Raw genomic sequence first — 57,671 nt, forward strand, 5'->3', positions numbered from 1 at the left:
CCCCTTATAAAGGGGAGGGAACCGGAAATATTATTTCCCCCCTTTATAAGGGGGGATTAAGGGGGGTAATACGACTTGTGTATACACCGTAGCTTCAAAAGGGGGGTTGGGGGGATCAAAAGCTTATGAGGCAACTCTAGAAGACTTGTGTGTACACCGTAGCCTTCATAAGGGGAGGGTTGGGAAGGGGTGATTCAAGGATTTTTGCAAAAGGTCTATTCTATTGAGCAAAGTTTCTTCAAAGGTGTAGCTGTCGCTTGTTTGACAGATAGTAAATTACTTCGATGCCTATAGCGACTCCTAGCATAAACACTAAAACCCAGACGGTTTGTGGATCTGTTTGCAAAGCAAACCAAATTAACATTCCTAGTGCTATTAAACATATTCCAGCACCTAAAAATGAAATCCACTGCTTGCTTTTTGTATAACGATACATCCGAGCATTAGCTAAATTAACCGCAGCAAATATCAATAGAAACCCGGCACTACCCATTGTAGAGATCCGATTTATATCAAAAAAATTGGCGATTATTAGAGTAATACTACTAGTAATAAATAAGCCAATTGAAGATTGATCTATGCCATTTATTTGGCTGCCAGAGTCAAATCCCCTAGATTTAGCAATAATAGAGCTAAAACGAGCTGAACCGTAGAGTGTTGCATTACTAGCCGAGATAGTTGAGAAAAGAGCAGCAATAGTAATCAAAACAGATCCAAATTGCCCCAGAATTGGCTTGGCAGCTTCAACTAAAGCATAGTCTTTTGCTGCCAAAATCTGTTCTATTGGTTTTGCTCCCAATGTAACCAGTGCTATTAAAACGTAAAGCACAATAACGAACCCAATTACAGAGTAATAAACTCGTGGCAAAGTGTATTTGGGATTGACAACATCCTCTGCTGTATTGGCGATTAGCTCAAAGCCTTCATAAGACAAGAAGATGACCATTGCTCCTGAGAAAATTGACTGTAGCGACGATACTGAGACTGGTTCTATACGGGAAATGTCGATATGACTGCTCCCCATAGTAATAAACAGAATTAAAATCCCCAGTTTGAAGCTAACAATCCAAATTTGAGATTTACCAACATGATTGGCAGTTAGTAGATTTAATCCAGTTGTCCCTAAAATTGCCAAGCTAATCAGTAAATGCTTCCAAATCGGTTGAGTAGATGTAAATAGGCTAACTCCATAACTACCAAAAGCATTCAAGTAAAAGGAAAGCATGACTACATAGCTAAACCATAGTAGAAGATTCAGTGTCCCACTAAACAGCCCTGAACCAAAAGCCTGGTTTAAGAAGGTTACTGTCCCGCCTCGACATGGATGAGCTACCGAAAGTTTTGCATAAGCATAAGTAGTTATCAAAGCTATTGTCCCGGCGATCGCAAATGCTAGTGGTGCGCCTGTATGAGCTATTTGAATTACAACTCCCAGCGCTGGGAAAAGTCCACCGACAATGCCTCCTACACCCAACGCCCACACAGACCAAAAACCGATTTTTTTGCTTGACACCTGTAACCTCTTTAGGAATAGATAGTCTTATAATCGTTGACCAGCACGTATATAATCAAGCTGAGATTAAGCGGTTGGGAATATAGCTGTTCTCGATCAAATAAGGCACATCCTCAAGGTTGAAAGGGTTTATATATAAAGTCTAGCTATACTTCACCAGCATAGGAAGGTCTATAGAAGCCTTGAATAAAGAATTTAGACTTCTGGTATGGCGCGATTTATACAGCGATTTGAGATTGGGAGTGAAGACTCTACACCAGACAGGATCAGATTTTGGAAAATCTCAGTATCTAATGAAATTTTTGCTCGAATTGAGGAGCGAAAAAATAGCAGCAGGGCGAAAAGTGGACATTTGCAGTATGATTCTGTTCGTCTTGTGGACCGGAGTCTCATCTGTTCCTTGAAGTTTTAGGGCTGGTAAGATATCTACGCCACAATAAAACATTTATATTCGCCCAAAATTGTTGAGACATTCTCCGAGAACACTTTGCGATTTGCCACCTAGCACACCAAAAATTAAAAAATAGTATTTATAGGAAAATATTATTTAATTTATTGTATGTTTATTGTGTTTAATAATTCACAGACAAAAAAATTATGGATTTAAAACAAATTAGTTTGGTTGCTAGTCAACTTCTAACTCTGTTTGGGCTGAAAATTTTAGGTGCGATCGCTCTGTGGCTGATTGCTCAACGCTTGATTGATTTTGCATTGAAGCTAGCGCGACGTGCTTTCCGAAGCCAACACGTTGATCCAACACTGATTAACTATCTTCTGAATATCATCGGTGTTACGTTAAGAATTGTTCTTGTTGTGGCAATTCTCGGCTTCTTTGGGGTTGAAACAACTTCCTTTGCTGCATTGCTAGCAGGAGCCGGCATTGCAATTGGTGCAGCCTGGGGGGGACTACTGGCCAACTTTGCAGCCGGAGCATTTTTAATCGTTTTTCGACCTTTCAAAGTTGGTGACTTTATTACGACAGCAGGTGTCACAGGCACTGTTACAGAACTTGGACTGTTCACAACTAGTATTAATACACCTGATAACGTATTGACGATTGTTGCCAATAATAAAATCTTTGCTGACAATATCCAGAATTATTCTGCCAATCCTTACCGTCGGGTTGATCTGGTCGCTCAACTTCATCATGAAGTGAAACATAACGAAGCGATCGCACTTTTAAAAGCGAAAATTAGCCAAATCCCTAATGTCCTCCAAAATCCAGCACCGGATGTAGAAATTCAGACTTTCAATTTTGCAGGGCCTGTACTAGCTGTACGTCCTTATTGCAATAACGATCATTACTGGCAAGTTTACTTCGACACTAATAAAGTTATTCGTGAAACCTTTAGCGAAGCTGGCTATCCAGTCCCCGAATACCGTTATGCAGTTAGCGGTTCATCTGGTAATGGAATTAATAATGTCATTCCACCACTATCAGAAATAACTTGATACTAAAGCAAAAAGTCAAGGTTTAATTTGCAAAGATTTCATCAATAGCAGAATAAGAATTAATAAGTAGTTAAGGTGTATGCCTTACCTACTTTTTTATGTAGCTAATTTCGTTAGATTCAGTTTCAATTTCTGAAACCAGCCTGACAAAAGCTATAGAAAGAGGTTACGTTAAGTGTTAATCACAAGCCGCACCCCAGCAGCGATGGTAAAAGAATTAGCAATTTGCACGCGTGGACTCACTAAGCAATTTGACCGACACGTTGCTGTCAATGATGTTGATTTAGAAATCCAGGCGGGGGAAGTATATGGACTGATTGGGCCGAATGGCGCGGGTAAAACAACTCTCATCCGAATGTTGGCAACTGCTGAGGAACCAACGACGGGTGAGATTTATATTAATGGCGATCGCCTACTCCGTGACAAGAGTAATCCCAAGCTTAAGGGTCGTCTAGGCTACTTACCCGATGACTACCCGTTATATGAGGATCTTACAGTCTGGGACTATCTAGATTATTTTGCGCGTCTCTATCGCTTGCGAGAACCACGCCGCACTCAACGGTTACATGAAGTTTTAGAACTAATCCAACTTGGTAATAAACGCCATAGTCAGATTTCTACTCTATCGCGGGGGATGAAACAGCGCTTAAGTTTAGCGCGAACTATTATCCACGAACCGATTTTATTACTACTAGATGAGCCTGTTTCTGGGCTTGACCCCATTGCCAGGATGCACTTCCGCGAAATCATTAAGGCTTTGCAAGAAGCTGGAATGACTGTAATTATTTCCTCCCATGTTCTCAGCGATTTAGCTGAACTGTGTACATCCGTGGGAATTATGGAACTTGGCTTCTTGGTAGAAAGTACCTCGTTACAACACCTTTATCAACGTCTTTCCCATCAGCAAATTGTCATATCAACTCTGGGGAACCTAGAGGTACTTTTAAGGGAACTGAAACATCATCATTTAGTAGAAGAGTGGGAGGTGATATCAGGAAAAAACAGCGTGCGGGTGAATTTTTCCGGTAAAGAAGAAGATAGTGCTGAGTTATTGCGATCGCTCATCAAAGTAGGGATTCCCCTGACTGATTTTCACTGCACTCAAGAAGACTTAGAAACTATTTTCTTAAAATTAGGTCACAAACAAGCATCTTAATTCGTCAATAAATATCACTCCCCATTTATGGAGATTGTTTTCCTATGATGCCCAATTTAATAGACAAAATCGGCGATTGGAATCCGCAACTATTGCGGGAACTCAAAGGACGGCTGAAATTTTTTAATATTGCGCTCGCAGTTACAGCATCCTTATTACTGCAACTGGTAGTTTTTTTATATCAGTTCCGCGAGTTTCCTGACGATAAATACTCGCTAACAAACACATACTGTCGTTTGAGTCAAGCATATCAACAACAAAACCAGGCTTTCCAGCAATCAAATCAATCTAGAATTGCTGAGTACAATAATTTAATCTTAAATAATATTTGTCCGCAAAACGAAATCGATTGGCAGTTGTGGTGGCGAGATCACTGGGAATATATATTCCTGGCGTTTAGTGTAATTTTTGTATTTACACTATTAGTTGCAGGAACTTATTTAATAATTAATGATTTAGCCAAAGAAGAAACTCGTGGTACGCTGAATTTTATCCGTCTCAGTCCCCAATCAGAAACAAATATATTGACTGGCAAATTGCTAGGAGTTCCGAGTTTAATTTATCTCGTAATCCTAGTTTCAGTTCCTTTACATTTATGGGCTGGTTATTCTGCCCAAATTGCTTTTACTTCCATTTTGAGTTACTACGCTATTCTTGCGGCAAGCTGTGTTTTCTTCTCCAGTGCTGCACTGCTTTTTGGTTTAGTTAGTAATAAGTTTAGCGGTTTTCAGCCTTGGATAGGTAGTGGTGCGGTGTTCGTTTTTTTAATCATACCAATCTTAATGGCACCGTCTTCTAGCTATAGTTCAAATAATTCAGTTACTTGGTTCACGGTGTTTAACCCTGTGGATACAACGAATTATCTCTTTCCTAACTTTTTTCATATAACTAATGGTTCTCCCCTGAAAAACTTGGAATTTTTCTATTTACCAATAGGGAGAAGTTTTGTTAGTCTTATTGGCTTCCATCTATTGAATTTTGGATTGTGTAGTTACGGGATTTTTCAAGCTCTTAAACGTTCCTTCCGTAATCCTCAAGCCTCAATGATCAACAAGGGACAAAGTTATTTATTTATAGCTTTTTCCCAGATGATGATGTGGGGATTTATGTTGCAACATTGGGAACAAATTAGCAATGTCGATGAACAAATTGAGCAAGGTTTAGCCTTGGTGGGAGTATACAATTTCATATCGCTTTTTAGTTTTATTGCGATTCTTTCCCCTCACCGTCAAGCCGTACAAGATTGGGCAAGATATAGACATCAGGAATTTTCTGGTCGCAAGAGTGTTTGGCAGGATCTAATTTTGGCTGAAAGAAGCCCAGCAATCGTGGCGATCGCGATTAATCTGGCAATTGTTAGTATCCCTTGGCTAGTCTGGATTTCACTCACATCTGTTTTTGATACAGTCCATAGTCACTGGGCGGGTGACAATTTTGACAAGTTTAAATTACTTTTAGCCCTGGCTTTATCTGTTAGCTTAATGTTGATTTATGCTACCATCGCCCAATTGATACTTTTGCTAAAAACTCCTAAACGTTCTTTCTGGGCAATTGGAACTTTAGGTACAGCGATGTTTCTACCATCGCTGATTCTAGGACTTCTCGGTATCTCCTCATCGGCATATCCTACTGTCTGGTTATTTTCAACTTTTCCGTGGGCAGCTATAGAATACGCTAGTGCAACAACAATTTTTATGGCATTTCTAGCTCAGTTGAGTGTTTTAGCGTTGTTGAATTTCAAGTTAACAAGGCAGGTAAAATTAGTAGGCGAATCTGCTACGAAAGCATTGTTAGCAGGACGCTAGGTAATAAATTATCCATTAGAACCCCGATTTCTTTGAGAAGTCGGGGTTCTTGTATTAAGGTTAAACTTTTAACTAGCATAAGGATAGCGACAATCTGACAATCATGCTAAATCCAACTCAAGACCTACGCCATACAGCCATCGAGTTTTTAGAACAAGGTTCCCCACAGCGTCTACAAATTCTTAAGCAACTGGGCATCGCTCGTTATGATTTTTTAACTAAAATCCGCCTAAATGAAGCAAATATAATCTGTATGATGCGGTTTTTTAAATATCCCAGTCAGCTAAAGTTTCCTAATCTAATAGGAGCAGATTTATCTGGTTTAATTTTAGATGGAGTCAACTTTATTCGAGGAAATTTATCAGGAGCAAATCTCCAAGGTAGTAGTTTAATTAATGCAGACCTATTATTCGCAAATTTGATGAAAGCTGATTTGAGAAATGCAGATTTACAAGGTGCAACTTTGAATGAAACTATTTGGTTGGAGACTTTAGTAGATAAGTGTCAGCTTGGCGTAGGTACTGGTTTAACTCAGCTACAACGTCAAGATTTACAACTGCGCGGAGCTAGATTTAATTCTTGAGAAGGCGATAATTAAAACACAAAAAATTATAAGATTATTGCATTAAGATTGAACTGGATAAGCTAATGAGTATTAAGTTGCCTCAAAAATTGATGTTGCTGGGTTCAGGAGAACTAGGTAAGGAATTTGCGATCGCGGCTCAACGTCTTGGTAATTATGTGATTGCCGTTGACCGCTACGCCAATGCTCCAGCGATGCAGGTTGCTGATGCCTATGAAGTTATTTCTATGCTCAGTGGTGATGATTTAGAAGCTGTAGTGACAAAACATCAGCCAAATATTATTATACCAGAAATTGAAGCAATCAGAACAGAAAAACTGATCGAATTTGAACAGCGAGGGATTACAGTTATACCAACTGCGGCTGCTACTAACTATACAATGAACCGCGACAGAATTAGAGAACTGGCACATCAACAATTGGGCATCAGAACGGCTACTTATGGTTATGCAACAACCCTAGAAGAATTGATTGTAGTTTCCGATAAAATTGGCTTTCCTAATGTTGTTAAACCTGTGATGTCATCCTCTGGGAAAGGTCAGTCTGTAGTCCAGGATAAGACGGAAGTTGAGAAGGCTTGGAATTATGCGATCGCTAATTCTAGAGGTGACAGTCAAAAGGCGATCGTAGAAGAATTTATTAACTTTGAAATTGAAATAACTTTATTGACAATTAAACAGTGGAATGCGCCGACAATTTTCTGTCCTCCTATTGGTCATCGCCAAGAAAGAGGAGATTATCAAGAATCGTGGCAACCCGCATTAATTTCTGAAGACAAGATATTAAAAGCTCAAGAAATAGCCATAAAAGTCACTGATGTTTTAGGAGGAGCCGGAATTTTTGGCGTTGAATTTTTCATTACTAAGGATGAAGTGATTTTTTCTGAACTTTCTCCCAGACCACACGATACGGGAATGGTGACATTAATCTCACAAAATCTCAATGAATTTGAACTACATCTAAGAGCAATTTTAGGCTTGCCAATTCCTCATATAGAACAGCTAGGAGCATCAGCTAGTGCGGTAATTTTAGCCTCAGAAGAATCTGATTCTATTACTTTTACAGGTGTAGCTGATGCTTTGTCAGAAAAAGATGTAGATATTAAATTATTTGGTAAACCTAATGCTCATCCATATCGGCGAATGGGAGTAGCTTTGGCTAAGGGTGATAATGTCCAAGAGGCTAGAGAAAAGGCTACTAAAGCAGCTAATAAAATCACAATTATCTAAATCATAGCCAGCTAGGAAAAATGGAATGATGCCTCCGGCACGCTAAAGGCGAACGCGGATAGGCAAACTTAGTCCGCCTCCGCGGACTAAGAAAAAATTGAAGTAAACCGACGGAGGTGGATAAAGGTTGGTGTAGACGCGGTTTTTAGCCGCCGGTGTAATGTTAAGTTGACTATAGGCGATCGCGTCTTCTATCTGGTAACACTATTAGGCGAATCAACCGCAGCAACAGGGTTCACTTGGTTCAGATAATTGTAAACAAGCTGGGAAACTTGACGGATAAAGTCTCTTCCCCTCGTGTCTTTATAAGGACGTGTGACGAAGATAGCCGCCAAGTAGCGCTTACCATTGGGCATAGTTACAAATCCCGCGTCGCCAATGAGAAAGCCGATATCTCCGGTTTTGTTGGCGATGACTGCACCTTTCCCCAAACCTGCGGGTAGCAGTGTGTGAATTGTGGTGTGACGCAGAATATCTAAAGCTTGCTCCCGACTCTGTGAAGAAACTAGCTTGTTATTCACAACCAAAGCTAGCACCCGCGCCATATCTTGAGAACTTGTGGTGTTGGTTCCTCTCAAGTCAGCTAAAAGATGCCGAATTACCGTATCTTTCAGTCCCCAGTTACGGAAGCGCTGATTTAGTTTCGCCGCTCCACCTAAGCGATCGATAATCATGTTGGTGGCGGTATTGTCACTGATGGTAATCATCTTAGTGATGGTTTCCAAAGCTGTATACTTCTTGCCAACTCGCTCATACTGCATAGTTCCAGAACCATTGGTTACTAAGTCACCCCGCATAGTCAGGTTTTCTTGAAGAGTGACTTTACCAGCATCTAAATCTTGGAAAAAAGCGATGAGAATTGGCAATTTAATCGTACTAGCTGCGGGGAAAACGCGATTGCCTCCAACATCCAGATAATCCCCAGTATCCAAATCCAGAAAAAACATTCCTGTTTTCAGGAAGTTGTAACGATTCATCAATGCTTTAATCTGTGGTTCCAGCGCTTTCATCGGTGAATGCATGGGAACCACGCCAGCAAACAGGGTGCTATTATCACTCACCGTTGGAGAAATACTCGGTTGAGTCGGTGTTATTTCTAAAATGTTTGGCTGGGTTGCAGTCAATTGTATAGGCTTGGGTAACTGCACAGACCAATGATTGAGGGATTCCTCTTGCAGTTTCACCTGTGCTAGATCGAAGGTGTAATTGGGTGCTAAGGTAACTACCATACGGGTAGTATCTGCGTTAAACTGCCTGATGCTAATGTCTTTAATTACTAACCCTACTCTTTGACTAGTCTGTGGATATCCTAGTTTAACTCCAGGTAAATCAATTACCAGACGGGTAGGATTGGTAAGTAATTGTACCTTGGGTTGAACATTCTCATCTGTGGTGAAATCCAGATGATTCCGATTGCTATCAAAATGCCAATTAGCGATCGCAGCAGCTTTGACGCTTGAGCCAAACAGGAACAAGCTGAAGAAGCTGGGTAAAAGCCAGCTAAGTTTTAAAATATTTTCTTTGTGTGTGAGGAGCATGAGTGAGCGTTGTGTGTGATGAAGATTCATGAACGAACAAAAGCCGTCCACCATTAAAGCACACATAGCAAAAACTTCGTAAATTATTGACTTATATGAAAAAACATCGGTTACAAGTGTTTAATTTAACTAGTACTCTCAATTATTGAGTATTAGTTGACACTGAGCATAGATAAGTATTTTTTCAGTAAACTCCAAGTAATTCGGTGAAAGGAGTGAATTTACACCCAGCTAGATTTTGAATTATTTCCATACTGGATTAGCCGAATGATGGTAAATAAAGTTTCATAGTATGTGGTAGAAATTGAGTACACCTATGAAAATTTACAATATTAATAAATAAAATTTATGGAAATTTTGTATACTAATCTGTAGCATCAGTTTTACTATTAGGCGACAGAATACACACTAAAATCCTAAATCTACAGCGATGCGGTGAGCGCAGGCAAACCCAGAAAAAGCCACTGCATTTAATCCCTGACCAGGAAAGGTACTATCCCCGACACAATAAAGTCCTGGGATGGTTGTGCGATTAAAAGGCATTTTCAGTAATCCCCACAATTTGCGCCGAGGAATTGGCCCATAAGTTCCATCCTGACGACCCAAAAAGCGGCGATGGGTGCGAGGTGTACCTACCTCCAGATAATCCAATCCTGCGTCTAAACCGGGAAAAATCTTCTCTAGGCGGTCAATAATTCGCCCAGCCGCCTCTTCTTTCTTCGCTTCGTATTCACTTGGAGAAAGTTGTTGCCAATCATCAATCCAGTGAGGTGTGAAGGCATGAATAATATGATATCCATCTGGTGCTAAATCTGGATCGAGCAATGTGGGAATGGAAACAAAAATTGTCCCTTCCACTGCTGTCATCTTTTCCCAATCTTCCAGCAAAATATGATGGCACTCTGTCCCCACAGGTAAAACTGACTCTTTTACCCCGATATGCAAACTCAAGAAGCTGGGAGATTTTTGATAATTTTGTTGCCAACATTTCTCATTAGGTGGCATGTCTTCTGCTGGTAGTAATTGCTCAAAGGTATCCCAGCGTGTGGCATTAGAAACTATGCGTTTACCCCGATATACTTTACCATTTGCCAGTTGCACACCTACCGCTTTTCCTTTTTCTGTGAGAATTTTCGTAACTCTCGCTTGGTACTGAATTTTACCCCCAGCTTTCTCTAGACCTTCCACCAGTTTTTGGGCAATTTGTCCCACCCCGCCTTTAGGATAGTTAACTCCGCCATAATGCCTGTCAGAAAAGACCATCCCAGCATTGAGCATTGGTGTCATGTCTGCTGGAACCACCGACCAGCAATAACATTCCATATCGATAAATTTCAATAATTGTGGGTCTTTAATGTAGCGTCTGGCAAAATCCCCAGCATTTTGGGGCAGATACTTAACTAAACCAAGACACGCCAAAGGATGCTGGAAAAATACCCGCAGTAAATACCGAGGTTCTTCCAACGACAGCAAATCCATGCTGTTAAGGCACTTGAATACTTTTTGGCATTCGTCATAAAAGCGACGAATTCCCTGTTCTTCATGGCGAAAATGAGCAATAAGATTTTGCAAAAAATTTTCATAAACCCGGTCAACCTTCAGGTCTAAGCCTTGGGGTAAATGATAGTGAATCTGTACCGGATCTGCGATCGCTTCTTGGCTGACATTCACGGCTGACAAAGCACGGGTGAGTAAGTTAGTAGTACCGTTTTGTCCCAGTCCAAAAATCATTGATGCGCCAACATCGAATCGATAGCCTTGGCGTTCAAAATAACCAGCGCTACCACCTGGAATCAAATAACGTTCTAGTACCAGCACTTTCGCTCCCTTCGCTGCTAACTGAGTCGCAGTTACCAACCCACCAATACCAGACCCAATTACGATCGCATCAATATCTTGCATTTTTGTCATTTGTCATTTGTCCTACCCTGCGGGAAGCCGCAGAAGCGTCTATATTATTTGTCCCTTGTCCTTTGCCTACAGTCAATCAATATTACCAATGACCAATGACTAATCAAAAAAAAAGAGGGACGAACCTGCTACTGCTGGCTAATCCCGTCTGCCGATCCTTAAAAGAGAGGAGAACACTGGATAATAATATAGCCTTGATTGAGAATAGATGTCAACTACTAATGAAAAATTTTATCAATAAAATTGAGAGGATTAATTTTAGCTGTCAGCCGGATGCAGGAAAGAGTATTATGGTGTTTCAGTTCTTGTACAATAAAGAGTCGCCTATTTCTGGCTATGACGCTACAATTGCGCGTTTATGTTCCACCCCATCCCCTGATCAAACACTGGCTGGCAGTCGCCCGTGATGCAGGCACACCTTCAGTTTTATTTCGCAGCGCTATGACTGAGTTGGGAAGATGGCTGACTTATGAAGCTGCGCGAGACTGGTTGCCAACCCAAGAAACAGCCGTGCAGACTCCTTTGGATACCTGTCCAGCGACGGTGATCGATCCGCAAATACCAGTAGCAGTAGTACCGATTCTGCGGGCTGGACTAGGATTACTTGAGGGAGCGCAGACTTTATTACCTTTGGCATCGATTTACCATCTTGGCTTGGTGCGAGATGAAGAAACACTGCAACCTCATTGTTATCTAAATAAGTTGCCAGAAAAATTTGACCCCCAAACACGAGTGCTGATTACCGATCCAATGTTGGCAACCGGAGGGTCAATTATGGCTACAATGGCAGAATTGATACAACGGGGTGTTGCTCCTTCCCTAACCCGGATTGTTTGTGTAGTGGCGGCTCCACCAGCTTTGCAAAAACTAAGTGAAGCTTATCCAGGTCTAATAATTTACACCGCTACTATTGACGAAAAACTTAACAATAAGGGGTATATTGTACCGGGATTAGGAGATGCAGGCGATCGCACATTTGGGACTTAAGCTAGTATGCAGCTAGGGCAGGAGACAATAGCATAAATACTGTAAAAGTTGCAAGGTTTGTTGAAGGCGGTAAAGATATGAGTCAGCGAGATGGTTTTGGCAGTGGTTTTTTAGCAGGGGCCTTTGTTGGTGGCGTATTTGGTGGTGTTATCGGGGCGCTGATTGCTTCTCGACGCGATCCGCAATTGCTACCAGAAGACGAAACAGAACTGACAGATAGCCAAGTCGAAGCGAAGAAAATAGCGGCAAAGCGCCGTCAGATGAAAGCCTCAGAAAGTGAGGCTGTTGGCATAGAAACGGCGCGGCGATCGCTAGAAGATAAAATTGCCCAGCTAAATGCCACAATTGATGATGTGCGGAAGCAACTGGGTAATGTGAATAGCGCTTCACCGCAAGCCAGCAATGACCGCTCCCTGACTAAAGACTCCTGATTCTTTGTTCAGGCGTGGTGAAAATGTCTGGTGTGGCAAGTGCCAAATCTGCAAACACTTTTGACCTTGGACTAAATTAAAATTAGTAAAGATAAGACCGCGTTTGACACTTAGTAGGAAACAAAGCCATCCATGAGTTTACTGATTACAACACTAGTTACCTTTGTCACCTTTTATAGCTATTTGCTAATTATCCGGGTTTTGTTGACCTGGTTCCCGCAAATTGACTGGTATAAACAGCCATTTGCCGCTTTAGGCCAGATAACCGACCCTTATCTGAATTTATTCCGCTCAATTATTCCCCCATTGGGCGGGATGGATTTTTCTCCGATTTTAGCTTTCTTAGCACTCAACTTAGCTGGCGACCTTCTCAGAACCGTAGCTCGTCTGCCATTTGCACAGGGATTTTGATTAGTAGCCAAATAAAAATTTTGTAGAGACGCGAATTGTGAAAGCGTCTCTACAATTTTTGATAACAACTCTGCGCTTACTCTTGGGTCAATTAATTGTGCCAAGCTTTGGAAAAATCTGGGTAATTCATATTCTCAGCACAATGCCAGATAATATTAAAGACAGCCTCATAGCGATATGAATTGTTATTGTATAACTGTTCACTCAGATAGTCTTTTAGAGTTATGACTACTTGTGATGAATGTTCGCTTTGAAGGATTTTAGTCAAACTATTAGCTATATCCAAGAGAGAGGATTCATAGGATAGTTGATGTGTGGGGCTAATACTGAATTCGTTTTTGTAGTCATCATATTCCTGAAAAATCTGAATGTCCTTAACAAGAAGAAAGACAGCTTGTTTTAGCTTTTCTTTAACTATTTTGTTGTCTAGATCAAGTTGTCCTAAATTTTGGACAGCATTTACTAGACTTTCAGATGCTTGCAAACGTATGAATCTATTTTGAGTACTTTCCCGTATTTGGAATAAAGTAGCGATCGCCTTTGAATTACCAGGATCAATTTTTACTAAAGCTTCGGCTGCATATAAAGCTTCCCATTCATCTTCAGAGGTTTGATGTTGAGTAGTTTCAAGTATCTGGAATAAGGTGGTAATAGCAATCGTATTTCCTCTAGCAATTCCAGTTTTATTTTCTGGATCGATTTTAAGTAAATAGGTTGCAACGCAATTTATAAGAGATGCACTTGCAGAAGTCTTGAGGATATAGGCTAAACTTTTGAGTACATCTGCATTACCAGGATCGATTTGTCACAAAGCTTGACTCGCATCAAAACAGATTCTATCACCCTGGTTTATCTCTAAGAATTTGACTAGGGCTGCGATCGCAGTTTGATTACCCGCAGCAATTTTTCCCAAAGTTTTGATCGCTTCGCAACAATTACCCTTATTCAGTGTCGTCTCCATAAGCTGAACTAAAACTGCAATCGCGGTTTGATTACCATAGGCAATTTCACCCAATACTGCGATTCCACACCAGGAAATATCCTGATCTGGAATCCTCTTAATGTCGTGGATGAAAGCAGCGATCGCAGTTTCATCACCAACTGGTATTTTCCAAAGATTTTGACTTGTCTGGCAGAATGTTTGTTTATTTTCAACAACTGGTGTTAGCAGTGTCAAAGCTGCGATCGCACTTTTGTTACCCGGATCGAATTCTCCTAACTTCTCGGCTGCAAGTCTAAAAACTGTGAGACTTTCAGTAGTATGAACCAAATGAACAAAAGCGGCGATAACCCGTTTTCTATCGGTTAATTCCAGCGTTTTTCTCGCTGCCTTCACCAATGGTTTTGGTAATATCTGCCAATCGCTTTTATCTTGCCGAAAGTAAGCATAACTCCATTTCAGCACTTGAGAAGCGATCGCATCACCCAAGCTACATTCTGGGAATTGAGATAAAGCCTCAGCTGCCAAAAAATAGGCGCGATACCGATAAAAATCACCGCAATTGTCATCAAAATCTATTAAAGCTTGGATAAAATCTTCTTTTTGCTGGTTATCTACATCTTTTCGGCTAAACCAGTGGAGAATCTCTGCTTTCCACTCCGGCTCAAAGATGCGATAAGTGGATTGATTTAAATTGCTGCGATCGTGGTTAAAGAAATACTGCCAATCATGCATTGCCTCCTACCCACTTCGAGATGTGGGACGAAAGGGACTTAAATGAATTTTGCTACATCAGTTTGCTTTTTGTCAAGTCTACACGCAATGAGTAGAGAGCATCTCAGTTTTGCAAATGTACCCTAAATCGACCCCCCAAAGCATCGGGGGGAAACAAGATATTTGCTCCCTCTCCTTACTAAGGAGAGGGTTGGGGTGAGGTTTAAAGAGCTTTCCACAAAAGTGAGATGCTCCCAATGAGTATCTATTTTTAATCAAGGCTATTCACACGGGAGAAAATCCTCTTATCTGGGAAACCTAATACATGTAAAGGGTACTAAAGTACCCACATCGTTTTTCCTCCTCGGTTAAAAGCCAGAGAGTTTATAGACTTGCATGAGGTTTTATGAAACAAATCAAAGATAAAATTACAAATAAATTAGAGCGACTATTAGAACAATGGTTAGTACCTCGTCTGGTACGGTGGGGAGAATACCTAGAAACCAAAATTAGGCGCTACAAACATCAAGAATTGAAGAGTCAATTAAAATTTTGTGGCTCAGGTCTACGATTTAAGCAAGATATTAAAATTGACCATCTGCAAAATGTATCTTTGGGAAATAAAGTCTACATTGGCCCGAATGTCTTATTAGATGGACGTGGCGGAATCACAATTGGCGACAACACTACACTTGGATTTAATGTTATTATCCTCTCTGCAAACCATGACTATCAAAGTAATAATTTGCCTTATGAGCATAATGTCTACATTCATAAACCTGTTGTCATCGGTCGTAATGTTTGGATTGGCGGAAATGTCCTAATTGTTCCGGGAGTTACCATTGGAGATGGTGCAATTGTGGCGGCTGGTACGGTTGTAACTGCTAATGTTGAATCTTTAGCAATTGTGGGAAATCAACCTATGAGAACAATTAAATACCGCGATAAAGAACATTATGAGCAACTCACTAATAAACAACAGATTCAACCTGAAATATCAGCTAATTTTTACACTGAATAGCAGTACAAAAACTCTACCGTGCAAGTAAGGCTACGGTGTACAGACAAAAAGTTTTACCCCACCCTAACCCTCCCCTTGTAAAGGGGAGGGAACTAGATTTTCCGGTTTCCCCCCTTTATAAGGGGGGATTAAGGAGGGTAATACGACTTGTGTATACACGGTAGCTGCAAGCGGTGAGGAGTTGAGTGTTTTATGAGCATAATTAGCCGAAGTTGATATTACACCAACACTGGTCTAGCACCCATAAATTGAGGCGTAGCAACCATCCGCATTCCGGCTGGTGCAGCTATTGTTAACCCCCGGCGCACAGGACGCACAGGACGCTTGTTCGCTAACGATACTTGAAATTCTGACAAAACAGTTGCCAAGACAATTTTCATTTCATACTGAGCAAATGCCATCCCAATACAGCGACGATTACCGCCACCAAAAGGTAAATATTCATAAGGTGAATATTGTCTTTCTAAAAAGCGTTCTGGTTTGAATTGCTTGGATTGTGGATAAACTTCTTCCCGATGATGCGCTAAATAAATACTGGGGACTATTGCCGTTCCCTCTCGTAGTTCGTAGCCCATAATTGTAATTGGGATTTTCACAACCCGCCAGAAAGCATTCATGGCAATTGGGTAAATTCGCAATGTTTCTTGGCAAACTGCTCTTAAATAGGGCAATTTAGCCACATTACTCAAATCGGGGTTAACTCCAAGGGTGTTGAGTTCTTCTAGCAACTTCTCACGCACCTCTGGTAAACGATCAATCCAGTAAAAAGCCCATGTTAATGCAGAAGCGGTAGTTTCATGTCCCGCAACTAGCAGTGTCATTAACTCGTCGTGTAATTCTTCATCTGACATCCCTTGACCATCGTCATAACGAGCCGCCATCATCAAACTTAAGATATCTTGCCGATTTTGTTCAGATTCAGCCCGACGTTCTCGAAGCAAAGCATAAATCAGTCGATCAATTTTTTGCCGTTGTTGCAAAATCCAACCCCAAGGACTCCACGCACCGAAGTCTTTTTGCATGAATCTGAAAAACAAGGTACTGGACATCATGGGCGAAGTCATGAAGTCTAGTAAGTCACTTAGCGATCGCCTCAGTTCTTCAAAGAGCTTTCCTTCTTCCATTCCAAATACAACCCGTAGAATAACACGCAAAGTAATTTCTTGCATCGACTCACGAATCTTGAAAGGCTTGTCAATTTGCCATTCACTACTCACCTGTCGGGTTATTTTACAGATATCCTCGCCGTAAGCCCGCATCCTTTCGCCATGAAAAGGAGGTGCTAATAGTTGCCGTTTTCGCTGATGGCGATCGCCATCCGCTAACATAAAAGAGCGATCGCCAAGCAAAAATCTTAGCCCTATATTTCCCCTTCCCACCTCAAAATGGCTGGAATCAGCAGTAAAAATCTGCTCAAGCGCTTGAGGTTGACTAAAATACACAACATGATTCTCGCTGCGGCTACTCCTAACTGTGAAAGTGTCACCATAGGTTTTGGTAAAATCATCCATATATTTCACTGGCTGACTAATAAATTTGACCATTCGCAACCAGCGCGGCATTTGAGGCCCATCAGGCAGATTGTAAGTTGCTGTCATAGGAGTTTGTAGATTTGATAGCTTCTGAATTTTATTGTTACGAGTTTTCATGTTACTTAGGGTTACATAAAGCGCTATATTCATCATTGGGGACTAGAAACTGGGGACTGGGGACTAGGGACTGGGAAGACAAGCTGGACAAAAAGGAGAATAATAACTCCTAACTCCTAACTCCTAACTCAGCACTCAGCACTCAGCACGGGCTAAACCCTAGCTATCCGCTAACAAAAGGCAGCATCGGAAGCAAGCAGTGCCAAAAATCATCGCTATTCTCAACGGTAAAGGGGGAGTCGGTAAAACGACTACCGCAGTCAATCTGGCTGCAAACTTTGCGAAGAAAAAAAAGGTGTTGCTAATTGATGCAGATATTCAAGGTTCTGCCAGTTGGTGGTTTGGGCGCAGTCAGCAAGGAATGGGATTTGATTTATCTCAAGAAACAGATCCTACACTTTTAGGTAATTTAGGAAAGATAACAGGTTACGATTTAGTAGTGGTGGATACGCCTCCCGCGCTGCGCTCTGAAGCATTAGTGGCGGTAGTTGCGATCGCAGATTATCTAGTTTTGCCTACACCCCCAGCCGCAATGGATTTAGCTATCCTCGTAGAAACAGTCAAAGAAGCCGTTATTCCCGTGGGAACCCCCCATCGGGTACTGCTGACAAAAGTCGATACGCGCAGTATTGGGGAAGCGCTAGAAGCAAAAAATACTCTCACTAGATTAGGTATTCCTGCTTGTAATACCTTTATCCGTGCCTATAAAGCTCATGAACGAGCAGCACTTGAGGGTGTAGCGATCGGTCAATGGCGAGGAAGTAATGCACGAGAGGCAGAGTTAGACTACCGCCGTGCAGCTGATGAATTACAGCGTGATTGGAGAAAATAATAATGGCTAGGAAACAAAGTCTCTCTGACTTACTACAAGAAGAGGCGCAAAAATTTACACCTCCAGAAGGTGAATCTGCGATCGAAGTTACAGCAGAATCAATTGCCGAAGAAGAAGCTTCATCTGATGAAGAATCCTCAACACAGATACCCGATCCAACTTCTACTAAGCGCACAAGTCCCACTAAAGCTGATTTAGAAGCAACTGTCAAAGAATTGACAATTAATCTCGAAAAAAGCCATAAAAAGGAAGCATCTCTGGGGCAAGAAATTGCTGATTTACAATCAAAATTATCTAAACAACAAACATTAGCCTCAGAACAAAAAATATTAGCACAACAGGCAGCAAAAGAACTTGACGAAACAAAAAAAACAGCGCTGCAACTAGCAGAAGCAAATTCCCAGCTTATAGAAGAAATTAATGCTTTAAAACAAACAGCAGAAGATAATTCTAAAAAACTTGTTGTCAAAGAAACTAGTGCTATCAAGCCAGTAAAAGAACATTACAATCCACTTAGCTACAAAAAATCACATCGTTCATCGGAAACATTAGCTCAAAATCAACCTCAAAATCAACCAAATGAGTATCCTGATAGTTCTAATGAGATGTGGTTACTTGACTAGAGTCAGTTAATCAGTCAGATAATCTATGGCACTACTTACTTGATTCAATCATCATTGCCGCAGTGCCATTTCTGACCTAAACGATCTTCATGTAAATTCCTTAACTATTTAGTCCATGTTCAATTCAAAAATGAACATACTCAGGTGTTATGTAGGAATCATATTTGATTTTTGAACAAAATTAGGTATTGTAGAGGAGCCAGTGCGTTGCGGTGAATCCAGCGCTGTAGGCGGGTTTACCAACCTAGGCGACTGGTTTTCCCGAAGGGATGTTTCCTCCGTTGTAGCAACTGACGTTGTGTTAGAACGAAGTTCGCAACGCACCACTATCAAGCGAATCGTTAGCGAGTCCGCGTTCGCGCAGCGTCTCGTAGAGAGCGTCTTGATTCTGACTTCTGAATTCTTCTTCAATTATGCCTAGTTACTGAACGTAATTCACCACAAAAGTTTAAAATATGTTGTGCAGTGATTTGTGGTTGTTCCAAGTGTGGGAGATGACCGCAATCTTGAATCCAGATGAGATTACTGTGGGGAATTGATCTGTTAAATTTTGTGGCATCCTCAGTACCCAAAATCTTATCGGAATCACCCCACAAAATTAGGGTTGGTTGTACAATCTGTGATAAAATATCCAATTTAAAAGCACTGTAACCACCACTTTTAGTAAAAGCGATCAAAGCTTGATTCCAACTGGGCATTTGTAGATGTAATGCAGCACAACATAGAGCATCGACAGAGGCAAGATTTTGATTTTTATATCCAATACGGGAAATGCGATCGCGCACCTTCAAACTACTCAAAAATTGAGTTGCTAAATAATCCAACGGTGGAAACATTACTTTACTTAACGGTGAGCCACCCGCCAACCCTGCACTGTCAATTAACACCAGTTTTTTTACTACCTCCGGGTAAGTCAGCGTAAAATCAATCGCTGTCGCGCCTCCCATTGAAGCACCTACCAAAATTACAGGTTGGTTAATCAGGCTTTTCCAGAAATAATAAAGATGGGTTTTTATGGCAGTTGGGCTATAAGCAATTCCTGAGAGTCTATCTGTAAACCCAAAACCCAATAAATCCATCGCCCAAGTTTCATTATCTCCAGAGAGTTGTGGCAAAAGCCTGCGAAACTCTAATACAGAACTGTCAAAGCCGTGAATTAATAAAATAGCAGTTCCACCACTACCTTGCTTGACATAAGTTGTGGTAACTGGTTGATTAATTAAAGGAGTAGCGATCGCAGCAGTTTGAATACTCTGAGCCAGTGCAATCGAGGTAGATTCTGTCAGTTGCCCAACTGTTTTAGGAAGAAAATTCGGAAACATAAATTTTAGTTTATCGTACTAGCTAGCTTCCACCCATCGCTAATTTTGTTAAGCAGCAAAATTATACAAATTAATTCGATTAAGTATTATTTGTAATACATAAAATATAGTCTATCGACTATCAAAACATTCTAACTCTCCACTCCTCAGTCCCCACTCCCCCAAAATTTCCGGCATCAAAGAAAGTTTTACAAAATGTTAAAATTGGGACTAAAGCCACGTACAATTAATATCGCCTATCCCTTAATCCAGGAGCTAATGCCATGCCAATGGCGGTTGGCGTAATTGAAACTTTAGGTTTTCCTAGTGTCTTAGCAGCAGCAGATGCAATGGTTAAAGCTGCCGCAGTTACAATTGTGTACTACGGTCAAGCTGAAAGCGCTCGTTTGTTGGTTGCTGTTCGGGGACACGTTGCTGAGGTAAAAAAAGCTGTTGAAGCTGGAATCGAAGCTGGAGAGGAAGTCAAGGTTGGTGCAGTAATCACCTACTACATCGTTCCCAATCCCCCGGAAAATGTGGAAACCATATTACCAATCCATTTCACTGAAGAATCAGAACCTTTCCGCATGTTCTAAGCAATTCTGCTATCAAAATCTGTAGCGAAGCTTCGTACAATTAACTTGTAGCCCCCGTCAGCGTTTATTCATACAGGAGATTAATAATGTCATTACAGGCAGTTGGAGCACTTGAAACGAAAGGTTTCCCTGCGGTGCTAGCAGCAGCAGATGCTATGGTAAAAGCTGGTCGAGTCACCCTCGTTGGATATATTAGAGTGGGTAGCGCCCGTTTTACAGTTAATATTCGTGGCGATGTTTCTGAGGTAAAAGCCGCTATGGCTGCTGGTATTGAAGCCGCAGAAAATGTATATGGCGGTACCCTCGAATCCTGGGTAATTATTGCTCGTCCCCATGAAAACGTCGAAGCTGTTCTGCCTATTGGTTACACAGAACAAGTCCAACAGTATCGAGAATCTCTAGAAAACCCCATTGTTAGATCGTCGAATAGTCGATAGATTCAAACCTCTGTGGGAAACTCAAAACAAAGAATCCCCACAAATAAATTTATTGAGAAGTCTCTTGTAAGGCTTCTGACCATTAAAGCTTTTGAAGGTTGCATTCTTTCTGTTTTTATATTTGCATAAGTTGAATTTTGAAACAGAGGGAAAGCAACAGTCAGAGTCAATAGTCAAAATCAATATTGACTGTTGACTATTCATTATTGGCAATGTCAGGGTTTGAATAATAATTTGCCAATGTTAGAAGTACAGTTGTAGGTGAAGCTAGTTTAGAGATTAAGGTTTTATTAACGACTTACCAAACATCTTTTTAAAGGCTAACTTGTGTATATACACTTAATAAAATCAAAGTAATAGTACGAAATTTAACTTAATACTATTTAACTAGAGTTTGATCCTCCCTCACCCTTCTTAAAAATGAGGGAATTAAACCGATTTGGAGAAAGGTTGGGGGGTCTTCTAAACCAAAATATCATTAATACCAACGCATATTGAGATTTAACTAAGTATTTTACTACGTAAGGGATTGTAGAGCGTTGAAACTTATACGGGTGAAATAACGTCTGATTATTGAGTTAAATTAGATTCGTTCCTCGACTCGGTTACAAAATTTCACATTTCCCCAACCCATCTGTATGCAAAACCTCATACTCAGCCCTCTAAGCAAATTTTTGTTCTCAGTTAAAAAACATAACTTTACAAAAAGTTAAAATTTACAAAATCGACCAAAATACTTGATATGTAAGGGATTGGGACATTTTGTAATTGAAAGCAAAATACTAATGCGAAAATTTCTGCATAATTTTGCTGAATTAAGACGAAATAAAAGTGGAATCACTGAGATATTTTCATGAGACTCATGAAATTAGGGACAACTGCCAGTTAAACAATTAGGTGGGACAAATGGGGGTTGTGATGCAAACTTCAAAATTGAGTTTCGAGGAGCGCAATCTCGCTATGGTAACGGATGTGGAAAAACTGGCTCTAGATTGGCGAAAGCGGTTGGCTGCGGAATGTCCAGAACAAAATGAAGCTGCTAGACAAAGTATTATTCTCTGGCTTTTGGGATCAGACTCAAAACGGTTTGACCTATTGAACCCTAAAGAACTTGATATCGCCAAACAAGCGATGGAATATCGCTGGAGGATTTTACGTCAACGCTATTTGGGGTTCGGGCGAGAACGTGCTTATCGCAACTTGATAACGCGACTGGGAAGTTTAGTGACATTACGGAATAAAATTCAGACTTGGGTTTCCCTCAGCCGCGATCGCCAGCGCAGTGTCATGGATGTATTGCAAGAAGTACTCCAAGAGTTACTGCAAACTGATGCCTACATGCAACAACAAATGGCTGATCTGAGCAAATATACAGCCGATAGACGATTGGGAGATGCTCTGCTATTTGCCAGCATAGAAGAATATTGTCTGCGGCCAGTACGCAATCAACCCCTATTAGCTTATCGGTTTGTAAATTACTTGCGTCGCACTCAGCGCGGTGGCTTAACCCAAGTGCCGGGCCGTGACTTGATTAGACTCGTCTCAGAAGAAGTCCTTACCGACGACAGTGACAATCGAGTTAACTTAGTCGATAGTCAGGCGATCGCAGAATATCAAGAAGCACAACACCTAGAGGAACAACAAGCGCTACGTCAGTCAGTGCAAAAAGAATTTGAAAATTATTTACAAGAAAATCTGGGTACAGACGCAGTGGAGTGGCTACGTCTGTATTTGCAAGGCAAATCCCAGGAAGATATTGCCCAAAAACTGAATAAGCAGACTAAAGAAGTCTACCGTCTGCGAGAAAAAATTAGTTACCACGCCGTGCGTGTTTTTGCTCTCAAAGGGAAACCAGAGCTAGTAGAAAGTTGGCTCTCAATTTCCTTGCAAGAACATAACTTGGGGTTAACACAAAACCAATGGCAGCAACTTGATGAAAAATTGACTCCTCTGGGGCGGCAGATCCTAGATTTGCAAAGAACAGGGAACTCAATAGAAACAATAGCCCAACAGTTTAAACTCAAAACTCATCAAGTTTTAGGCGAATGGACAAAAATTTATCTTGCTGCCCAAGCTTTAAGAACCCAGGAGTAGGCAATTCAAGTGGTGGGAGACAAGGTAAATAGGGAGTGGCTAGTGGAAGAGCAGGGGAAGCAAGGGAAGAAGAAGTATTAATTATTATGTCCAATCCCTAATCCCCAATCCTCAGTATTATCCCCATTCTATAATCTAAAATTCATCTTCTACTTACGTCTAATTAAGTATATATAATTGAAATTTTAACAATCCGACAAAGTATCTTTATTAACTACCTACTAAACTAGAGGCAAAATATAAATAAATACAACACAATCAAACCTATGTTGTTTTCAGAGGGCGAACTAAATAATACCGCAGCAAATGGACAGCAAATGCTAACTGTCGCTCAAACTAGTTGGGAAGAAGGGGAGGAACGCGATCGAATCTTCCAACTTATTGATAATCTTTTATCTTTTGAAGCTTGCCTTTACCACCAGATTTTGCCCTTTGGATTAGAAGATAAAAACCTCTTGCTAGGTATGGTTCATCCACAAGATAGCGAGGCATTAGATTATGCTGGTCGCATTTTGTCTTATATCAATTGCACAATGGTAATTGAAGCGATCGCAGCCGACGCACACCGCAGAATACTATCAGCCTACCTCAACCATAAGAATACATCCCAGCTAAATGCCCAACAAGTGTATCAGCCAACAGAGGACTCTTCCCAACAAAATAACGTAGCTAGCACTGCTGACAAACCTATTCCCTCCAAAAATACCGACTTAGAATCAAATCGGCAACCAACATTAATGGTGTTTGAGACACAAAAGCGCCAACATTCTGGGCAGCGTGTAGACTTGCCTCCTATCCCATTAGATCGAGCATCTCAAACTACGAGGAGTCTAGAGGGCAAGACATCCGTGGTAGCACCACCAAACAATTTACCGATTTTGCCTACACAATCTCCCGAATTACTTAGTCCGATTGAGTTGCTGTCAACACTACCACCCAAAAAATTACTAGAAGAATTACTAGGGCGAATTCTCAGTGGGGGAATTGGTCGGCTGTATTTAGAAAGACAAGCTTACGAAGGCAGGATACTGTGGAGTGATAATGGAATTTTGCAATCTGTTTTAGACAAACTGCCACTCTCTGTTTTCCAAGGAGTACTGAATGAATTAAAGCGGTTTGCTTCCCTACCTCTTACCACGGTTGCAGAGCCAAAACAGGTAGAGAAGGAATACGTATATCAAAAAAACCGTTTATTATTACGCTTGCGAATCATGCCAGGAATCTACGGTGAAGAGGCAACACTCCAAGTTCTGCGGGGAGCAGCACTAAAATTTTATCAACAACAACAATTGACGCGCCTGAGCCGCGATGCTTTAGGAATTTCTCAGCAGCTAAGTTTCAAGTTACATGAACTACAAGAACGGCTTTTACTGAATCCCAGCCTTGATTCTCAGCAATCAGAGGCTTTAATTGCCCTGACTCAATTAGTGAAAAATTTAGACCAACAGATCAAAATCTTGGTACTAGATAGCAATCCACCAACCAAAAGCAAATCATAAGTCTGTAAGTGAAACCTCTGATTTCGATCGCATACATAATTGTTATGTTGTAATAGAATTTTAGACCGATCAACCTTAGAGTTTAAGATCGAATAAATACATATTTTGCGATCCCGTTCTAAGTAAAATTACGGTTTAAATGAACTTATGATAGCGAAGTTAGTTTCACGCTCTTGAATCCATTTCTTGCAGATATTTCATGCTAACCGAGGTTTTTAGTGAACTTTTCCCCTTGATGAGTACAGCCAACCCACAAACCTTGGAATGGCTGCTCAACGTTGCAATTGAACATGAATACCCATCAGGGCGAGCCGTTGTGATGGAAGATGCCTGGGGTAATGCCGTTTATTTCGTGGTTTCTGGTTGGGTCAAAGTCCGGCGTACCGTCGGGGAAGATTCAGTAGCTCTGGCAATTTTTGGTCGTGGCGATTTTTTTGGAGAAATGGCAATTTTGGATGAATCTCCACGCTCAACCGATGTCATTGCTCTTTCACCCGTAAACTTGCTTAGTATTTCTAGAGAGCGTTTTATTCAAATATTATTCAAAGACCCGCAGCTACATCACCGGATGTTGCAACTAATGGTACGGCGATTGCGGCAAATTAACCAGCGTTTACAAATGCGGTCTTCACCACCAGCAGTCAAACTCGCCCATACCTTAGTGACTTTAGGTGAAAACTATGGTCAGGAATCAGACTTAGGAAGAGAAATTTTTAACATTCCCTTTAAAGATTTAGCAGAGGTGACAGAAATTGGCGTTGAAGAAACTACCAAAATCATGGAAAAGCTCTATGAAAAAGGGTGGATTAAGATTGATAGCGCCAAGAACATCAATTATCTTGTGAACTTCAAACAGTTGATGAACTTGGCGGGCAAAGTGTGATTGCTTTATTTATTTAGCGATACAAATAAATTTTTTGACTCTCTTAGTCTAATTACCCAATGTAAGTTTAAAATCTCACCAGGCAAGCATTTTAGACCTATCCAAATCCCAAGTTTATCATAGCTGGGTAGGCAAGCGGGGAGTTAACCTATCTGGAGGACAACGCCAAAGATTAGCGATCGCCAACGATCCTCGAATTCTCATTCTGGATGAAGCTACTTCTGCCTTAGATTCGGAGTCAGAAGCATTAGTTCAAGAAGCGATGAGCGAGTAATGGAAAACCGTACCGTGTTTATTATCGCCCATCGCTTGAGCAGTGTTTGTAGGGCTGACTGTATTCTTGTACTAGAACAGGAGAGTTGGTTGAAACTGCTACTCACACCTCCCTCTTGTCTCAGGAAGGACGCTATGCCCGTTTTTATGTTCAACAATTTTACTCTACAGATGAGCAAGGAAGCACGGTGTAGGTAGAGATGCGATTTTCGCGTCTCTACAGGAGGGGAAACCAGACATCAGAGCTGCGTCGGTAACAATTTTTGGTGCGTAGCCATAGCCCATCGTAGACATCGCAGACTGCTAAATATGGCTGAAATACTCAAATTGCCTGTAGTAATTATGTACAATGCATAAGTAGTATATTAGTTATGCAAAAGAAATAAAGTGTAATCTTTATTTGAGAGAAAGCGGATTTATCTGTGGAATCAAAACTTATAATACTGTCTTTTCTACGAGATGCTGCGCGATCGCACAGCATCTCGTAGCCTATTAACAATTACCTCAGCAAACAAGATGACTGAAGCAACAGCAACTCGTCCCAAAACCTACGTCGAGGTAACTGGGCCAACGATTCATTACCTGGTAGCAATGTCCCAACCAGAAACCCATCTGTTTGAAGTGACTTTACGCCTTGTCAATTACCTCTCGCCGATTCTCGATTTAAAATTGCCGGTATGGACACCCGGTTCCTATTTAGTTCGGGAATATGCCAAGAATTTACAGGATTTTGTGGCTTTTGCAGAGGATAAGCCTTTACCTTGGCAAAAAATCAGTAAAAATCACTGGCAGGTAGATAAAACGGGTGTTTCAGAATTAACTGTACGCTACCGTATTTTTGCTAATGAGCTATCAGTACGGACAAATCACTTGGATGCCACCCACGGTTATTTCAATGGGGCGGCACTATTTTTTAGAATACCAGGCTGCGATAAGCTACCCATTCGCGTTACCATCGTACCACCACACCCGCAATGGCAGGTAACTACTGCTCTACCTCACGTTGGTGAAGAAAAAAATACTTTCTTGGCTAGCGATTTTGATACTCTGGTGGATACTCCCTTTGAGATTGGTAGCCACCAATTGTATAAATTTGAAGTCTTGGGAAAACCCCATGAACTAGCAATTTGGGGGCAAGGTAATTACCAAGTTCAGCAATTGATTGCTGATATCCAAAAAATCATTCAGGTAGAAGCGCAGATGTTCGGCGGTTTGCCTTATGAACGATACGTGTTTCTGCTACATTTATTTAGCCAAGCTTTTGGCGGTTTGGAGCATAAAGACTCTTGCTCGTTAATTTACCAACGTTTTGGATTTCGCGCTCAGGAAAAATACGATCGCTTTATGCAATTGGTAGCGCACGAGTTCTTTCACTTGTGGAATGTCAAACGAATTCGCCCAAAAGCATTAGAGGTTTTTGATTACGACCATGAAAATTATACACCGTCATTGTGGTTTTGTGAGGGTACTACTAGTTACTACGACTTGTTAATTCCTTTGCGGGCAGGAATTTATGATGTTAGGTCGTTTTTGAATAACTTGAGCAAAGAAATTACCAGATATGAAACGACACCGGGGCGCAAGGTACAACCTGTTTCCGAGTCGAGTTTTGATGCCTGGATTAAACTCTATCGCCCCGATGCTAATAGCGGTAATTCCCAAATTTCTTACTATTTAAAAGGAGAGATGGTATCGTTGTTGCTGGATTTACTGATTCGGTCTACTCATAACAATCAGCGTTCCCTCAATGACGTGATGCTGAAAATGTGGCAGCAATTTGGCAAAGATGAAATTGGCTATACTCCAGAACAGTTGCAGGATGTTATCGAATCTGTCGCCGGAATCGATTTGACTGATTTCTTTAAACGATACATTGATAATATTGATGATTTGCCTTTTAATCAGTATTTGGAACCCTTTGGCTTACAGTTGGTAGCTGAACAGCAGGAAGAACCTTACTTAGGCGTGAGAATAAGTACAGAAAATGGGCGGGAGATGATTAAGTTTGTGGAAACTGATTCACCTGCACAAATAGGGGGAATTGATGCAGGTGATGAGTTGTTAGCAATTGATGGGATTAAGGTGACGGGTAATAGTTTAAGCGATCGCCTGAAAGATTACCAACCAAAAGATACCATCCAAATTACAGTTTTCCACCAAGACGAACTCCGTACTTATGCCATTACCCTCACGTCACCACAGCCCACTCGATATCAGGTAAAACCCGTTGATCGTCCTAACTCCACACAGCAAAAAAAATTTGCTGGATGGCTTGGAGTTGCGATCGCTACTGTTTAATTTAGGGAATTGGGAATTGGGAATGACTTGTTGCAAGTCCCCAGTTCCCAGTCCCCAGTCCCCAGTCCCCAGTCTCAAGGCGTTCTCACCGCTCCAGAGTAAATTAAACCCCGTTGCAGATCCAGGGTTATAATCGCTCCATCTCGAATCACTTGCGTTGCCTGTTTCACGCCAACAATCACTGGCACACCGAGACGTAAGCCAATCACCGCCGCGTGACTTGTAAGACTTTCCTCTTCCGTAATAATTCCGGCAGATTTACGAATAGCCTCAACAAAATCAGCACTGGTGCGCGGTGCAACTAATATGTCTCCAGGATTAAAGTTACTAACATCCATACCAGTATTAGCCACCCGTGCGCGACCACTTACTAAACCTTGTCCGAGTCCAATGCCGTGACCTAGTACCGCCGTCACCACCTCAACCTTAATCAAATCTGTGGAGCCGGAAATTCCCTGGAGTGTTCCAGCAGTCATCACTACTAAATCTCCCTCAGACAGTAACTTCAACTCCTGAGCCACATTAATTGCAGCTTGGAATGTCTGACCTGTGGAAGGTAATCCTAGCACCAATAGCGGTTTTACTCCCCACACCATTTGTAGCTGCCGCGCTACGTTCACATGGGGAGTCACGGCCAAAATCGGTGTCTGGGGACGGAATTTAGAGACATTGCGAGCTGTTGCCCCTGTTTGGGTTAGAGTCATGATTGCAGATGCACCTAGTTGTTCGGCAATTTGACCTACCGCTTGACTAATCGCATTGGGAATGGAGCGCCGAGCATCTTTTACAGAACGCAAGTTTAAGTGCTGGGCTTCTTCCTGCTCCATCCGCTCGGCAATCCGCGCCATTGTCGCTACTGCTTCTACAGGGAAGCTACCCACGGCAGTTTCATTGGAGAGCATCACCGCATCTGTGCCATCCAAAATTGCATTTGCCACATCCGACACTTCCGCACGAGTGGGTCGAGGATTGCTCACCATGCTGTCTAACATCTGAGTAGCAGTGATGATCGGAATCCCCAAGCGATTTGCTGTCGCAATTAGCCGCTTTTGGAGTACTGGAACATCTTCTGCTGGCAGTTCCACGCCTAAATCGCCTCTGGCAACCATCACGCCATCACACAAAGCCAGAACTGCCTCCATTTGTTCAATAGCTTCATGTTTTTCAATTTTGGCAACCACTGGCACTTGTTTGCCTGTACTGGAAATTAGTTCTTTAATTTCGATCATGTCCTGGGGATTGCGGACAAAGGAAAGTGCTACCCAATCTACACCTTGATCTAGACCAAACATTAGATCCTCTCGGTCTTTGTCGGTCATTGCCTTAATTGACAGATAAACGCCGGGAAAGTTTACGCCTTTGTTGTTAGAAAGTTTACCTGGTACAGTGATGCGACAATGCAAGTCACCTTTGTCTCGGTTAATCTCCTCTACAACCATTTCTACCCGTCCATCATCGAGGAGGATTTTTGCGCCAACCGGGACTTCTTCGGCTAAATAATCGTAGGTGACGCAGCTAATTTCCTGTGTCCCTATTACTGGGCGATTTGTCAATGTAAAGCGATCGCCTTTTGCCAAAACAATCGATCCGTTGTCAAACTTCCCCAAGCGAATTTTTGGGCCTTGCAAGTCTTGGAGAATAGCCACTGGTTGATTTAGTTCAAAGGCGGTTTGCCGAATTAAGCGAATACTACGCTGATGGTCGGCATGAGTTCCGTGAGAGAAGTTTAGCCGCAGCGTCGTGGCTCCCGCTTCAATAATCGCCTTAAGCATTTCAGGACTGCTAGTAGCGGGGCCAATAGTAGCAACAATTTTTGTCCGGCGCAGAGAATCTCTTAATTGCATAGGGGCTGAAGTGAGAGAGCTATCTGGGAAGTCATCGTAACTTAAGTTGCATCTCCTTTTCAGTCACTGCTATACCAATAAATGTAAGCAGTTAGAGAGGTTATCTCGGAGAGTGAAGGCTGTGGGATAGACTAGATATAGTACATCAATCTTGTATCTATCCTTCCAACGAAAGAGTTTATCCCATCAACTTTTTGCCAATTGCCATACCCCATTTATCAGTCAAGATTAGTTCAAGTCTTGAATGATAGCGTTATTCATCAACTGATATACAAAGCCGTGGATAAATATTGCTATACAAAAGGTTACAAAACTTTATTTTTTCCTAATATTTGTCGTATATTCGTAATGTTTGATTAAGAAGGAGTCAATGTTAGAAATGATCGCATCGGAGGCACAAAAGCCACTGACAATCCCGCCAAAGGAATTTTTAGCGCCTCCTGGTGATTTTAATCCCACGCTACTGCTGTTTTTGGTAGCTGTAGCAATGCTGGTATTATCTAACTTTGGTTACTGGCTTTGGGAATGGCCTCACTGGCTCTGCTTTAGCGTTAACACTATTGCTTTGCATTGTGCTGGGACGGTAATTCACGATGCTTGTCACCAATCAGCCCATCGCAACCGGGTGATGAATGCGATGTTAGGGCATGGTAGTGCATTGATGCTAGCTTTTGCTTTTCCAGTATTTACGCGAGTGCATTTACAGCATCACGGCCATGTCAACCATCCCAAAGACGATCCAGATCATTATGTCTCTACGGGTGGGCCGCTATGGTTGATTGCAGTAAGGTTTTTGTACCATGAGGTGTTTTTCTTTCAACGGCGACTGTGGCGAAAATATGAGCTACTAGAATGGTTCATTAGCCGCTTGATTGTTGGTGTAATTGTTTATATCTCAGTGCAGTACAACTTTTTAGGGTACATTCTGAATTTTTGGTTTATACCCGCTTTTGTGGTGGGGATAGCACTAGGGTTATTTTTTGACTATTTGCCCCATCGTCCTTTTGCAGAACGCGATCGCTGGAAAAATGCTCGTGTCTACCCAAATCCAGTTCTCAATATTCTAATTATGGGACAAAATTACCACTTAATTCATCATTTGTGGCCTTCGATTCCTTGGTATAATTACCAACCTGCATACTATGTGATGAAGCCACTCTTAGATGAAAAAGGATGTTATCAAAGTTCAGGATTGTTACAGAAAAAGGACTTTTTTGAGTTTGTTTATGACATCTTTTTAGGAATTCGGTTACATCACCAAAAAGAATAAATAATTTTGGGTTAGACAGTCAGCAGTTATGCCAATAATATCAGCTACTAAAAGCTGATATTATTGTTAGTTTTGCTAGTTTTTAAAGTTTGTGTGTGCTTAAAAACGCTTCAACTTCAGCATTTGTTGGTTGAGAAGCGATCGCACCTGGTTTAATGGTCGTTAGTGCCCCAACAGCACTGGCATAAGTGACGATGCGCTTTGCGGTTTCGGCATCCCGCAAGCTGTGGATACCATTCTGACTCAGTTGGTAGATGAATCCTGCCAAAAAGCTATCTCCTGCACCAGTTGTATCAACTACAGGGATGGAAAAGGAAGGTAATTTGCCTTCGTTCTCACCCAGACAGTAGGTGCAACCGTTTTCCCCATCTGTTACTAGTACTCCTTCAATTGAAGCCAAGCGGTAAGTTATGGCTCCGGGATCTGCCGTTTCAAATAGCCATTCGGCTTCTTCTTTGGAGAGTTTGAGGAAATCGACTCGCTTAAATAATTCTGGAATTTTTTGATGAGCGATATTTGGCTCGTCCCAAAATACAGGTCGCCAGTTGACATCTAGCACAATCTTCAAATCGAAATGTTCTGCTAACTCTAGAGCGCGGTAAATTGCCTGTTCGCTTTCAGGATAGGCTAATTCCAAAGTACCCAAAACCAGAAAATCTGCTTCTTGAAACAGCGAATCTGGCAATTGTTTGGCTTCGAGGCGAGTATCGGCAAATTCTGCGGTGTCATACTGACCAAATCCGGCAAAGGTGCGATCGCCAGTCAGATCTCGTGTAACATAAACTTGCCGTGTTGGTGCTGTAGAGTGGCGTTGTATTCCTGTTGTATCCACACCTACATCTTGTAATAACTTGACTAGTGCATTTCCTGGTTCATCTTCACCAACAGCTCCGATAAATCCTGTCGGTATCCCCAACTTAACTAAAGCACAGGCTACATTAGCTGGTGCCCCTCCTGGGTAAGGAGTCCAAGATTTAACTTCTTCTAGCTTTAACCCTAATTGATCGGCTAAACAATCAAACAAAATTTCACCGAGGCACAAAACACGGGAATTGCTCATTTCATTTTAAATTTTAGATTTCGATTTTGGATTAGGAATTTACAGTATAAAACCTACAACAATTTTTGCTAATTTGTCGCCAGTCCTTCATAGAATTAAATAGCAATTTTTACTACTCCATAACATCTATATGCTTTCAATATCGCCGAAATTATCTAAATGTTTATACTAATTTATAGACAAGAATAAGTGTTATATAATACTGATATATTATTGTGATTTATATTCTTGCCAACTTGAAATCCAAAGAAAATATTGACAATAGTATTACTACTAACACTTGAAACCCCTACCAACAAAAGAATCTTCTAGAATTAGAAAGAGCGATTAAGTACATATACCAAAGGAGCATAGAAATAGTCATGGCTGGTGGCAAGTCTCAGACCCCCGTTAGTCTGTCAGACAGAGAACTGCAAATTATCGACCTAGTGGCCGCTGGCTTAACTAACCAAGAGATTGCAGGAAAACTGGAGATTAGCAAGCGTACAGTTGATAACCATATCAGCAATATTCTGACCAAGACCGAGACAGAAAACCGAGTAGCTCTTGTTCGCTGGGCCTTACAGTGGGGCAAAGTCTGTTTGAATGATGTCAATTGCTGTCTTCTGCCTAACCAGATCGAATAAGCAATTTATTTAGTAAGAACATAATTGCTTTGATCTGGTGTAATTGCAAGCCAATTTTGAGGTTTACTGATTGTTTCCCTCCTCACGCCTAAGTTTTCAGTGTGAACACTCTACCAAAAGTTCCGAGTCCTTCACTCAGCCGGAATTTATGTTAGTGGAGCCGGCTGACCCTCGGACTCGGAAACTATAACAAAGAATTCCTTTTCAAATTCAGCAGAACAGATGTAGGACGGGAGCAATGCGATTTTGTGAGATGGGTAAGCAGGGGAGGCAGGGGAGGCAGGGGAGGCAGGGGAAGAGAAAGAAATAAGTGTAGAAGTAGTCTGTTTCGGTAGTAAAAAATACTAAAGATGCCTCTTTACTCCCCCTGCTCCCCCTGCCTCCCCTGCCTATTTCACGAGGATCTCACTTTTTCGCGTTGCTCCCTGTAGGACTGGGGATTGGGGAAGAAGCAAGGGAGCAGGGAGCAAGGGAGAAGAGTTTTTCCTGTGCAGCCTGCCTTTTCAATGCCCAATGCCCAAACTCAACAATCATCCATAAAAATTAGCAACAATTCAGTGGTGCAAGCGTTACATTTGAAAGAAATCTATGTTGTCCCATCGGCTTTGGGAGCAGTGTTGCAATGAATACTTCCGCCTCTTTTCAGGGTAGCTCGTCTCCCTTTGAATTTTTCAACTTTGGTTTTACGATACCTGTATCTGAGAAAGTTCCGACTCTTGAAGGCCAATTTTCAGACTTTCCGCAACCCACACAAGATGCCGACTTACTTAGGCAGCTATCATTTATTCCAGGGTTGAAAGAAATTCTAACGATCCGGCAGGTTCACGCCTTAGAACATGCGACTGTTTGGGTTCTTAGCGAATCAAACAGTGCCTATCCTGTTAAGGGAGAACCTCCTAACGTTCAGCTAGATAACGAACAATTAAGCGGTTTGTCTACTGAGCATGGATTTTACCTTTATGGTGAGGTGAATATTAGTGATTTGCGACGTGCGATCGCACTTGCTCGACATCGCCTTACTAGTGGAGAATGGGATTTAGCTGTACATCCCCGTTGCGGTACAAATTTATCAGTAGCAATGTTGTTAACAGCCGGACTAGCTATCGGCGTACATCTATTACTACCATTTCGGCCAATTGAGCAACTTATCGGTTTGGGGTTAGCAGCGACGACAGCAGCCGAACTCGCACCTGATTTAGGTTCTATGGCCCAGCGTTACCTAACAACAGCCATTCCTTTTAACCTAGCAATTGAAAATATTACCCGTACACACGACATTTGGGGTCGTGAAGCACATTTTGTTAAAGTAGGTTGGCAAGAATGAGGGGGTAGAGAAGCAGGGGAGGCAGGGGAGGCAGGGGAAGAAGAATTATTAGATTATTACCCAATTCCCTAAATAAAATTATGAGAAAACTTTACTTCTTACTTCCCGGTACAGATGGCAAATTTGCTTGTGGTGGTCTATGGGCTGAGTTAAAAGCGCTTAAACTAGCTCAGAATTTCTCTAGTGCTGATGTTGTAACTTACCGCCAACGAGAAAAAGATAAGCTTTTTCTTGATGATTTGCTCAAAGAGAAAAATTTAAATGATGTAATGTTTGTTATCAGTTGGGGATTCCATATAACTGAACTCGTGGCTAAACTTAAGCAATACAATGTTGTTTACCATGCACATAGTCCAGGTTATGCATTTAGACTACCTGCGAGTATTCCGATTGTTACTGTTAGCCGCTATACATTGGGATACTGGGGAGAAAAATCATCCAATTCTCTGATTTATTATTTGCCAAATCAAATTTCTGATGAGTTTCAAAATTTAGGTCTGGAACGGGATATTGATGTTTTAGTTCAAGCTCGTAAATCTTCTGAGTATTTAATTAAAGAATTGATTCCAGCGTTAAAAAAACGTTGTAAAGTATTGGTTGTTGACTCTTATATAGAGGATTTACCTGGACTATTTAACCGAGCGAAGGTTTACCTATATGATTCGGCTGAGTACTGGGTACAACAGGGTGTTAGTGAAGGATTTGGTTTGCAACCAATGGAAGCTCTTGCTTGTGGTTGTCAGGTATTTTCTAGTGTCAACGGGGGATTGGCTGATTACTTAGATCCTGGATTTAATTGCTATAAAATTGCTGGATATTCTCAAGAATATGATGTACAACGGATTCTCAAGGTGATTGATTCTTCAGGAACTTTTAGTTTGTCTGAAGAGTTTTTTGCTGAATATCGGACTGAAAATATTATTAAGCGTTTCCAAGTAATTTTGGATGAGTTGAATGAGTTTTTTGACCATAAAATCCAGCAGCCATCCAATATTAAGAGTTTGACGAGAGTACGGATGGCAAAATTACTTGCTCAGAAGATATACGGGAAGCTGAGGAAGAAATATTTTAAGTAATAGAAACGCACCGCAGAGACGCAGAGAAGCCAGTGCGCCCTTGCGGTTTCCCGACTTGTAGTAACTGGCGCAACACAGAGAGAAGAGAGGAAATTGAATGAGTCGGCGGTTATTAATTACTGGGGGTGCAGGGTTTATTGGGGCGAATTTTGTCCATCACTGGTGTCAAGTTTATCCAAACGATCGGGTGGTGGTGTTGGATGCGCTTACCTACGCGGGGAATCGTCTAAACTTGGCGATGGTTGACGGAAAAGAGAATTTTCGGTTTGTACAGGGGGATATTTGCGATCGCACCATCGTAGATCAATTATTATCAACAGAAAATATAGATACTATTGCCCATTTTGCTGCTGAATCTCATGTCGATCGTTCGATTCTTGGGCCGGCTGCTTTCGTACAAACTAATGTCGTAGGAACTTTCACTTTACTAGAAGCTTTTCGCCAACATTGGGAGGCTAAAGCACAGCCATCTGATTATCGTTTTCTACACGTTTCGACTGATGAAGTCTACGGTAGTTTGGGTGCAGATAATGCAGCTTTTTCTGAAACTACACCCTACGCTCCCAATAGTCCCTATTCAGCCTCGAAAGCTGGTAGCGATCACTTAGTGCGTGCTTATTATCATACTTATAAGCTTCCAACTCTTATCACAAATTGCTCTAATAATTACGGCCCTTATCAATTTCCTGAAAAGCTAATTCCTCTAATGTGTATCAACACCTTAATAGGTAAACCATTACCTGTTTATGGCGATGGTAAAAATGTGCGGGATTGGCTTTATGTGGGCGATCATTGTCGTGCTTTAGATGTAGTAATCAATCATGGTCAGCCAGGAGAAATGTACAATATTGGTGGCAACAATGAGGTAGAAAATCTCAACCTAGTACAACTTTTGTGTCAGATGATGGATGAATTAGCACCTGATTTACCAATACGTCCAGCAAAAGAGTTGATTACTTTTGTCAAGGATAGACAGGGACACGATCGCAGATATGCAATTAATGCAAACAAGATTAAAACTCAGCTTGGTTGGACACCTTCAGTAACAATTTCTGAGGGTTTACGTTTAACTATTGAATGGTATCTTAATCATCGTGATTGGTGGGAACCTCTGCTGTCTGCTGAATATCAAGCTTACTATCGCAAAAATTATCTGTAGAATCACTTAAAATTTGGCTAACTCTCACGAGTAAAAGTCTCAAATTTTTATGAGGAACTAATTTGTCATAATGTAAGCGACCAAGAATTATGCCTGGATGTCTATTTTGATTTTGAGCAAATTCTTCAATTACTTTACGAGAAAATATTTTTTTACTCCTGATAATAAATTCATTTAATGTCTGAGAATTTATTAACCATTCAGCAGCTTTTGCGTTAGCCTCTGTTTCCTCATCATTCTTTTCTAAGGCATCTAAGTTATCTAAATAAGTTCCTTGATGCCCTAAAACAATATGTGCTAACTCATGCAGAAGGGTGAACCAGAATGAATCTATCCGGTCATATCTCAATGTCAATGCGATAACGGGATTGCTGTTTAAATAAAAGGCTGCACCATCTAAGTAGGTTTTGCTTAAATGGGGCACAATAAGAAAATGGATGCCTAAATCTGCTAGCAATTTAGGAATCTGAACGATACTTTCTACTTGTTTAGCACAAGCAAGAATTTCAGGGATAGCAGTCTCTAGTTTTTTGCATTGAAAACTAGCAACGGTTTGTTGTTTCGCTAGGTTCTCAACTCGTTTTACCCAAGCTATGCGAGAAGTTGTCTCTGGCTCTTGATGCTGGTAACAACGGAAATTAACGTCTAGCTTGAGTGTTTCATCTAAGGAAGATACGCCAAAAAAATTACAGACTTGCCGTTCTAAGTCATCAATTGAATCTGCTGCTTGAATCCACTTATTTTTAATTAGTTCAGAGATAGGTGCAATTGTATACAATCGGCTTTTACGAGCTATATCTTGCTCCTTTTTTTCTTTTCCCACTAGATGAAGTCGATACTTTGCTTCAAGGTTTGTCCAGAACTCTGGAGAAGTACCCAAGGCTTGGGAGAGTTCGATAGCTGTTTCAGGTGTAATTTGCTTGCTTCCCCGAATAATTTCATTGATGATTTGAACTGGACGCCCCATAATTTCTGCTAAATCTTTCTGTGTCCAGCCACGGGCTTCTAATTCTCGACTTAAAATTTTTCCTGGTGTTGGTACTCTTGCTGGTACTAGCTTTTGACTAATATTGCTTTCTCCCCTACTGCTTTGGTTAGTGGTAGTCGGCGTGAGAAAATATCCCAGTGCCTTCATGATGGAATTGATGTTTTCAAGGCGCGGGTTGCCATTGTTGGATAAGGCTTTTTGCAATCCCCGGCGTGTCATGCCTATTTGCTCGGCTATCTCACTAATTCCTCGTACACGAGCAACGACGCGTAAGGATGCTAACAACGCGCCGGAATCGCTGTCTTCTGAATATTCCTGAAATATCTCCGTCAAATAATTGTCGATTTCTTCTGGGTGCTTACAGAAATACTCTTCTTCAAATTCATCAAGTGTTCTAAATTTTCTCACCGCTTAGGTACTCCTTCCAGTAAGCTTTTGCGTCTTCGATGTCCTGATTCTGTGTGCTTTTGTCGCCTCCACACAGTACGACAACAATATTTTCAGCATCTTCACCGAAATAGACGCGATAACCAGAACCAAAGAACATTCGCAACTCGCTTAAACCATCCCCTATTGGCGCAACATCGCCGTAATTGCCTTGTTCAAGGCGGCGTAGGCGTTGCAGTATGCGTCGTTTTCCTTGTTTATCGCGTAAATTATCCATCCACTCTGCAAACGGCTCGTAACCGTCTTGATTGGCATAGATGATAATCTGTTTTGCTTGTGCTTCTTTGGCCACTTTTAATCTCTACTATTATTTATAGCATATGCGAACAATAATTCGCATTAGTTCTCTAGAGAACCCCAAAGTTGGAATCTTCAACTGCTTTCAATAAATTAACTGGCTCTGACAGTTTATCTAGATAATGACTATCCTTGAATAATAAGGGAATCAGATCAGCGTAAACTGCCAGCAGGTGTAAGATGCTGCAACCAGAACAGATATTACAAGATCGTTATCAAATCCAACGCCAACTTGGTAACAATGGGATTCGTCAAACTTGGCAAGCATTGGATTTACAAGCCTCTGATGGCGAAAATTCGACCGTTGTAGTCAAACTTTTAGCCTTTGGCGGTACTGTACAGTGGGACGATTTAAAACTTTTTGAGAGAGAAGCACAAATTCTTAAACAGCTAAGTCATCCCCGCATTCCTCGATATATAGATTATTTTTGTATCGACGATCGCACTCTCTGGTTTGGCTTAATCCAAGAATATATTCCTGGGGAGTCGCTTAAAGAAAAACTTGCTCTTGGCAAAAGGTTTACTGAAAAGCAAGCGAGAAAAATCGCTGGTGAGATTTTAAATATTCTCATGTATTTACATGAGTTAAATCCAGGGGTATTACATAGAGATATTAAACCGAGTAATTTAATCTGGGGCGAAGATAACCGGATTTATTTGGTTGATTTTGGCGCAGTTCAGGATAAAGCGGCCAGAGAAGGAGTTACTTTCACGGTTGTGGGTACTTATGGTTATGCGCCGATGGAACAATTTGGTGGTCGAGCAGTTCCAGCTTCAGACCTCTATGCACTGGGTGCGACTCTGATTCATTTGCTCACTGGGACTTCCCCCTCTGATTTACCCCAGCAGGATTTGCGACTGCAATTTACCGACCGAGTTAATCTCAGTCCCAGTTTTGCCAGTTGGCTACAAAAGTTGGTAGAACCTGCTCCAGAACAACGATTTACTGATGCTCGCCAAGCGCTGAATGCTCTCAAATCTGGTTTGGCTATCAAATTTGCAAACAGAAATCAGCTTTTACCGCTAAAAGAAATAATCAATAATTCTGGATGCGGGATAAATAATCAGAATGAAAAAGTCCCAGAGGAAATTCTCGGTTGGAACTGGGGCGCATTTTTGATGCCTTGGTTGTGGATGTGGCCGAATCAAGTGTGGTGTGGAATATTCTGTTTTATACCTCAAATTTCGGGGTTAATGTCGATCGCACTTGGTGCTAAAGGTAATGAATGGGCTTGGAAAAGTAGACGATGGAGCAGTATTGAGCAATTCAAAGCCCATCAAAGAGGCTGGGCGATCGCGGGTATTCTAATTGGAGGGCCTATTAGTATTGTCTTGTGGGTTACAGCGATCGCTTTACTCAAAGCAGCACTGTAAGACAGCCTTTTGGTTCAATATCAAGCGAGGGTTTTTTAGCCAGATAAGTATAAGGGTTCAAAAAATGGTTCAAATTCTTCAAGGAAAAGATATCACCCTAGCCCAACTGATTGATGAATTTGGACTACAACTTGCAAACAACGAAGATTTTTTTTCAGAATGGCGGCATGATTTACCTGAGTTGAGTGACTTAGAAAAGCAATCTCTCAACGAAGTCAAGACAGAATATTTGTATCTATCGAAATATCCTATTTTGGAATCTGTAGTCAAAATGGTGGTGCTATCTCCACTATTGCGTCTAGCAGGTTTTTATCAACCGCCTTTCTACATTGCCTCCGAACAAGAGGTAAGAATTTCTTCTGAAGACGAAGGCACGATTATTAGAGGACGTATTGACATCTTGGTTTTGCATCCTCTATTTTGGGTTTTGGTTATTGAGGCAAAACGAGCAGAATATTCTTTGGAGGTAGCAATTCCTCAAGCATTAGCTTATATGTTGGTTAATGCTTGTAATGATAAACCTACGTATGCTTTTGTCATCAATGGTCGAGAATTTCAATTTATTAAGTTGACGAAACAAGGTATACCGAAATATTCATTATCTTATACACTGTCACTGAATCGTGGAGATGATTTACATACTGTTGTCAAAGTTTTAAAACGTATAGCTCATTTAATTCGTAATTCGTAATCTTGTTTGCAACAAGTGGTATTTGAGGAAGGAAACCCAACTTTTTACGGGGTTTGTTGGGTTGAGACTTTGCGAAACCCAACCTACAAATATTCTTAATTACGCAAATCCTGTTCCTCTCCGAGTCGGAGAGAAACAGACTTTAAATTTAGTTCAAGTAAGGGAGAGATTCGTCAAACTCACCTTAAGTTGACTACCCCACCAATTCCATTTCTAACTACTAACTTGTGATTCAACTACACCCACGGGACAAGAAACATTTGTCCCTCCTAAACCACAATACCCATTAGGATTTTTCGCCAGGTATTGCTGATGGTAGGCTTCTGCATAGTAGAATTCCGGCGCATCCAAGATTTCTGTAGTAATCTGGCCATAACCTGCACCGTTAAGAGCTTGCTGATAAGCTTCCCGCGATGCTTCTGCTTGCTGCTTTTGGCTTTCAGAATATACATAAATTCCCGAACGGTATTGAGTCCCAGCATCATTACCTTGACGCATCCCTTGGGTAGGATTGTGGCTTTCCCAAAAGACTTTGAGTAGTTCGGAATAACTAATCACTTTGGGATCAAACACAACCAACACCACTTCATTGTGACCGGTTCGCCCACTACAGACCTCTTCATAAGTGGGATTGGGTGTGAACCCAGCAGCGTAACCGACTGCGGTGGTGTAAACTCCTTTAAGTTGCCAGAATTTGCGTTCTGCACCCCAAAAACAGCCCAAGCCAAAGATTGCTTTCTCTAATCCATCGGGAAAAGGAGCTTTTAAAGGATTTTTGTTGACATAATGAGCTGCGGGTACTGACATAGATTGTGCCCTTCCTGACAAAGCTTCTTCAGGTGTGGGTATAACTTGCTTTTTGCCAAATCCGAATAGTGCCATTGATTTTGACTCTGATATATATCTTTACCTTATTTACTATTGTAAAGATTCTGGCGATCGCTTGGGGTTTTCTCAGATTCCTGGCTGCAATGTCTTGACTGTGTGGCGCTAGTCCATGCTATTCATCAATTCAAGAGTAAATCCTCGTCAAAAGTATTCATGGATAAAATACCAAAAATCGATCGTCAAAGGGAGCATCAAGCGAACGAACGTACTTTTCTAGCTTGGCTACGCACTTCTATTGCTTTGATTAGCTTTGGTTTTGCGATCGCGCGATTTGGTATATTTCTGCGTCAGTTGAATCTTGCGATTACCCAACAAGAACCTCCGGTTAATCCATTATCCAACTCGGAAAATTTGGGTCTTGCTTTGGTAACTTTTGGAATTTTGACTGTTGCGTTAGCTGCGTGGCGATACAACCAAGTTTTCTGGCAAATTGAACAAGCAGATTATAGACCAAACAGGTTAATGGTTTGGATCATGACCGGAGTCGTAATTATTTTGGGACTTCTTAGTATTCCTTTGCTCTTAAAGCGCGATAAAGTCTTTTTTCGCTCTCCTTCTCCAATTCAACCACAGTCCCGAAATTTGCAAAGATCAACCCCAAACTTCAATCTTAAAAAAGGGACGATTACTACTAAATACAAGCAAATATATTACAAAATCCCCGATTTCTTTAAGAAATCGGGGATTTGAGCCTCACTTGGCAGTAGTCTCAGAAATAACCGTTACACAAGCATTTACCAAAGGTAACAGAGGCCCTAATTGTTCTTGTCCATTTACTGCTAAATCGCTGTGACACAAATAAACTCTCTTAGATACACGAGATAGCAAATCTGTCAATATTCTTTGCAATCGTTGTTCTTCTGCTAATTTCTCATCCTCTGCTGTCCAAGGTTCGCCTAATCTATTTTGCAGGAAAAACGGCGCACCGAATAACGTTGCCGCGCCACCTTTAGCCCACAGAGGTGAACCAGCATCTAGCCAAAAATGCCAACGGTGCGATCGCCTACTAGATCGATATTGAAATATAGTTGCTAAGGTGACAGCCTTTCTCGCGCCACCGATGGGACGCACGGGGTAAGGGTTGGCGGTGATTGTACCACGTCGCAGTAATTGAATGAATTCGATAATAGTTGTGTGCGGCGTTGTCTCAACTGGGGCGATTTGTCGTAATCTGGTGTCAATTTCCCAGTAGTGTTGGGCGGTTTCTAATAATTCGCGCAGTGCTGCTAGTTGTTCGTAGGGGAGATTGCTCCCATTCCACAAAAAACGCTGAATTGCTCTATCTAAAAGGGAAATAGGACTGGGAATTAACCGCAGTTCTTGTTGCGATCGCTGCTGTTCTAACCACTCCAATATCTCATTATAGGCTGTGGTCGCCGCATAGCCGATTCTATCCCAGCGCTCGAAGGCGGATACTGGGAGCAAGTTGGGGCGATCGGGATGGGGTACAAAGCAGTAATCTGCAATCAAACCAGCGCGGACTGGATCAATATCAGTAGAGACGCGATTAATCGCGTCTGTAGAGGAGTTTTCTGGTACTTCTTGCTTTCTACTCAATACAACTAACATTTCTGCGACCGCATCCCTGTCTACGAGGCGACCCAAACCGGGATAAACTAGTGCCAGTATGGTGAGTAAGGCGCGAATGACGGGTGAACTAATTAGGGGACGTTGGTCATTGAGCGATTCTACTGGGATGTTTTGCTTAACGAGGATTTCTACTAGAGTATAACGAGCGATCGCATCTAAACCTGGTGCAATAATCGCTACTTCTTCTGCTTGTACTTGCTGCGATTGGATCGCATTCGCAATTACCTCGGCTGTTTGCCGTAATAATTGAGCGCGGGAGGTGGTTTGAATGGAATGGACAATCTCAGGTAAACTCACCAGCACCATCGGTTCTGTGACTAATTCCACCATCTGTTTAGCTTGCTCACCCAAGGATTCTGGAGGCGGGCTAGTTAAGATTTCTACACGACAACGTTTTGCTAACCCTTCTAGATAATTGGGGTCTGCTCCCAATCCCAATCGCACTGCACCATCGGGATTATAGCTAAACGCGCCAACTGCGCCTCGATCTAATAGCAATTCAAACAAAAGACGCGCTACGCTAGGATAATCGTCAACATCATCCGCCAATACCGCCTGATAGCGTTTAGTTAGGTGCTGTTGGTAGTTGCGATCGCTTAATAAATATTGACTATAGAGTTCGGTAATAATGCCATAAGTTAGTAACCCCCTCTCTAAACACCAGTTACGCCAATCAATGAGTAAAGATGCCAAAAATTCCGGCTCTAAAGTTGTAGTGTTTTCCCCCAGACCCTTTGCCAAAATCTGGGCAATATCTTCGCAATGTACACCACTGTAAGCAGCTAATTGCAATAAGTCTAAAATGCGACGCACCAAGCGAGACTCATTCACTCCCGCAATTCGTAAAATTTCTTCGTCTAATTGGGAACGCCAGAGTTTGGTTGCTAATTCTTGTTCTGTTTCTGGTCGCAATCTTACCGGAAACTGGGCTTTCAGGTTCAAGGAGTTAATTAGCAACGGCCAAAATAAAATAACTTCATCCTGGAAAAAACCTAGCGGTGTCTTGGCACGCACCGGATATTTTCCCAAGGTAGATGTAACAATTATATCTCCCAATTCTCGGCGATTATCATCGTTGGCAGCTAAGACTAAAACTCCTGGCTCTGTTTGTTTAAGATATAAAAATTCGGGTATGCGTTCGCCCTTGGCGTTGGCGTTGGCGAAGCCTCTAGTAGAGAAGCCATCGCCTTTTTTACGTCCCTGTTTTTTAGTATAAAATGATTCAGTATGCTGCTTTTCTGGCTGTACCCAACTACAAAATTGCTCTACCAATCGAGCCGTTTTACCACTGCAACTAGTGCCAACAATCCAAACCGAATGAGAAACCACAAACTTTCTCCTTGTAGATTTGCTAGTATACCTCGTGCGTTAACTTAAGGTTAAGAATCACCAAATAATGCTGGATGATTATCTGCAATGAAAAATTCTGTTTTTAGCCAAAAAATCTATTCTTTCTTGCTTGCTGCTTATCGATGGTACTTACAGACTCCTGAACGTTCTTTACATGAAGCTTACGATGCAGCATTAAAGATTAAGGAAATAGAAGATAAGCATTTCAATGGTAATAAAATAGACATTGACTCAGCCACGTACAGTAAGAGCGTGATGGATTATTTTGAGTCAGACCTCAACAAGCTATTAAAAATTGCCAAAATGCGGCTGACAGAGTTTAAAGGAAGCCGTTGGTTTCTAAATGAAGAGAATCAAAAAGCTGCTGAGAAAGCAGGTATAGAGCATCCCAGTCCTTCTTTAGTTTTGGAAAAGCTAAACTTTATCGATCGAGTTATATCTAAATACACAATAAATTCTGAGCAAATAACTTCTAATGCTTTAGTAGTTAAACCTCCAAATCTACCAGTTAATGCGATATCTGACGAAAAATCGCTGCTTGTAAATGTTCCCACCTTACCACCAAAAATACCAACTCAAGACTCGGAGAAAAAGCCAAAACCAAAGGGTAAAATTGATACAACAGGCGTTTTACCTCGTTCGATTTTAAGTACTATCACTCGTCTGCAAGTTGAATTAGACCCTAATGCTGAAAAAGAAGTAATTCAGAATTTTCGTCAGACTCAAAGAAGAACAATAATATCTATCAGGTTTATTTTACTATTGATTATCGTACCACTTTTGACGCATCAGATAGCAAAAGCTTTCGTAGTAGGGCCATCTGTTGAGCATTTTAGAAGTAGCGAGCAAATGCAGATATTCCTCAATTCCGAAATGGAAGAGGAAGCCCTTGAAGAATTAGAAAGATTTGAAGAAAAGCTCAAGTTTGAAAATCTCATCAAAAATGCTCCTCCACTGTCGTCTGAACAGATGGAAACTCAAATGGCAAATAAGGCTGGAGAGCTCGCTGAAGAATTTCGTCACGAAAGCTCGAATGCTATCAAAAATGTTTTTGCAGATATGTTTTCGGTGGGTGCTTTTATCTGGCTTTTGCTTGTCAGCAAGTCTTCTATTGCTGTAGTCAAAGATTTCTTTGATAATATCGTCTATGGGCTTAGTGATAGTGCTAAGGCATTTATCATCATTCTGTTTACTGATATATTTGTAGGTTTCCACTCTCCTCATGGCTGGGAAGTACTGTTAGAAGGTGTATCACGTCATTGGGGATTACCAGCAAATCGAGATTTTATCTTCTTATTTATTGCTACATTTCCAGTGATTTTAGATACCATTTTCAAATATTGGATATTCCGATATTTGAATCGGATATCGCCTTCCGCAGTTGCCACTTATCGTAATATGAATGAATAAGGGACTGGGGACTGGGGGAAATTTTTGGTTTTTGGTTTTTGAATTTGGGTAAAGTGGGATAATTTCAAAAAGTTTGAATTTTGATGAAAAAGATACTTGCTGAGTTAGGAAAGTTTAGCAAAGTTATCGCTATCAGCTTACCTGTAGTTTTGTCGATTTTCCTGGTGCGGATGCAATCTTTGGTGCATCAGGAACTCATCTCACCAGAATGTCGGGTGAAAAAGTGGGATATACCAGTTTCCTTGACTGGTGAAAACCAAAAAGCACCATTAATCCAGAGACTACCAGTTACTTGTTGTCAAGGTGATACCTCTTGTTTCGATGAACTTCTCTATGGAAAAATACCAGACAAAAAGGCGCTGGTGAGTGCGATCGCTCACAGTCTCCAATACCTGCAAACTGCTAATGCTGCGACTGCTTATCAAAACTATCCGGTGGCGGGGATTACGCGCGATCGCGTCTTCAAAAGCTTAAAAAGATTCCGCGAACTCCTGCTCACAACCAATTCTGCAACAGAATTACATCAAACCATTGAGCGGGAATTTGTTCTTTATCAGTCAGTCGGTAATAACACCAAAGGTTCCGTATTATTCACCGCCTATTATGAACCACTTTATGCAGCCAGTCGCGTCCCCACACCAGAATATCGTTATCCTGTTTATCGATTACCTCCTGATTTAACCTCTTGGACTAAACCGCATCCGACACGCGAAGAATTAGAAGGAGCGGATGGTTTACAAGGTGCAAAAGGGAAATTGCGAGGATTAGAATTGTTTTGGTTGCGCGATCGCCTTGAACCATATTTAGCTCAAATTGAAGGTTCAGCGCGACTTCAGCTTCCCGATGGAACTCAGACAGCGATCGGCTATGCTGGCAATAACGCTTATAATTACACAAGTCTGGGCCGACAATTAGTAAATGATGGCAAATTACCACTAGAAGGTATAACTCTGCCAATTATTCTCGATTATTTTCAAAAGCATCCCCAAGAATTAAATATTTATATTCCGCGCGATCGCAGCTTTGTTTTTTTTCAAGAAAATCACGGCGAGCCAGCCCAAGGTTCTATCAACGTACCACTAACAGCAGAGCGTTCTATCGCTACAGATAAATCTCTCATGCCTCCAGGTGCTTTAGCATTGATTCGTGCTTCTATTCCCTTTCCTAATCCTACCGGAAAAATGGAGGAGCGCATCATTAGCCGCTATGTTCTTGACCAAGATACTGGAGGTGCAATTAAAGGTGCAGGTAGGGTAGATTATTTTTTAGGTACTGGAAAATTAGCAGGCGATCGGGCTGGTGTCACAGTCAGCAATGGACAATTATTTTATTTATTACTCAAGTCCAAGAATTAAACCCACTCGCATTTTAATACTCAGATTCCCGAATTCTCTCAAAAAAATCGGGAATCTTAGCATTTCAGCGAAAATTAAACGTCTGCTGTACGGTAATTACGAATTACGAATTACAAATTACGCTTCTATTTCCATATCAGAATCGTCATCATCATGATCGTAAGGAATATCGTCAAGGTCGATCATTTCTGAAATTTCTTCTACTTCATTTAGATACTCAGATTCTTGATGTTCGCGCTCGATTAGACGACCAGTTGACTTTAGCCATTCTAAAAGAATAAATTCATTACTTGTACGAATTACAGGCGCTCGTTGGTTACGAGGTTCTTCACGCAAAGGGCTGATAGGCATAAAAAAGGTTCACTTTGAATTATCGGTAATACAAAAACACAAAAATCGTACATTAAGCTTAAAAAGCTTGTTATACAAGACTTTTCGTAACAGACGAAATATGAACGATTGAGTTTTTTATTCTCTTGTCCGTCTACTTACCATTAAAATGTCTTTGCGTCAGTCTTAATCATAAATCTTCTAGCGGACACAATCTTACAAAGCATTTGGTAGTTTGGCAAGAGTTTCGTACATATCAGAAGGCAATGCAGACAATCTGTTCGCTACAGCGACTGCATCAGCTAAGTTGCTAAATTGACACCGGACAATTTCTTGTCCATTTCCTGAAGGGAATCGTTTCCTAGCTTTATTAGATACAGCACAAATAATCGCTAAAGCTTTAGCGAATCCGTCTTTTGTCAATATTGTTTCCTTTGCGAACCCTTCAACAGGAATAAGGCAAACCTCAAACCGATAACCCGGTCTGGGAGAAACAGCTATGTCGATATAGGGTTTATCTTCTTTTCTGATTCTGCGTAAATATTGGGCTGTCGATTGAGTATCGTGCAAATCAGTCCCAAGGGCATAAGTAAAGAAACAATCTTCTGTGAGTGACTCAGGACGGGTAATTATATCCGTTGGCATAAGTTAAAGTACTATCTGTATGTTGTCTGGATTTGTGACACACTAAACTTGTCTGTTCTTTTTAGCACATTTTTTTAAAGTGAGAGGTATTAGTTTCACGCAACGTATTACAATACACTTCTGTTCGCTAAAAATTTAAATTTTTACAATATTTAAAGACTCTCATCTTTAAAAGATAAATTTGCAATATAAACTGACACAAAACACCTCCAGAACCCAAGTTTGTAGAGATTTAGATTCGGAGAAGCCTCTAGATAGTCAGTTACATGACCGAAAATATTTCTCAACTATTTCATTATAACATAGTTGACGATTGAAGTTTTTTAACTATGTATGACCCTATCTATGGATGTTAGGCTACCACAGCAGTAAGGTTGTATTCCATTCTGACTTTTAGATAATTAAAGATACAGAGGATGAATAGTTAGTGCGATCGCAGCATCTCATAAAGTAAGATAGGCACTGCTTTTGGTTCGCTCAAATCTTGATTTTAGCTTGTAGTCAGTACCCAGCCTAAGATGCTACCACACAAAAATGTTAAAGACGAACAAGCTGATGGTAGTTGTGAGATTCATCCATTGGCGATCCCAATACTCCTTTGTTCACCTTTTTTGGTGGTTAAAAATATTCAACAGACTATCTGTATTTAAATTATAAAAGTTGATATGATACTTAACTGGGAGCTTTTAAATATCACCTGTATTCGCATATTTTCTCAGTAATTTTAAAAAAAAATTAGGGTGTTATTACAAGCTATTGATATAAATTGCCTAAATAAAACCCCAAGATCTTAAATATAATCTCGGGGCATAACTTTCATGCCCTTGTCAACATTTTAGAGAGACAAGGAAGATGAATCCCAAAAACAGTATTCACGCAATTATGGAGCTGGGTTAAAAGTAGTATCTACGTAAGTGTTTACAAGGGTTCGAGCCTGATTTTTAATAGTATCAGGCAGAGGCGCATATCCACGAGCTATAGCTATAGAGTTTGGGTTGGTTGTCACATCTGCTGGTGCTGGAACAGGTGGTACTCCTAAAGCCCAGTTGATAAATCCTTTAATACCAGTTGCTATACTAGCATTTGCGTATTTATCATAAAATAGCAAGTAGCTTGCGGTAACAATCGGATAAGCAGTTGCACTGGTTGGATCGGTGACTACGAGTTTAATCCGCCGAGCATTTGTATCTTGGTCAGTCGCACCTACAAAAGCATTGGAAATTGTAGTTGTTGAGATGGCAGTGTAAGCAAGTGACTTGTTCTGTAAGACAGCAGCTTGCAGACTATTAGCTAACCGCGTAGCACTATCCACATAACCAATTGCACCAGCAGTAGCTTTAATCTTGGTAGCTACACCTCCACCACCTGAAGCAGATTGGAAAGTAGCTGGCCAAACAACTGTATTAGCTGGTAGTGGATTGGGTATGGTGGCGGAACTAATACTTTTTTCACCAATCCCTCTGTTCCATGCAGCACCAAATGCTGCCTTCAGATGACTGCTTAAAGCAAAAGTTGTACCACTACTATCACTACGATAGATTACAACGATGGGCTTATTTACTGAAATGATTGCGCCACCGTTATCCGCCTTAATTTTGGGATCGTTCCAATTTGTGATTGTGCCGTTAAGAATACCAAGATAAGTAGCTCGTGAAAGCTTAATTCCAGCTGCTGGTACATTTAAACCAGTGGGGTTGTAAGATAACGCGATTCCGACACTTATTACAGGTATTTGAATGTATGGAACTGGGTTTTGGGGCGTACCTGCGGGGGTGGGAACATCGTTAGGACTGCCAGTAACTCTTTCTGCGCCTGTTAGGGGAGCGTCAGTAGCTGCAAAAGAAACTGGGGCGTTGATTGTAGCACCAGTAGCAGGTGGTGGGGTTTGAGTCAAAAAAGATGTTACTCCTGTACCACTACCAACCGAAGCATATCTAAATGTGACGCTCGTATTGACTGGGCCATAGGTTCCGTTAGGAAATCCGGCTATGGCTGGGGGTACATTATTGTTTAGGGTTGGAGGATTTCCAACGCCGTAAGCGTTAAACCATGAGCCTTTTGGGGCAAGAGGATAGGTAGTTCCTGTACCAACAAACAAAGTATTTACACTGCTTGCACCTGCACCATTTATGGAGGTTACTCCAGTTGGAGGAGGAGTAGTGGAGGTCTGAGCTAGAGATTTCTCACTAACAGATTGACCTGCTACTAAACCAATTGTTATAGCAAGTACAGAAATTGAACTTGCCAAAGAGGTCAATTGACGATCGCGATAGAAAACCATATCAAACTCCTTCAAATTAATTTCTGGTTAAACACCCTATCAAAGAAAACTCAAGTGTCAAACTGACAATTAAAAACAACCTTTTTTAAACAAAACAAACTTGCACAAAAAGGTTATTAATAAATCCAAAGTTTGCATAAACATCTGAATAAAGTAGAGCAGATAGAAAGCAAATTTTTATATATTGCTAGGGAGTTAAGCACCATATAAAATGATTTTTGCTAGTTAAAAGCTCTACATTTTAATGTAAGTTTGTATAAATAAACATTCAGTAGCTTTAGGATAAGGGAGCAGCTATTAGGTAGTATAAATCATACCCAAATGAGCATTCTCAGTCTTTTATTCCCAGAAAGCCATGTTTAATTTTACCCACTTACTTATTCGGCATGGCAGTCTCATCTGAATTATGAAACTTACTTCCTTTAATCTAGATATGCAGCAGTTTGCTACAAACTACCGCTAAGGTGCGAAGTAAAGAAAGTCAGTATTTCACAAATATTTGTAATGCTGCTATAGCTAATAGCTATTAAATTTTGCCAACGAAATAAACAGTAGAATGTTAAGGTAAAGCTCAAGTCATGATGACGTTATGAAATGATTAAAAAAAATAAATATATTTCTGGAATTTAGAAATATTTTAAAAGTGGTTTTTGTAGCTATTTTATTACTCTGCTCAGAGAAAATACAAAAATTTTGCTTATATGATATTATATTAATTTTTGTTTGCTAATATTTTTTGAGAGGCTTTAACAAGTATTTAATAAAATTAATGAGGTTCATCAATTTACTTGACAAAAAGCACAATATGTAAACTGAATTAAATTTAATTTCACAGCTATTTATGCCAAAATTGTGGATTTTTGACTGTTTTTTGTGTTTTTCACGACATCCAAAAAATAAATAGTTGTTTATGCTACTTAACGAAATCATTAATCGTGCAATTCAGGTTATTGACTCAGTGCTAGTACGGATTTCGTGATGTAGGTACAAAGAGGCTTTCTCAGTCTTTTTGAAATAGTTGCTATACCAACATCTAAGGCATTTTTTCACTAATGCCTAACTTACTGCACTAATTTTTAGTGTATGAGTCGAAAAATTATACCAGTTTTTAGATAATAAGTCGCTCAATACTTAGATTGAGTTGTAGCGATATTTTGTAGGCTATGGAGTTAAACCCAATGCATACAAGATATTGAAGTGTTGGGTTTGGCCACTCGCACGCCACTTGCTTCTTTGTTGGTGTCAGCATCTCTCTTGGGGACGCTGCGCCGTAGCTTCTATGTGTCGCGATAAGTTTTCAAATTGGTATTAGTTATGAGTAGCAGCCATCACAAAATCCGTTAGAACTAGCTACGATTCCGTCTCCACTAAACTTTTTTGAGGTATTCAATGAACAAGATTAATCTGTACAAACCACACCAAAGCAAAAATAGGGTATTGATTTTAACTTCCCTGACTATTTTGGCTTCTTCATTAGTACTACCCTTGCAACAAGCGTTTGCTGTAACATTGACCACTGTTGTAAATTTCAACGGCACCAACGGAGCTACACCAAGAGCTGGTGTACTTAAGGGTAACGGTACTGATGACAATCTTTATGGAACTACTTCGGCTGGCGGTACTTCTGGTAATGGAACTGCATTCAAGTTGGCTCCTACTGCTTACACTTCTCTGACCACTCTGATAAACTTCACCGGAACATCTGGAATCAACAAAGGAACTAATCCAGTCGCTAGATTATTCCAAGCAGCCGATGGCAATTTTTATGGGGCAACCTTTACAGGTGGTACAAGTAACTTCGGCACCGTGTTTAAGTTGGTAAATTCAACCCTGACAACTCTTGTGAATTTCACAGGCACTGGTGGGATAAATCCAGGGGCTAACCCAGCAGGCCGACTGATTACGGGCAGCGATGGTAATCTGTGGGGGACAAGCTCTACAGGTGGGGTCAATAATAAAGGAACTGTATTTAAGGTTCCAACCAGTGGCGGTCCACTCACCACTGTCGTAAACTTCAACGGTACTAATGGAGCAACCCCATTAGCAAGATTGCAACTGGCTACCGATAAAAACTACTACGGCACTACCTCTGTCGGTGGAACAAGTGCTAAAGGAGTTGTGTTTAAGTTAACTCCCACAGGAACACTAACTTCATATAGCTTTAGTGGCGCTAATGGAGCAAATCCGCAGTCGGGATTAATTGAATCTAGCGGATTTCTCTACGGCACTGCTAAACTGGGTGGAGCCAACAACAAGGGAGCCATATTCAAGGTTCCGCTCGGTGGTGGTACACCCGTTTTAGTTGCCAGTTTTAATGGCACTAATGGGGCTAACCCAACAGCTGCACTTATAAAGGCAAGCAATGGTAACTTCTATGGCACAGCTTCTGCTGGTGGGGCAAATAACAAAGGAGCTATTTATCAGCTGACTGGGGCAACCATCACTGGCTTAATTAGTTTTAGTGGCACTAATAATGGGGCAACGCCAGAGTCTACGCTAATTCAGCTCTCGAATGGTGCCTTTTACGGTACCGCCTCTTTTGGCGGTACTTCTGATAAAGGAACTGTGTTTAAGTTTGTAATCTAGTTCCAAATCAAATCTGCGTGTAGAAAAATGGTAGAACGTAAATATTAAAATTTACCATTTTTCTACAATAATGAAAATCTCCTTGAGCATATTCACAAATATCCACTCTATAGAGAGCCACTCAAAGAACCATGTCTCTTGACAAGTCCTCCTGTTCTAGAGTGTTGAGCTACTCCATAGATAAATTTAGGGTATTGAAGTAAGGATGCATTATTTCTTGTGGCACTTGAGGCTCGAAAATATGCATTCATTTTTCCATGCCTGTTCGCGCGCGCAGCGTTCCCGAAGGAGAGTCGGTCTAATTTTACTTTTTATTCGGCACTCGTTACGACGTTGGTTCCTCTCTACGAGACGCGGCGCGAACGCTAATGCCAGTCGCTCAGGGAGCAACGCGAAAAAGTGAGATCATCGTCCAATGAGCACTTGGGGAAGGGGGAGTAGGGGAGGCAGGGGGAGTAAAGAGAAATATTTAGTAATTTTTGCTGCCAAGATAGTCCAAAATACACTTAATTTCTTGATTCCCCCCCTGCCTCCCTTGCTTACCCACCTCACAAAATCGCATTGCTCCCGTCGCTCATCAAGGAAAACTTTAAGACTGCGCTAGCTAATTTCTGTGCGTCTACGCAAAATTACAGTATATTTATAGCACTTTGCTTAGATATCCGTAAGGTAAGTCAAGGCTTTGAAGCTAGTTGATCGAGACGAGACTATTTGTATGAGAAGATTCTCAAGATCGATAAAGACTCTAGCAGTTCAAGCTTGAGGTTTGCAATCTAGCTTTTCAAATCAGATATATTTAGTTTTATATAAACCTTAATATTATGTTAACTTAACTTCATAATACTAATGTAGAATGTAGAACTTTACTACAAGTTCATAATTTGATTAATGAATGAATGTTAAAGCATGTTAAATTGTAGTAGCTTTAAAATTTGATATAGAAAAGGTTAATTATAGTACACCATAGGAAAATTAGCAAATGTTTAGACAAAGTTCTCACGAGAGAAACTTTTTCAAAGCTTTAACTGGTAGTGCGGCGAAAGAATCTCACAAGTTAAGACTGGTATTTAAATACTGTCTGACTATTCTGGTTGAATCTGTACCTTTTTTGATTGCTTGTGCCGTATTCGTTAGCGTTATCAGCCTAAAAAGTCCTATCCTACTTTTTTGTTTACTCGTTGGTAGTTTAATTGCAGTCATCACCCAGCAAGTTGGGCAGCAGTTGAATTTACCCAAGCGATCGCTAATATTATTACAAATTTTAGCAGCAGCGATCGTTCTGAGTTTATATTGGTTAGACTGTTTTGCAGCCCCTGCACAAGCACAGTTTTTTGGAGAAGCTGAAAAGTTTTTCAAAAAAACCTTAAGTGATGGTTCTACAACAAATAGTGGTGGTAGCAACACAGCTGTAAGTTTGATATTTAATGTGTTGCGGGCAATTTACTTACTCTATATTGCAATCTCCCTGGTTGGCGTGATTAATGCAGTGCGGAAAGATGAAGATTGGCAAAGCATCGCCAGGACTCCCCTATTAGTGGTTGTTGCTGTTACTATTGCTGATGTACTCACACGCTTTGTAATTGGCGATAGCAGTAAATAATTCAGATATTTCAAATGTCTCAAGAGCGGGAACAAGAATTTCGTCCAGTTAATCAGGTTCTGGGAAGCCAACCTTCGTTAGGGCCAATTCCTGCCGACCAAATTCTTCCTTGGACGGTAATTGCCCTAGCCTCCTATTTTATTATTAATGGAATTTTTGGAGGTCTTTTCCAAGAAGAATTTCAAAAATGGTTGTGGACAGTACTAATTACTGGTTGGGGAATAGGAACTTGGTGGATTTTAACTGGTGGTAGGAGTTGGAGTTTTTTAAGTAAATTTATTGGCGTTCCCGCTTGGACAAGAGGCTTTGCTCGTTATCAAAGCTTACTGGAAGTTAACCATGAAGCAAAAAATCGGAAAACAAAGCGTCGGCATCGCCGGAAGTGAAAGTAGATTAACACCATTTGAAGATGCCTTACACCTGGCAACAATGCTACGTGTCGCCATGAATGGACGCGATATTGGCGCGTATTTATTGACAAAAGGTACTCAAAAAGACCGATTTTGCTTTGTTTTTGGTTTTGACTGTAGGGGAATTCACACCACCTTAAGACCCGAACAAATCGATACACTTTTTAATAACATTGAAGCTGGATTAAAAGATATCCCTAGCGGTGAAAGAATGACGCTGCATTTGGGATCTTTTAGTTCCGACAAAGAGCGCCAAAAAGAATTAGCATTGCTAATCAGAAATGCGGCATCACGAGATATTAAATATTTGTTGATGGCTGAAAGAGCCAGAGTCAAAGAACTAACTATTTCTGGTGTTCGGAAGCCTAAATTTTTGCGAATTTATGTTACTTACACCATTGAATCTAACTCGCAACATGCGGATGATTGGATAGAGAAGCTCTTAGTCAAAGCTGAATCATGGTGGTTGAAATTCAAAGGTGAACTATCAGAAGTAGAAAACCAGCGGATCGAAACTCTAATCACAAATGCTTACAAGCAGGGTTTTCTGCGCTGGGAACAAATTTTATCTAACCAAATGGGGTTGGATGTCAAACCTTTGACAGCTAATGAACTCTGGAAAGAGGTGTGGAGAAGGTTTAATGATACAGAGCCAATAGATATTCCCCAGTTGATGACTTTAGATGAACAAGGACTGCACGAGCAAGTTAATTCAGATTTAGCTAGTACTAAATTGCTGATAGACAATATCCACGGCACAACTCTGCTGATGGAGTCTAGCGTACCTTGTGCCGACCGTCGCTGGGTTAATGTTAACAATCGTTATATAGGCGCACTATCATTTCTCGAAAAACCGGGAGGTTGGCCAAATAAATCTTCCCAACTGCGTTATTTATGGGAACTGTTGGCCAGAGAAAGAGTAGTAGATACAGAAATTTTTTGTGAGTTGACTGCCGCAAATCCAGCAATGGTGAAAACGACTCTGCAACGAGTGCTGAAGCAGTCAAACATGACGACAATCATGGCTCAAGAAAAAAGTAAAACTATTGATGTCAACGCTCAATTGAAGTTGAAAAAATCGGTGGCGGCACAAGAACAATTATTTGAAGGTGCAGTTCCGATTTATACGAGTATTGCTATTTTGGTACATCGTCCCACTGTCGAAAAATTAGATGAGGCAACAAGGTATATTGAAAACTGTTTTCAACGTCCAGCAAGGATAATTAGAGAAACTGAGTATGCTTGGAAAATTTGGCTCCAAACTCTACCAATAGTTTGGGAAGGTTTGTTAGCTACACCCTTTAACCGTCGCCAGCTATATTTAACAAGTGAAGTTCCCGGATTAATGCCTTTAGTTTTAACTAAACGGGGTGATAAACAAGGTTTTGAATTGATTGCAGAAGAAGGTGGAACACCCGTACATTTAGATTTGTTTAATCAACACAAAAATTTAGCTTTATTTGCTACAACTCGTGCTGGTAAGTCGGTGTTGGTATCAGGGATTTTAACTCAGGCTTTGGCGCATGGCATTCCTGTAGTGGCGTTAGATTTCCCTAAACCTGATGGGACATCAACTTTCACAGACTATACAGAGTTCATGGAGGGGAATGGAGCCTATTTTGATATCTCCAAACAGTCGAATAACTTATTTGAACAGCCAGATTTACGATCGCTAGATCCAGAACAACAACGCGATCGCTTTAACGATTATACCGCCTTTCTAGAATCAGCGTTAATGACAATGGTTTTAGGATCGTCCACTGAAAGTCAAATTTTATCGCAAACCGTGCGATCGCTGCTCAACTTGGCCCTAGAAGCCTTCTTTACAGATGAAGGCATCAAAGAGCGATATCGGCAAGCGATGGCGGGAGGATTTGGCACTCTTGCTTGGCAAAAAACCCCTACCTTAAAAGATTTTCTCTATTTCTGTTCGCCAGAACACTTGCAGCTAGAGTCTTTAAGTGGCAGAGTAGAAGACGCTCTCAGTCAAATTCAACTCCGCTTACGGTTTTGGCTTTCTAGCCGTGTGGGACAAGCTATTTCTGCACCATCTAGCTTTCCTACCGATGCACAACTTTTAGTTTTTGCTCTCAGGAACTTATCAGATAGTGAAGATGCAGCCGTACTATCTCTGAGTGCCTATTCAGCAGCATTACGACGCGCATTAAGTAGTCCAGCTTCTATATTCTTCATTGACGAAGCACCAATTTTATTTGAATTTGAGCAAATTTCCGACTTAGTTGGTAGAATTTGTGCTAACGGCGCCAAAGCCGGCATCAGAGTTATCTTATCAGGACAAGATCCTGACACCATTGCCAAATCTAAAGCTGCATCTAAAATTTTGCAAAACTTGACAACACGATTGATTGGACGCATCCAGCCAGTTGCAGTGGATAGTTTTGCAGACATCTTAAAATATCCCCGTAATATTATTTCTCGTAATGCCTCAGAAAGCTTTTTCCCACGCAAAGAAAGTGTTTATAGCCAATGGCTGTTAGATGATAACGGTATTTATACATTCTGCCGTTATTATCCAGGTTACGAACAATTGGCAGCAGTTGCGAATAACCCATCTGAACAAACTGCGCGGAGCAAAATGATGCAAGTTCACACAGATAAATATGAAGCTATTTCTGCATTTGCACGTCAGTTAGTGGCTAACTTACGTAGTAGTTAATCTAAAAACTTACAAGTAATATTTCAAACCAAATTTCTGATTTACTACTTAATCTCATCTACATTTTTAGGCATAGATTATATGCGAAAAACTACCATTTTTACTCTTACATTGCTATCCCTGGCAATTATACCAGCAATGGCACAAGTTCAGACAGGTGGATTAGGACAGGTTTGGACTGATTTTCAATCATATTCCACAGATTTGCAAAACTATC

General features: G+C 41.0%; 48 protein-coding genes and 2 pseudogenes (1 of these 50 running past the window's edge). 34 read left to right on the forward strand and 16 right to left on the reverse strand.

Translation table 11 applies throughout. From position 1 onward, the window contains the following. Positions 1 to 238: 238 nt before the first annotated feature. Positions 239 to 1,513: an APC family permease gene (locus tag V7K42_RS10330; RefSeq protein WP_334915856.1), complete on the reverse strand. Its 1,275-nt coding sequence runs from the start codon at positions 1,511 to 1,513 to the stop codon at positions 239 to 241. Positions 1,514 to 2,110: 597 nt separating this feature from the next. Between V7K42_RS10330 and V7K42_RS10335 the strand changes: the two genes are divergently transcribed. The 5 genes from V7K42_RS10335 (at position 2,111) to purT (ending at position 7,738) form a co-directional block, all read left to right on the forward strand. Continuing rightward, positions 2,111 to 2,965 (forward strand): mechanosensitive ion channel family protein, encoded by an 855-nt coding sequence (locus V7K42_RS10335; RefSeq protein ID WP_334915858.1) that lies wholly within the window; start codon positions 2,111 to 2,113, stop codon positions 2,963 to 2,965. A gap of 205 nt (positions 2,966 to 3,170) precedes the next feature. Continuing rightward, complete coding sequence (locus V7K42_RS10340; protein WP_334916052.1) at positions 3,171 to 4,121, forward strand: ABC transporter ATP-binding protein; 951 nt, start codon at positions 3,171 to 3,173, stop codon at positions 4,119 to 4,121. Positions 4,122 to 4,165: 44 nt separating this feature from the next. Continuing rightward, the gene (locus V7K42_RS10345; protein ID WP_334915860.1) at positions 4,166 to 5,926 is read left to right on the forward strand and encodes an ABC transporter permease subunit; all 1,761 of its coding nucleotides are present in this window, start codon (positions 4,166 to 4,168) and stop codon (positions 5,924 to 5,926) included. 103 nt (positions 5,927 to 6,029) lie between these two features. After that, complete coding sequence (locus tag V7K42_RS10350) at positions 6,030 to 6,509, forward strand: pentapeptide repeat-containing protein (RefSeq protein ID WP_334915862.1); 480 nt, start codon at positions 6,030 to 6,032, stop codon at positions 6,507 to 6,509. 65 nt (positions 6,510 to 6,574) lie between these two features. Further along, positions 6,575 to 7,738, forward strand: a complete 1,164-nt coding sequence (gene purT / locus V7K42_RS10355) for a formate-dependent phosphoribosylglycinamide formyltransferase (protein WP_334915864.1) — start codon at positions 6,575 to 6,577, stop codon at positions 7,736 to 7,738. 191 nt (positions 7,739 to 7,929) lie between these two features. On the opposite strand, the gene V7K42_RS10360 is transcribed toward purT, so the two are convergent. Together V7K42_RS10360 and crtH are read right to left on the reverse strand one after the other, a co-directional pair. Further along, entirely contained in the window at positions 7,930 to 9,276 is a 1,347-nt protein-coding gene (locus V7K42_RS10360) for a serine hydrolase (RefSeq protein WP_334916054.1), read from the reverse strand. Between the two features lie 408 nt (positions 9,277 to 9,684). Continuing rightward, positions 9,685 to 11,187 carry a carotenoid isomerase gene (gene crtH / locus V7K42_RS10365; RefSeq protein ID WP_334915866.1) on the reverse strand — a complete coding sequence of 501 codons (1,503 nt, stop codon included), beginning with the start codon at positions 11,185 to 11,187 and terminating at the stop codon, positions 9,685 to 9,687. Between the two features lie 336 nt (positions 11,188 to 11,523). On the opposite strand from crtH, the gene upp reads away from it, so the two are divergent. The 3 genes from upp (at position 11,524) to V7K42_RS10380 (ending at position 13,016) form a co-directional block, all read left to right on the forward strand. Beyond that, positions 11,524 to 12,174 carry a uracil phosphoribosyltransferase gene (gene upp, locus V7K42_RS10370; protein ID WP_334915867.1) on the forward strand — a complete coding sequence of 217 codons (651 nt, stop codon included), beginning with the start codon at positions 11,524 to 11,526 and terminating at the stop codon, positions 12,172 to 12,174. A 77-nt stretch (positions 12,175 to 12,251) separates the two neighbouring features. Beyond that, a complete protein-coding gene (locus V7K42_RS10375) occupies positions 12,252 to 12,605 on the forward strand; it encodes a hypothetical protein (RefSeq protein ID WP_322641543.1) in 354 nt (117 codons plus the stop codon). Positions 12,606 to 12,737: 132 nt separating this feature from the next. Further along, on the forward strand, positions 12,738 to 13,016 hold the full coding sequence (locus tag V7K42_RS10380; protein WP_334862614.1) for a YggT family protein: 279 nt from the start codon (positions 12,738 to 12,740) through the stop codon (positions 13,014 to 13,016). Between the two features lie 91 nt (positions 13,017 to 13,107). On the opposite strand, the gene V7K42_RS10385 is transcribed toward V7K42_RS10380, so the two are convergent. Both V7K42_RS10385 and V7K42_RS10390 read right to left on the reverse strand, forming a co-directional pair. Further along, on the reverse strand, positions 13,108 to 13,500 hold the full coding sequence (locus tag V7K42_RS10385) for a hypothetical protein (RefSeq protein ID WP_334915870.1): 393 nt from the start codon (positions 13,498 to 13,500) through the stop codon (positions 13,108 to 13,110). A 321-nt stretch (positions 13,501 to 13,821) separates the two neighbouring features. Next, a complete protein-coding gene (locus V7K42_RS10390) occupies positions 13,822 to 14,691 on the reverse strand; it encodes a hypothetical protein (RefSeq protein ID WP_334915872.1) in 870 nt (289 codons plus the stop codon). Positions 14,692 to 15,076: 385 nt separating this feature from the next. Here V7K42_RS10390 and V7K42_RS10395 point away from each other — a divergent pair, with 385 nt between their 5' ends. After that, positions 15,077 to 15,691 (forward strand): acyltransferase, encoded by a 615-nt coding sequence (locus tag V7K42_RS10395; RefSeq protein WP_334915874.1) that lies wholly within the window; start codon positions 15,077 to 15,079, stop codon positions 15,689 to 15,691. Positions 15,692 to 15,909: 218 nt separating this feature from the next. Here the strand turns inward: V7K42_RS10395 and V7K42_RS10400 are convergent, their stop codons facing one another. After that, on the reverse strand, positions 15,910 to 17,289 hold the full coding sequence (locus tag V7K42_RS10400; protein ID WP_334916056.1) for a cytochrome P450: 1,380 nt from the start codon (positions 17,287 to 17,289) through the stop codon (positions 15,910 to 15,912). A 250-nt stretch (positions 17,290 to 17,539) separates the two neighbouring features. Between V7K42_RS10400 and V7K42_RS10405 the strand changes: the two genes are divergently transcribed. Both V7K42_RS10405 and V7K42_RS10410 read left to right on the forward strand, forming a co-directional pair. Continuing rightward, on the forward strand, positions 17,540 to 18,172 hold the full coding sequence (locus tag V7K42_RS10405) for a ParA family protein (protein WP_334915876.1): 633 nt from the start codon (positions 17,540 to 17,542) through the stop codon (positions 18,170 to 18,172). Positions 18,173 to 18,174: 2 nt separating this feature from the next. Then, the gene (locus V7K42_RS10410) at positions 18,175 to 18,795 is read left to right on the forward strand and encodes a hypothetical protein (RefSeq protein ID WP_334915877.1); all 621 of its coding nucleotides are present in this window, start codon (positions 18,175 to 18,177) and stop codon (positions 18,793 to 18,795) included. Positions 18,796 to 19,202: 407 nt separating this feature from the next. Here the strand turns inward: V7K42_RS10410 and V7K42_RS10415 are convergent, their stop codons facing one another. After that, positions 19,203 to 20,117: an alpha/beta fold hydrolase gene (locus V7K42_RS10415; protein ID WP_334915879.1), complete on the reverse strand. Its 915-nt coding sequence runs from the start codon at positions 20,115 to 20,117 to the stop codon at positions 19,203 to 19,205. A gap of 263 nt (positions 20,118 to 20,380) precedes the next feature. Here V7K42_RS10415 and V7K42_RS10420 point away from each other — a divergent pair, with 263 nt between their 5' ends. The 7 genes and pseudogenes from V7K42_RS10420 (at position 20,381) to V7K42_RS10450 (ending at position 28,176) form a co-directional block, all read left to right on the forward strand. Continuing rightward, positions 20,381 to 20,692 carry a BMC domain-containing protein gene (locus tag V7K42_RS10420; protein WP_334915881.1) on the forward strand — a complete coding sequence of 104 codons (312 nt, stop codon included), beginning with the start codon at positions 20,381 to 20,383 and terminating at the stop codon, positions 20,690 to 20,692. 86 nt (positions 20,693 to 20,778) lie between these two features. Next, a complete protein-coding gene (locus V7K42_RS10425; protein WP_094329988.1) occupies positions 20,779 to 21,129 on the forward strand; it encodes a carbon dioxide-concentrating mechanism protein CcmK in 351 nt (116 codons plus the stop codon). A gap of 906 nt (positions 21,130 to 22,035) precedes the next feature. Further along, complete coding sequence (locus tag V7K42_RS10430; RefSeq protein ID WP_334915883.1) at positions 22,036 to 23,223, forward strand: HetZ-related protein 2; 1,188 nt, start codon at positions 22,036 to 22,038, stop codon at positions 23,221 to 23,223. 266 nt (positions 23,224 to 23,489) lie between these two features. After that, the gene (locus V7K42_RS10435) at positions 23,490 to 24,722 is read left to right on the forward strand and encodes a pilus assembly protein PilB (RefSeq protein ID WP_334915885.1); all 1,233 of its coding nucleotides are present in this window, start codon (positions 23,490 to 23,492) and stop codon (positions 24,720 to 24,722) included. 199 nt (positions 24,723 to 24,921) lie between these two features. Further along, positions 24,922 to 25,605: a Crp/Fnr family transcriptional regulator gene (locus V7K42_RS10440; RefSeq protein WP_334915887.1), complete on the forward strand. Its 684-nt coding sequence runs from the start codon at positions 24,922 to 24,924 to the stop codon at positions 25,603 to 25,605. Between the two features lie 109 nt (positions 25,606 to 25,714). Next, a pseudogene (locus V7K42_RS10445) lies at positions 25,715 to 26,072 on the forward strand (ABC transporter ATP-binding protein); the annotation flags it as partial. 322 nt (positions 26,073 to 26,394) lie between these two features. Beyond that, complete coding sequence (locus tag V7K42_RS10450; RefSeq protein WP_334915889.1) at positions 26,395 to 28,176, forward strand: M61 family metallopeptidase; 1,782 nt, start codon at positions 26,395 to 26,397, stop codon at positions 28,174 to 28,176. A 74-nt stretch (positions 28,177 to 28,250) separates the two neighbouring features. Here V7K42_RS10450 and pyk read toward each other — a convergent pair whose 3' ends face one another. Next, on the reverse strand, positions 28,251 to 30,020 hold the full coding sequence (gene pyk / locus V7K42_RS10455; RefSeq protein ID WP_334915891.1) for a pyruvate kinase: 1,770 nt from the start codon (positions 30,018 to 30,020) through the stop codon (positions 28,251 to 28,253). A gap of 379 nt (positions 30,021 to 30,399) precedes the next feature. On the opposite strand from pyk, the gene crtR reads away from it, so the two are divergent. Next, positions 30,400 to 31,290, forward strand: a complete 891-nt coding sequence (gene crtR, locus V7K42_RS10460; RefSeq protein ID WP_334916058.1) for a beta-carotene hydroxylase — start codon at positions 30,400 to 30,402, stop codon at positions 31,288 to 31,290. 82 nt (positions 31,291 to 31,372) lie between these two features. Here crtR and V7K42_RS10465 read toward each other — a convergent pair whose 3' ends face one another. After that, positions 31,373 to 32,350, reverse strand: coding sequence for a carbohydrate kinase family protein (locus V7K42_RS10465; RefSeq protein ID WP_334915893.1), 978 nt, complete (start codon positions 32,348 to 32,350; stop codon positions 31,373 to 31,375). A gap of 362 nt (positions 32,351 to 32,712) precedes the next feature. Between V7K42_RS10465 and V7K42_RS10470 the strand changes: the two genes are divergently transcribed. From V7K42_RS10470 to rfbB, 5 genes are all read left to right on the forward strand, one after another. Next, on the forward strand, positions 32,713 to 32,976 hold the full coding sequence (locus V7K42_RS10470; protein WP_334892694.1) for a helix-turn-helix domain-containing protein: 264 nt from the start codon (positions 32,713 to 32,715) through the stop codon (positions 32,974 to 32,976). 488 nt (positions 32,977 to 33,464) lie between these two features. Further along, positions 33,465 to 33,602, forward strand: coding sequence for a hypothetical protein (locus V7K42_RS10475; protein ID WP_334915895.1), 138 nt, complete (start codon positions 33,465 to 33,467; stop codon positions 33,600 to 33,602). Further along, positions 33,599 to 34,300, forward strand: coding sequence for a DUF6391 domain-containing protein (locus V7K42_RS10480; protein WP_334915897.1), 702 nt, complete (start codon positions 33,599 to 33,601; stop codon positions 34,298 to 34,300). Before V7K42_RS10475 ends, V7K42_RS10480 begins: the two co-directional genes overlap by 4 nt. An 80-nt stretch (positions 34,301 to 34,380) precedes the next feature. Next, a complete protein-coding gene (locus V7K42_RS10485) occupies positions 34,381 to 35,376 on the forward strand; it encodes a glycosyltransferase (RefSeq protein ID WP_334915899.1) in 996 nt (331 codons plus the stop codon). A 97-nt stretch (positions 35,377 to 35,473) separates the two neighbouring features. Then, complete coding sequence (rfbB, locus tag V7K42_RS10490) at positions 35,474 to 36,535, forward strand: dTDP-glucose 4,6-dehydratase (RefSeq protein ID WP_334915901.1); 1,062 nt, start codon at positions 35,474 to 35,476, stop codon at positions 36,533 to 36,535. Here rfbB and V7K42_RS10495 read toward each other — a convergent pair. Both V7K42_RS10495 and V7K42_RS10500 read right to left on the reverse strand, forming a co-directional pair. Next, on the reverse strand, positions 36,462 to 37,931 hold the full coding sequence (locus V7K42_RS10495; protein WP_334915903.1) for an addiction module antidote protein: 1,470 nt from the start codon (positions 37,929 to 37,931) through the stop codon (positions 36,462 to 36,464). The two genes, rfbB and V7K42_RS10495, sit on opposite strands and share 74 nt — an antisense overlap. Next, the gene (locus V7K42_RS10500; RefSeq protein WP_334915905.1) at positions 37,918 to 38,262 is read right to left on the reverse strand and encodes a type II toxin-antitoxin system RelE/ParE family toxin; all 345 of its coding nucleotides are present in this window, start codon (positions 38,260 to 38,262) and stop codon (positions 37,918 to 37,920) included. The genes V7K42_RS10495 and V7K42_RS10500 overlap by 14 nt, the downstream gene beginning before the upstream one ends. A 185-nt stretch (positions 38,263 to 38,447) precedes the next feature. Between V7K42_RS10500 and V7K42_RS10505 the strand changes: the two genes are divergently transcribed. Beyond that, positions 38,448 to 39,641, forward strand: a complete 1,194-nt coding sequence (locus V7K42_RS10505; protein WP_334915907.1) for a serine/threonine protein kinase — start codon at positions 38,448 to 38,450, stop codon at positions 39,639 to 39,641. 64 nt (positions 39,642 to 39,705) lie between these two features. Continuing rightward, positions 39,706 to 40,332 (forward strand): type I restriction endonuclease, encoded by a 627-nt coding sequence (locus V7K42_RS10510; RefSeq protein WP_334915909.1) that lies wholly within the window; start codon positions 39,706 to 39,708, stop codon positions 40,330 to 40,332. Between the two features lie 213 nt (positions 40,333 to 40,545). Here the strand turns inward: V7K42_RS10510 and msrA are convergent, their stop codons facing one another. Next, positions 40,546 to 41,214 (reverse strand): peptide-methionine (S)-S-oxide reductase MsrA, encoded by a 669-nt coding sequence (gene msrA, locus V7K42_RS10515; protein ID WP_334915911.1) that lies wholly within the window; start codon positions 41,212 to 41,214, stop codon positions 40,546 to 40,548. A gap of 159 nt (positions 41,215 to 41,373) precedes the next feature. Here msrA and V7K42_RS10520 point away from each other — a divergent pair. Further along, a pseudogene (locus V7K42_RS10520) lies at positions 41,374 to 41,808 on the forward strand (YidH family protein); the annotation flags it as partial. A gap of 105 nt (positions 41,809 to 41,913) precedes the next feature. On the opposite strand, the gene V7K42_RS10525 reads toward V7K42_RS10520, so the two are convergent. Next, the gene (locus V7K42_RS10525; protein WP_334915913.1) at positions 41,914 to 44,139 is read right to left on the reverse strand and encodes a recombinase family protein; all 2,226 of its coding nucleotides are present in this window, start codon (positions 44,137 to 44,139) and stop codon (positions 41,914 to 41,916) included. Between the two features lie 87 nt (positions 44,140 to 44,226). Between V7K42_RS10525 and V7K42_RS10530 the strand changes: the two genes are divergently transcribed. Next, positions 44,227 to 45,570, forward strand: coding sequence for a proton extrusion protein PcxA (locus tag V7K42_RS10530; protein WP_334915914.1), 1,344 nt, complete (start codon positions 44,227 to 44,229; stop codon positions 45,568 to 45,570). A gap of 83 nt (positions 45,571 to 45,653) precedes the next feature. Then, positions 45,654 to 46,925, forward strand: coding sequence for a murein transglycosylase A (gene mltA / locus V7K42_RS10535; RefSeq protein WP_334915916.1), 1,272 nt, complete (start codon positions 45,654 to 45,656; stop codon positions 46,923 to 46,925). A 117-nt stretch (positions 46,926 to 47,042) separates the two neighbouring features. On the opposite strand, the gene V7K42_RS10540 is transcribed toward mltA, so the two are convergent. From V7K42_RS10540 to V7K42_RS10550, 3 genes are all read right to left on the reverse strand, one after another. Next, positions 47,043 to 47,276, reverse strand: a complete 234-nt coding sequence (locus V7K42_RS10540; protein WP_094330007.1) for a DUF3134 domain-containing protein — start codon at positions 47,274 to 47,276, stop codon at positions 47,043 to 47,045. Between the two features lie 195 nt (positions 47,277 to 47,471). Then, positions 47,472 to 47,900, reverse strand: coding sequence for a hypothetical protein (locus tag V7K42_RS10545; RefSeq protein WP_094330008.1), 429 nt, complete (start codon positions 47,898 to 47,900; stop codon positions 47,472 to 47,474). A gap of 880 nt (positions 47,901 to 48,780) precedes the next feature. Then, positions 48,781 to 50,181 (reverse strand): substrate-binding domain-containing protein, encoded by a 1,401-nt coding sequence (locus V7K42_RS10550; RefSeq protein WP_334915918.1) that lies wholly within the window; start codon positions 50,179 to 50,181, stop codon positions 48,781 to 48,783. 1,389 nt (positions 50,182 to 51,570) lie between these two features. On the opposite strand from V7K42_RS10550, the gene V7K42_RS10555 reads away from it, so the two are divergent. The 5 genes from V7K42_RS10555 to V7K42_RS10575 form a co-directional block, all read left to right on the forward strand. Then, the gene (locus V7K42_RS10555) at positions 51,571 to 52,767 is read left to right on the forward strand and encodes a choice-of-anchor tandem repeat GloVer-containing protein (protein ID WP_334915920.1); all 1,197 of its coding nucleotides are present in this window, start codon (positions 51,571 to 51,573) and stop codon (positions 52,765 to 52,767) included. A 979-nt stretch (positions 52,768 to 53,746) separates the two neighbouring features. Beyond that, positions 53,747 to 54,367 (forward strand): hypothetical protein, encoded by a 621-nt coding sequence (locus V7K42_RS10560; RefSeq protein ID WP_334915922.1) that lies wholly within the window; start codon positions 53,747 to 53,749, stop codon positions 54,365 to 54,367. Positions 54,368 to 54,381: 14 nt separating this feature from the next. Beyond that, positions 54,382 to 54,753 carry a hypothetical protein gene (locus tag V7K42_RS10565; RefSeq protein WP_094330011.1) on the forward strand — a complete coding sequence of 124 codons (372 nt, stop codon included), beginning with the start codon at positions 54,382 to 54,384 and terminating at the stop codon, positions 54,751 to 54,753. Beyond that, on the forward strand, positions 54,707 to 57,454 hold the full coding sequence (locus tag V7K42_RS10570; RefSeq protein ID WP_334915924.1) for a hypothetical protein: 2,748 nt from the start codon (positions 54,707 to 54,709) through the stop codon (positions 57,452 to 57,454). The genes V7K42_RS10565 and V7K42_RS10570 overlap by 47 nt, the downstream gene beginning before the upstream one ends. 81 nt (positions 57,455 to 57,535) lie before the next feature. Next, on the forward strand, positions 57,536 to 57,671 hold the 5' end (the start) of the coding sequence (locus V7K42_RS10575; RefSeq protein ID WP_334915926.1) for a hypothetical protein. 674 nt of this gene lie beyond the right edge of the window; 136 of the gene's 810 nt are visible here — the first part of the coding sequence; the start codon lies at positions 57,536 to 57,538; the stop codon falls past the right edge of the window.

This window comes from Nostoc sp., from assembly GCF_036917455.1.
Classification (GTDB): Bacteria; Cyanobacteriota; Cyanobacteriia; order Cyanobacteriales; family Nostocaceae; genus Nostoc.

What these genes read in the sequence shown, in the direction of transcription:
- V7K42_RS10335 (WP_334915858.1), top strand. Translation starts at nt 2,111, where the DNA reads ATGGATTTAAAACAAATTAGTTTGGTTGCTAGTCAACTTCTAACTCTG.
- V7K42_RS10340 (WP_334916052.1), top strand. Translation starts at nt 3,171, where the DNA reads ATGGTAAAAGAATTAGCAATTTGCACGCGTGGACTCACTAAGCAATTT.
- V7K42_RS10345 (WP_334915860.1), top strand. Translation starts at nt 4,166, where the DNA reads ATGATGCCCAATTTAATAGACAAAATCGGCGATTGGAATCCGCAACTA.
- V7K42_RS10350 (WP_334915862.1), top strand. Translation starts at nt 6,030, where the DNA reads ATGCTAAATCCAACTCAAGACCTACGCCATACAGCCATCGAGTTTTTA.
- purT (WP_334915864.1), top strand. Translation starts at nt 6,575, where the DNA reads ATGAGTATTAAGTTGCCTCAAAAATTGATGTTGCTGGGTTCAGGAGAA.
- V7K42_RS10360 (WP_334916054.1), bottom strand. Translation starts at nt 9,276, where the DNA reads ATGCTCCTCACACACAAAGAAAATATTTTAAAACTTAGCTGGCTTTTA.
- crtH (WP_334915866.1), bottom strand. Translation starts at nt 11,187, where the DNA reads ATGACAAAAATGCAAGATATTGATGCGATCGTAATTGGGTCTGGTATT.
- upp (WP_334915867.1), top strand. Translation starts at nt 11,524, where the DNA reads ATGACGCTACAATTGCGCGTTTATGTTCCACCCCATCCCCTGATCAAA.
- V7K42_RS10375 (WP_322641543.1), top strand. Translation starts at nt 12,252, where the DNA reads ATGAGTCAGCGAGATGGTTTTGGCAGTGGTTTTTTAGCAGGGGCCTTT.
- V7K42_RS10380 (WP_334862614.1), top strand. Translation starts at nt 12,738, where the DNA reads ATGAGTTTACTGATTACAACACTAGTTACCTTTGTCACCTTTTATAGC.
- V7K42_RS10390 (WP_334915872.1), bottom strand. Translation starts at nt 14,691, where the DNA reads ATGCATGATTGGCAGTATTTCTTTAACCACGATCGCAGCAATTTAAAT.
- V7K42_RS10395 (WP_334915874.1), top strand. Translation starts at nt 15,077, where the DNA reads ATGAAACAAATCAAAGATAAAATTACAAATAAATTAGAGCGACTATTA.
- V7K42_RS10400 (WP_334916056.1), bottom strand. Translation starts at nt 17,289, where the DNA reads ATGACAGCAACTTACAATCTGCCTGATGGGCCTCAAATGCCGCGCTGG.
- V7K42_RS10410 (WP_334915877.1), top strand. Translation starts at nt 18,175, where the DNA reads ATGGCTAGGAAACAAAGTCTCTCTGACTTACTACAAGAAGAGGCGCAA.
- V7K42_RS10415 (WP_334915879.1), bottom strand. Translation starts at nt 20,117, where the DNA reads ATGTTTCCGAATTTTCTTCCTAAAACAGTTGGGCAACTGACAGAATCT.
- V7K42_RS10420 (WP_334915881.1), top strand. Translation starts at nt 20,381, where the DNA reads ATGCCAATGGCGGTTGGCGTAATTGAAACTTTAGGTTTTCCTAGTGTC.
- V7K42_RS10425 (WP_094329988.1), top strand. Translation starts at nt 20,779, where the DNA reads ATGTCATTACAGGCAGTTGGAGCACTTGAAACGAAAGGTTTCCCTGCG.
- V7K42_RS10430 (WP_334915883.1), top strand. Translation starts at nt 22,036, where the DNA reads ATGGGGGTTGTGATGCAAACTTCAAAATTGAGTTTCGAGGAGCGCAAT.
- V7K42_RS10435 (WP_334915885.1), top strand. Translation starts at nt 23,490, where the DNA reads ATGTTGTTTTCAGAGGGCGAACTAAATAATACCGCAGCAAATGGACAG.
- V7K42_RS10440 (WP_334915887.1), top strand. Translation starts at nt 24,922, where the DNA reads ATGCTAACCGAGGTTTTTAGTGAACTTTTCCCCTTGATGAGTACAGCC.
- V7K42_RS10450 (WP_334915889.1), top strand. Translation starts at nt 26,395, where the DNA reads ATGACTGAAGCAACAGCAACTCGTCCCAAAACCTACGTCGAGGTAACT.
- pyk (WP_334915891.1), bottom strand. Translation starts at nt 30,020, where the DNA reads ATGCAATTAAGAGATTCTCTGCGCCGGACAAAAATTGTTGCTACTATT.
- crtR (WP_334916058.1), top strand. Translation starts at nt 30,400, where the DNA reads ATGATCGCATCGGAGGCACAAAAGCCACTGACAATCCCGCCAAAGGAA.
- V7K42_RS10465 (WP_334915893.1), bottom strand. Translation starts at nt 32,350, where the DNA reads ATGAGCAATTCCCGTGTTTTGTGCCTCGGTGAAATTTTGTTTGATTGT.
- V7K42_RS10470 (WP_334892694.1), top strand. Translation starts at nt 32,713, where the DNA reads ATGGCTGGTGGCAAGTCTCAGACCCCCGTTAGTCTGTCAGACAGAGAA.
- V7K42_RS10480 (WP_334915897.1), top strand. Translation starts at nt 33,599, where the DNA reads ATGAATACTTCCGCCTCTTTTCAGGGTAGCTCGTCTCCCTTTGAATTT.
- V7K42_RS10485 (WP_334915899.1), top strand. Translation starts at nt 34,381, where the DNA reads ATGAGAAAACTTTACTTCTTACTTCCCGGTACAGATGGCAAATTTGCT.
- rfbB (WP_334915901.1), top strand. Translation starts at nt 35,474, where the DNA reads ATGAGTCGGCGGTTATTAATTACTGGGGGTGCAGGGTTTATTGGGGCG.
- V7K42_RS10505 (WP_334915907.1), top strand. Translation starts at nt 38,448, where the DNA reads ATGCTGCAACCAGAACAGATATTACAAGATCGTTATCAAATCCAACGC.
- V7K42_RS10510 (WP_334915909.1), top strand. Translation starts at nt 39,706, where the DNA reads ATGGTTCAAATTCTTCAAGGAAAAGATATCACCCTAGCCCAACTGATT.
- msrA (WP_334915911.1), bottom strand. Translation starts at nt 41,214, where the DNA reads ATGGCACTATTCGGATTTGGCAAAAAGCAAGTTATACCCACACCTGAA.
- V7K42_RS10530 (WP_334915914.1), top strand. Translation starts at nt 44,227, where the DNA reads ATGAAAAATTCTGTTTTTAGCCAAAAAATCTATTCTTTCTTGCTTGCT.
- mltA (WP_334915916.1), top strand. Translation starts at nt 45,654, where the DNA reads ATGAAAAAGATACTTGCTGAGTTAGGAAAGTTTAGCAAAGTTATCGCT.
- V7K42_RS10540 (WP_094330007.1), bottom strand. Translation starts at nt 47,276, where the DNA reads ATGCCTATCAGCCCTTTGCGTGAAGAACCTCGTAACCAACGAGCGCCT.
- V7K42_RS10545 (WP_094330008.1), bottom strand. Translation starts at nt 47,900, where the DNA reads ATGCCAACGGATATAATTACCCGTCCTGAGTCACTCACAGAAGATTGT.
- V7K42_RS10550 (WP_334915918.1), bottom strand. Translation starts at nt 50,181, where the DNA reads ATGGTTTTCTATCGCGATCGTCAATTGACCTCTTTGGCAAGTTCAATT.
- V7K42_RS10555 (WP_334915920.1), top strand. Translation starts at nt 51,571, where the DNA reads ATGAACAAGATTAATCTGTACAAACCACACCAAAGCAAAAATAGGGTA.
- V7K42_RS10560 (WP_334915922.1), top strand. Translation starts at nt 53,747, where the DNA reads ATGTTTAGACAAAGTTCTCACGAGAGAAACTTTTTCAAAGCTTTAACT.
- V7K42_RS10565 (WP_094330011.1), top strand. Translation starts at nt 54,382, where the DNA reads ATGTCTCAAGAGCGGGAACAAGAATTTCGTCCAGTTAATCAGGTTCTG.
- V7K42_RS10570 (WP_334915924.1), top strand. Translation starts at nt 54,707, where the DNA reads ATGAAGCAAAAAATCGGAAAACAAAGCGTCGGCATCGCCGGAAGTGAA.